We start from the raw sequence: 55,877 nt of genomic DNA on the forward strand, positions 1-55,877 counted from the left end.
GCGGCGGCGTCATGCTCGCGTTGCTTCCGATCCTCGCGGGTGACATTCCCTGGTCCGCAGGCGGATTGATGCGATGCTTCGACCTGGTGTCCGAGGAGGGCACCATCAACAACGCGAGCTTCCCTGCAGCAGTCAGCCGTGGTCCCATCGGACCCGCCTGGCTGACCGGAACCCTCATCGCGGAATGCCTGTCGCAGATGCTCGACCGATCGGTCGACCTCGGCAAGAGCGTGCAGGCTGCGTGCTGCGGTACCTGGGACACCGCGGTGATCGCAGGCCTCGACGAACGTGGGGAACAACCCGTTCCGTTCCTCAACATCATGATGGAACCGATGGCAGGCGGTTACGGCGCACGCCCGACCGCGGACGGCATGGACACCGGAGGCCTCTTCTGTATTCCGATGGGGCGCATCCCCGATACGGAAATGACCGAGTTCCTCTACCCGCTGCTCACACTGTGGCGTCGTGAAGAGCCCGACTCGGGTGGACCCGGTCGTCAACGCGGTGGCGTCAGTGCATCGCTCGCTGTGACGCCGTACGGCACCTCGCTCCCGATGGGCCTCGTCCTCGCCTCGGCGGGTAAAGCCGTGGCGCAGAACAACGGCCTCGCCGGCGGGTACCCCGGCAACACCGGACTCGAAATTCTGGCGCGAAGTACCGACGTCATCGAGCAGTTCGCAGCGGGAAAAATTCCCGGAGCCCTCGAAGATCTGGGCGGCGGAAAGGAATTCGGCGCATGCTACGCCGAAAGCTATGTCGCTCCCGGTGAGGTGCTGTACATGCATTGGCAGGGAGGCGGCGGCTACGGAGATCCGTTGCATCGCGATCCGGCGGCTGTGGTCGTGGACCTACGCGAGGGCAAGGTCACCGCAGAGGGGGCGAACGTCGTCTACGGCGTGGTCATCGACGCGGGAAAGGTGGACGAGGCAGCAACTGCGCGACGACGTCGAGACATGATCGACGAACGGCGCACGCGTTCCACCCAGCACTCCGACGCTCCCATCATGGATCTCTCGCTGGCAAGACGTCTCGACGACAACCTGTCCGAGGTGACCGTCGGGGACGTTCGGGTCATCGCCTGTGCACAGTGCGGCCGGCTCCTCGGTGACGAGAAGTCGAGTGGTGTACTGGATCTGGCTCGCTACGAGGGGCCGTCCTCGGCGGCGGGGCCGCAGGTGACATCGGATCCCTCCATCTACGTCGACACGGCCATCGTGTTCCGTCAGCTGTGCTGCCCGGGATGCTGGACGGCCGTGTACTCGGGAATTGTTCCTGCCGATCATCCCGATCATTCGTTGGAGATCTCTCGATTGCTTCCTGCGGTGGCCGAACGATGACGTTGACCACGGAGACGACCCATTCGGACTGGGACGGCAGGCTGGTGGGATACCCGGAGGATCGCGCGCAGCGTTACCGTGAGACTGGTTCGTGGAGCTCACTTCCCACGAGTCGCCGGTTCCGCGACATCGCTCTTCGGTATCCCGACAGGCTTGCGATCATCAGCGCCGAGGGTTCGATGACGTTCGCCGAACTCGATCGTCGTACCGATGCCATCGCCGCCGGATTGATTCGACTGGGACTGGTGCGCCTGGACCCTGTGCTGTTCCAGATGATGAACCGGCTCGAGACGGTGCTGGCCTGGTACGGCTGCGTCAAGGCCGGACTGGTTCCGGTCGCCACACTGGCCGCGCACCGAATGCACGAGATCGCGCACATCGGTGCCGCGGTGGGCGCGGTCGCGCATGTGGTCGAGGCCGGTCTGCCGTCGTTCGACCTGGTCTCGTTCGCCTTCGAACATGCAGAAGGGAGCGAGACCGTTCGCCACGTGGTGACGGTCGGGGCGAACGAGGGTGACGGACTGCGGTTGGAGGACCTCGGCCGCGACATCGATGCCACCGAGGCCCGAGCTCTCGTCGACACCATCGAGGCACAGACGGATCCCGAGGACGTGGTTGCATTCCAATTGTCTGGCGGGACAACGGGAGTACCCAAGGTCATTCCGCGGATCCATGCCGAATACTGGAACAACGCGCTCATGTACGCCCAACGGCTCGAATGGACCGCGGACAGCCGCGTCGCCCATCTGATCCCCATCGTGCACAACGCAGGGATAGCCTGCGGTCTGCACGCCTCGCATTCGGTCGGCGCGTGCCTGGTACTCGCGACCGCCGACTTCGGATCGGCGTTCGACCTGATGGAGCGCGCGGAGGCCACCGAGGTGTTGATCGGCCACGGTCACTACCAGGCCGTGCTGAGTCCCGAGTTCGATCGGGTGCGCGAGCGTCTGCGGCACGTGATCCTGTCCGGTGCCAAAGTGTCACCGGCGCTGATGGACCGCGTCGACGACGGCGGAGATCATTGGGCGGGTCAGCTGTTCGGGATGTCCGAGGGGCTGCTCACCGTCACCCCGGTAGGCGCCCCTCGCCACGCTCGAATCACCACCGTCGGCACTCCTGTCTGCGCCGAGGACGAGGTGCGCATCCTCGATCCCGGCACGGAGATCGAGCTACCCGACGGGGAAGTCGGCGAATTGTGTTGCCGTGGCCCGTACACGATCACCGGGTATTTCGATGCACCCGAGCACAATCGGACTGCCTTCACCTCCGACGGCTTCTACCGGACCGGCGATCTGGCGTCGATCTCCGTCGTCGACGGCGAGCGGTACATCTCCATCGAGGGTCGCATCAAGGACCTCATCAACCGCGGCGGCGAGAAGATCAACGCCGAGGAGGTGGAGCTTCTTCTGCTCGACCATCCGGCCATCGTGGGTGCGGCCGTCGTCGCGATGCCCGACCCTCGACTCGGCGAGAAGACGTGCGCGTATCTCGTCACCGACGGGGCCCCGTTGACGATGGCCGACGTGCAGGACCATCTCAAGGGGCTCGGTGTGGCCAAGTTCAAATGGCCGGAGCGCCTCGAATGGCTCGACGCGCTTCCCCGAACCAACGTCAACAAGATCGACAAGAAGCGTTTGCGGCTCGACATCGCCGCGAAGCTCGAGAGGCAACCATGAAACTCGACCGCGTCGCAGTCATCGGCGGTGGCCCCGGTGGCCTCTACGCCGCACGGCTACTGAAACTGTCCAAACCCAACGCGGAGATCACCGTCTACGAACAGAGTTCACCGAACACCACGTTCGGGTTCGGGGTCGGCCTCGCCTCACGGACGCAGCGGAATCTCCGTCAGGCCGACGCCGCATCACTCGATGCGATTGTTGCTCAGGCGTACTCACACGAGATGTCGATGCAGGTAGGGAACAGAACGGCCCGCTTGGCTCACGGTGATCTTCTCGCGATAGCGCGGACGTCTCTGCTGTCCGTACTGCAGGAGCAAGCGCGCGATGCAGGAGTGCGGCTCGAGTTCGGCGAACGCAGTGAACCCGCCGACCTCGATGTGGACCTCGTGATCGCCTCGGACGGAATCAACAGCGCGACCCGTACGGCCGACGGTCGATTCGGTGCCGACATCAGCACCGGAACAGGCCTTTACCTCTGGTGCGGAACGGATTTCGCACTACCGAGCGCCATATTCGTACCCGTCACCACCGAGCACGGTACGTTCGTTGCCCACGCGTATCCCTATGCGCCGGATCGCAGCACGTTCCTGATCGAGACGGATCTCGACACCTGGGCCCGGGCGGGCTTCGACGTCACGACTGCTGCCACAGGCGCGGCCGACAGTGACGAGGCATCGTTGCGCTATCTCGAGAGAGCGTTCTCGGTCACTCTTCAGGATCACAGCCTCATCGGAAACCGGACCCGGTGGATGCAGTTCCGAACGGTCAAGTGTCGAAAGTGGTCGGTAGACAACATAGTTCTTCTCGGAGACGCCGCGCACACAGCGCACTATTCGATCGGATCGGGAACGAAGCTGGCGATGGAGGACGCCATCGCCCTCGATGCGGCACTGGCGTCGGCTGCGACCGTCGGCGATGCCCTCACCGAGTACGAACGGGTGCGTCGCCCCGCGGTCGAACACCTTCAGCAGATTGCCGTGCGAAGTGAACAGTGGTGGGAGTCCTTTCCGCAGCGCATGGATCTGCCCGTGGACCAACTGATGGTGGCGTACATGACGCGCGCCGGAAAGGTCGGTCTGGAGCGATTCCTCGAATCTGCTCCCGAGGTGGCGTTGAAGGGAATCGCGAGCTACGCGCATGTTCCCGCGGACTCGGAGGTTCCTGCCGATGTGTCCCGCTGGATCCTCTCGCGGCCCATCGAACACGGTGGGCGGTCGTTTTCCGATCGATTCGCCCCGTCCGATCTTCGCGAGGACCCGACGACGACGGTGGTCTCCGTGGACGTCGAATCAGCGTGGAACGAGAAGGCGACGGCCATCGTCGACGAGTGCAGGGCAAGTTCCACGGTGTGGCTGACCGGGTCCGGCGAGCGTGATCACGTCCTGACCCGACTCGATGTCGCGGAGCGAATGATGCGCAGCACCGGCGCGCTCGTCGTCGTCGACGTGCCGGAGGAGTGTTTGTCCGATGCGGTGGCAGGTCTGGTCAGTGCGCGTACCCACCTCGTGTTTGTCGGTTCTTGACGACGGTGACGGTTATTCTTCGTTCATGACACGCGAGGACTCACCACGAGGATCGGCGCGCAATCCGCGTCGGGAGCTGGTCGAGAAGCAAATTCTCGACCAGGCCACGCGATTGTTCGCCGAGAAGGGCTTTGCCAGCACCACACTGCAGGACATCGCGGACGCGACCGGTCTGACCCGCCCGGCGCTGTATCACTATGTCGCGAACAAGGACGAGCTACTCTCGCGCCTGATCAGCGAGAGCACCGAGACCCCGGCCGCAGTTCTGCACGAGATCAATGCGCGATCCGATCTCGGCCCTACCGAGAAGCTACGCAAGATGGCCACCGCGATCGCCCTGAACCAGGCCGAAACCGCCGACCGCTTCAAGCTCATAATCAGGTCGGAAGCCGATCTGCCCGAGGAGACTTCGCGGACGTACCAGCAGAGTCGCAGGCACGTGCTCAAGGAGTTCGTGACGGTCGTCGAAAATGGCGTCAGGGCAGGGGAATTCAGGCCTGTCGACCCGCGCACAGCAGCACTCGGCATCATCGGCATGCTCAACTGGGTCGCCTGGTGGCATCAGAGCGGTGACCCGGACGCCGATCGCAGTGTGGCCACTCAACTCGCCGACATGGCATTGCGGACCGTCGTCCAGGACAGCGGAACGCCTCTTATACCCGAGGGGCCCGAACGTGCGATCTCGATGCTCCGCGAGGATCTCGATTACCTCGAACGCATCCTGGCTCGGGATCGATCGGAATCGTGATCGACGGACTCGCGCCGGAGCCTTGCTCACCCAGCGCCCGGTAACCCCAGGAACGTCAGCAGACGCCTGAGAAGCTCGTCTCGCCACGCACGCGATGACCAGGTGTGGTCGGCACCGGTGATCGCGGTGAATGTCGCGTGTGGCAACAACTCTGCGTAACGGCGTCCGTACTTGAGTGGCACGATCTGGTCTGCCGTGCCGTGGACGATGTCGACGGGACCGTTGTATCCGGCCGCAGCCTCGTATACATCGAGGCCATTGCGGATGTCGTCGAAAAATGCAGGTCCGAGCCACATGCCGCCGAAGTCGAAGCCGCCGTTCTGTGCGACGGAATCGATGGGCTGGCCCTGGATTTCGTGCTTGACGGTGATGTCGTCGACGACAACGCCTGCAGGTGACCACAGGGTGAGGCTGGCGACACGGTCGGACAGGAGCGTGGCCGCCATTGCCGCTTCCACTGCGCCGAGGCTGTGGGCGAGAACGTGCACCGGTGCAGATCGATCGGCAGCGAACTCCCGGATCATGGTCGACACCTGCTCGACCTCGTCGCGCAGGGTGATGTCCTCGAACTCGCCGTCGCTGATGCCTTGGCCGAGTCGGTCGTACGCGCGGACGACTGCTCCCGCCTCGACGAGGCGTCGAGCGATCTGGACGAAGAGGCGCTGTGGTCCGATGCTCGAGTCGCTGAAGCCGTGCACGATCAGAACGGACGGCGCTGTTCTGTCGGAGTTCTCGGGTCGATACTCGTTGCCGCGGATCACCTGCCCACGATGGGGGAGTGTGAGCGTGGCCATGCCGGGGTTCTGGAGGTCCATCTCAGTTGCTCCGGTCGGCAAAGCCTGCCGGTAAGTCTGCGGGCGCGGTGTCGATGACGGTGTCGTCGTCGATACCGACGTACTCGAACAAGGTGATGTGCGCGAACTCGGGCACGACGTAGATCGGATAGGTGGGGCCCTGATCGCGGAACTGACGCATCTCGTCGAGGTGGTCGTTCTGGAACAGGACGGTTTTGGACCCGTCGAGTTCCACCCAGTGCGGGAAGAAGATGGTGCCGTGCAGAACGCGGTCCTCGGGAACGACGTTGACGACGACGCTCGTGCCGGTCGGCTCGTTCCACGAGATCTTGTAGACGCCGCGGCCGAGTCCGACGAGATCGACTTCTTGCCCCTTGACCCAGCGACCGCCGACCATTCCGGTGTGGATCCGGTAGTCGATGGTGGTGGCGTTCTTGACGTACATCTCGTACTGCCACCCGTTGGCGTACGTGTAGATGAACCGATGGCCGATGATCGATTCCAGGGCTTGTTCGGGAGTGGGGTCGGCAACGCTGGTGTGAATGCTCATGACTCCATGATCACCCAGAAATGCGTTTGTTGCAAACCTAAATTCAGACTGAGTAGTCTGGCGCGGTGGACGATTCCGACAGCGCACCCGGTCTCGCCGATATCGCCCGCCATCTCAGCGAGGAGATAGGCCCCTTCCGGCGCGTGCTGCTCAACGCCTCCCGCTCGCGCGCGGGGCTCAAAGCCCTGCCCGACGCACAGATCGAGATCCTGCGGCGACTCTTTCCGGACAAGTGGGAGGGCCCCACAGTGCTCGGGCGTCAGCTGGGGTTGGCACGCCCCACGATCAGCAACCTCGTCCGAACGATGGAATCGGACGGGCTCGTCGCTCGCCGACCCGACGACTCGGATGCTCGAAGCATGCGCGTCGGCCTCACCGATCTTGCTCGAGAGCAATTGCGCATCTACGACATTGCGGCAGAGGGGCTTCTCATGAATATCCTCGACGACCTGACGCCGGCCGAGCAACGCACCCTCCGTGACGCCACTGCGCTGCTCGGCCGAATCCGCGAGGCGCTCGAGCACGGCGACGACCTGTAGCGGCGACAGAGTTCGTGAGGGCTCGGCGCGCAATTCACCTCGATACTTCACTGCGTGTGCACGTCTGAATCGGTCGTCCTGTTCTCGCGTCCACGGAACGTAAATCAACAACGATTCAAGTAATTCGGCCACATCTGCACTGGGTGTCATATAGCGTCGAATCATGTCCTCGAAACCGGACATACCGCCCGAGCGTACCCGGCCATTCGGCGAACCGTTCTGCGCTCGTACCGTTTTCATCCGACGATCAAGGAAGTTCGATCATGGGAAAGCTCGACGGAAAAGTAGCCTTCATCACCGGTGCCGCACGCGGACAGGGGCGTAGCCACGCTCTCCGGCTCGCGCAAGAAGGTGCCGACATCATCGCGGTCGACATCTGTGCACAGATCGATACGGTCGCCTATCCGATGGCCACATCGGAAGATCTCGCACAGACCGTGAAAGAAGTCGAGGCGCTCGATCGGCGCATCGTCGCCACGGAAGCCGATGTCCGCGATTACGACGCGATGAAAGCGGCAGTGGACTCGGCGGTAGCCGAACTCGGCCCCATCGACATCATTCTGGCGAATGCCGGAATAGCACCCCAGGGTGCCGAAAACCCCGACGAAGTGAAGACCTTCCGTGATGTGGTGGAGGTCAACCTCGTCGGTGTGTGGAATACCGTTCAGGCCGGGGTTCCGAGCATGATCGCCAAGGGCCAGGGCGGGTCGATCGTGTTGACCAGCTCGACTCAGGGCCTGTCCGGTGCGGGCGGTAACGGATCCGGTGCCGGAGACGGTTACGCGGCCAGTAAGCACGCGGTCGTGGGGTTGATGCGCACGTTCACCAATTGGCTTGCGCAGTACTCCATACGCGTCAACACCGTGCACCCGACCGGGGTGAACACGCCGATGGTCGTCAACGACGTCATGCAGAAGTTCCTCACCGAAAACCCCGACGCCACAGCCATGCTCGGCAATTTGCTACCGGTGCCTATGCTCGAAGCGATCGATATCAGCAACGCCATCGCGTGGCTGGTGTCCGACGATGCGCGGTACGTCACGGGCGTCACCTTGCCCGTCGACGCCGGCTTCCTGGCCAAGTAGGAGACGGACATGGGCAAGCTGGAAGGCAAAGTCGCATTCATCACCGGGGCTGCTCGCAGTCAGGGGCGAAGTCACGCAATACGTCTCGCGCAGGAGGGCGCGGACATCATCGCTGTAGACCTGTGCGGACCGGTCGACACCATCGAGATGTATCCGCCGTCGACCGAAGCGGATCTGGCGGAAACGGTGAAGCAGGTCGAAGCGCTCGACCGACGAATCGTCGCCACCAAGGCCGACGTGCGTGATTCGGCCGCGCTGAGAAAGGCCGTCGACGACGGCGTCGCAGAGCTCGGTCGCCTCGACATCGTCCTGGGCAATGCGGGAGTGTTCGAGATCGCGCCGGCACTCGATATCACCGACGACGCGTGGCAGAACATGATCGACGTCAACCTCACGGGCGTCTGGAACACCTGCAAAGTTGCTCTGCCGCATCTGATCGCCGGCGGTCGCGGTGGTTCCATCGTGCTGACGAGTTCGACAGCGGGCCTCAAGGGCACACCGAATACGGTGCACTACACCGCGACCAAGCACGGTGTCGTCGGCATCATGCGCACTCTCGCAAACGAATTCGGACAACACAGTATTCGTGTCAACACGGTTCATCCGACCGGTGTGGACACCGTCATGATTCAGAATCCCAAGACGTGGGGGTTGTTCGCTCCCGACGATCCGAACCCGTCGCGAGAGAAGTCGGCACCGATCTTCCAAACCACGAACACGCTGCCGGTGCCGTGGATCGAGGCAATCGACATCTCCAACGCGATAGCGTTCTTGGTCTCCGACGATGCTCGATACATCACGGGTGCAACGCTTCCTGTCGATGCGGGGTACACGGTCAAATGACTGCTACCGCGTCGATCGGTGAGGTGCGCCGGCGGATTGCTGCGCACCTCGTGGGTCGAGACCGTGAACTCGACCTCCTGTTGGCAGCGGTCGCGGCCGGGCGGGACCTGCTCCTCGAGGGCCCGCCCGGCACCAGCAAGAGCACGCTGCTCGGCGCGATCACCTCCGAGTGGTCCATTCCGCTGTTCTTCGTCGAGGGCAACGCCGATCTGACACCGGCCCGAATTGTCGGGCACCACAACCCGGCTCGGGTTCTTCGCGAGGACTACAGCGAGGACAACTTCGTAGCGGGACCGCTGATCGACGCAATGCGCACCGGCGGTTTCCTCTACATCGAAGAGTTCAATCGCGCACCCGAGGACACCCTGAACACGCTGCTCACCGCGATGGCAGAACGACGCATCGTCGTCCCGCGCGTCGGCACTGTGCACGCGTTACCGACGTTCCGCGTAGTGGCATCGATGAATCCCTACGACAACGTCGGTACGACGCGCCTGTCGACCAGCGTCCACGACCGTCTGTGTCGTCTTGCCATCGGCTACCAGGATGCCGAAGCGGAACGCGGCATCGTGGGTCTCCGTAGCGAATCCGACTCCGCGCGACTGATCGCCGACGCCGTGGCCGTCACTCGGTTGACGCGTGAGCACGAGGACATCACCCAGGGCAGCAGTGTGCGCGGGGCAATCGATCTGACCCTCGTCGCTCAGCAATTGGCAGATCTGCGGGAGGTGGCGATTCCGCTCGTCACCGACATCGATCCACCGAGAGGCCTGCCCGAGGACTACCAGCAGGTCATGCTCGACGCGATGTACGTTGCCCTGTCCGGGCGCATTCACATCGACGAGACATCCGACGCACCAGCAGAAATGGTCTTGCACACGATATGGCAGGACCATTTCGTGCTGCGTCCCGCTGCGGCGGCACCTGGTTGAAGAGCCGTCGAGGCCGAATCTCCGATCACACGGCCGGGGACCCGTAAGCCGGCAGGAACTCTGAAGCCGTTGCGCCGCAAACCGAAACAGCTGACGGAGTCACCGTCGCTGTTTCGTCCCGGCGGCGGAAGCGGTGCGGTACTGATCGCTCAGGGCCGCAGCAAGCCGGGTAAGGCTTCCGGCGAGAACAATCCGTCGGCACCCGGATTCACCGAGGAATCGGCCGAAGTGATTCCGCTGACCGACGCGACCGAAAGCGAGTCGACTGCCGACGCCGCGACTCGGGCCCGCGCCCGAAAGATCGCGGCTCGTCTGGCAGTTCGGCGTCCACGCATCGACACACGCGCACGGCGTGGCGTCGGGGAGTTGACGTCTCTGCGCTATCGAGGCGGCAGTGACGAGATCGACCTGGACCGCATGCTCGATGTGTTGGCGGCCAATCCGATACCGGAAGACGATGACATCGTCGTCCGAGAACGCTTGCACACCAAGCGATCCATCGTCCTGGTGGTCGACATCTCCGGGTCGATGAAGGGCGAACGGGTGCGCACTGCGGCCGCGACCGTCGGCGCTCTGGCCGGTGAGATGAACCGAGACAACCTCGCCGTCGTCGCCTTCTGGTCCGACGCGGCCGTACTCAGTCGATTCGGCGACTCGCGGACCCCATTGAATATTCTCGACACCGTTCTCCGCATTCCGGCGCGGGGATTGACCAACGTGCAGTTCGCGCTCGAGACCGCGGCCGGGCTACTGCGTAGGGCGTCCGCTCCCGACCCACGGGTTCTTCTGCTCTCGGACTGCGTCCACAACGCCGGTCCCGATCCACGCCCGACCGCAGCCAGGATCGCGCGCCTCGACGTACTACTGGACACGTCGGGTGAACATGACGTCGACCTCGGACGGGATCTCGCGCGAACAGGGCACGGTCGTATACGGACCATCAAGACCTACCGCGACGTCGCACCGGCACTGAGTTCACTGTTCGGAGACTGACGTGTGAAGGTCGTGATTCGCGTGTTCTCCCACTACATCGGCATCAGGCACCTCTCGGGTCAGGAGTCGGACGTCACGTGCGCAGGTCTTTTCGCATGATTACTCGCGGGATTCCGCCCGATACCGATGTCGTCTCGGCTGCGAATTCGAAGCCTGCCGACTCGAACAGTCCGCGGGTGCCGACGTAGGCCATCGTCAGATCGACCTTTGCACCCTTGTTGTCCACCGGATAGCCCTCGATCGCCGGAGCACCGTGATCGGCCGCGAAGCGAACGGCACCGTCCAACAACACGTGTGCGATCCCGCGCTTGCGGTGTCCGGCCTTGACGCGGAAGCACCAGGCCGTCCACACCGGTAGATCGTCGATGTGCGGGATCTTGTTCGAGCGCGCGAACGGCAGCTCCGCGCGCGGTGCCACTGCAGCCCAGCCGACCACCTCGTCCCCGTCGTAGGCCAATACGCCCGGTGCGACTTTTCGACGGGTCAGCTTCTCGACGTATGCGGCGCGTTCCGAGCCGACGAGCGCTCTGTTGGTCGCGGAATCGATTCGATGACTCAGACACCAACAGACCGAGGACGTCGGGTTCTTCGGGCCGAGAATCGTCCGCAGATCTGCGAACGACGTGGCAGGCCGTACCGAGAAGCTCACCCGCCGACCATACCGAGGATCGGTGTCGAATTACCGGTCCGGCAGGCGGGATTTTCGAGGCGGTACGGTCGAGACGTGAACACTTCGATCGTCGGTGCCGGTGCACTGTGAGCATCTCTTCGAGCGACCGTGCTTTTCTGGCCCGGGCTGTGGATTTGGCGGCAGAGGCGGCGCGAACGGGCAACGATCCGTTCGGCTCGATTCTGGTGTCGGACAGCGGCGAGCTGTTGGCCGAGGACAGAAACAGGGTCGGCGACCTGAACGATCCCACCCAGCACCCCGAGATCGCACTGTCTCGGTGGGCTGCGACCAACCTGGACGCCGATCAGCGTCGATCCTCTACGGTCTACACCTCCGGTGAGCATTGTGTGATGTGCTCTGCGAGCCACGGCATAGTCGGACTCGGCCGCATCGTCTACGCCACGTCGACGGCTCAATTGCTCACGTGGCTCGAAGAATTCGGTGCTGCACCACTCGCGATCACGCCGTCGCCCATCGAGCAGATCGTGCCCGGCATCGCGGTGGACGGACCGGTCGCCGAGTTCAGCGACGCCGTTCGCGAACTGCACAGGCAACGTCACACTTCTGCGCAGTGATGGTGCAGGCAGACACCGAAGTCGGAGCAGGGCACCGTACGAGAGCGATGACGACTGCGCTCGCGGTGACCGGCGGCGCCGGCGTCGTACTCGCGTGGCTCGAGTTCGTCCTCATCCGTCAGCAGCTTGCGGTGGGATTGTGGGTCATCGCCGTGGCAGTGGTCGCGACATGTCTCTTCTTGTCCGATGCCAGAAAGCGTGTAGGCGTGGGGGCTTCGCTCGGGTCCGTCACCGTCGTGACTCAGGTGGCATGGTTGGTGACCGATATCCACGCACTGTGGGTTACGGCCTTGGCTGCGTCGATAGCGCTCGGCTTCTATCTGCTCGCGTCGGCATGGGCAGGCCGTTCGAAGGCCTCCGCTCGTGGGGTGGCCACCGCCGTCCCGGCCGGCTTCGTTGCAGCGATTGCATTGGTGATTTCCGTCGTGGTCGTCGGCACTGCGGCCAGTCCGGCACCACTGATTCGATCGCTGCATGCGTTGGGGCAGAGCAATTCCTTCGAGCCCGACACGCAGACGGCGACGGCGGTGGTCGACGGAGCACGCCTCACCAACGACATCGAATACGGCTCGACGCTTCCGAATTCGTTCCTCGACATCTACATCGCCGACGACGATCCATCGGTCAGCCGGCCCACGTACGTCGCGATTCACGGTGGTGGTTGGATTGTCGGGGACAAAACCGATGGTGCTCCCAGCGCAGATTCCGGCGGTGCGTCGTGGGCCGGCCCCATGCTCGACGCGGGCTACAACGTGGTGTCGGTGAACTACGCGTTCGCGCCGAGCTACCGATTTCCCACGCAGACAATCCAACTGGGCCAGGCCGTGCAGTTTCTGGAAACGAACGCGGACGGGTACGGACTCGACATGAGTCGCGTCGTCCTCGCCGGAACCAGTGCGGGTGGCCACATCGTGGGCAACTACGCTGCCGTGCAGACCGATTCCGATTACGCGCGGGCGCTGGGTATCGAGCCCACCATCGATCGAAGTGCTGTGAAGGCCTTGGTATTCGAGAGTGCTGCCCTCGATGTCGGTAGAGCGGGCGCACCGCAATCACCGAGCCCGTCGAACGGTTTCTTCTTCGACATCGCCGCCCGAAGCTACCTCGACACCACCGACCGAGCGTTGCTGGCGCAGGCGAACGTCATCGACAATGTCACGGCCGACTTTCCACCGAGTTTCATCTCCGACGGCAACACCGGTACCTTCCCCGACCAGGCAGCCGAACTGAGCGCTGCGCTGGATCGAGTGGGCGTCGACAACCGCCTGAACCTGTACAGCAAGAACGAGGCGAGACTGGACCATTCGTTCATGTCGGTGGATTCGGAATGGACCGACGACTACACCCGACTCAAGATCGAGTTCCTCGGCGACATCGTCTGATCCGCTGCTGCTCAGCTCGGTCCGAAACGCTCCGTTCGGATGTTCGCTGCCGAGTGGCCCCGCTCCACCAGCATGTCGGCCACGGTGTCCACGAAACTCGTGGGGCCGCAGATGTAGCAACGCGGCTCGAACTCCGCCGGCCATCCGTGCGCGTCGAGGTCCTCAACCGTGATGCGGCCGAGGGGCCGTGCGTTGCCGGCAGGAGCACGCCGCGTGTGGATCATGGTGACGTCCACGCCGGCCGGCGGACGAGCCCATTCGTCCGCGAAGTAGACCTCCGCCGGTTCGCGCACGGAGTACAGCACCCGGAACGGCACCCGACCGCCGTTCGCGGACGCCTGCGCACGAACCATCGCGCGGAGCGGGACGATGCCGGAACCGCCGCCCACCAACAGGATCGGCGGAGACGGGGTCTCGGAGGGCCGGGACGGCCGCCAGACGAACCATCGACCCACCGGCCCGCGGATCTCGATGCGATCGCCGACCTCGACGGCCTCGACCAGGTACGGCGATACCTCGCCGTCCGCGACGTTCTGCACCGTGATCTCGATGCGCGACGTTCCGTCGGGTGCCGACGCCAGGGAGTAGCTTCGCTGTGCGCTGTAGCCGTCCTCGGCGGTGAGCTTGACGTCCACGTGCTGCCCGGCAAGATGGCCGGGCCACCCGTCGACGTCGAGAACGAGGGTGGACGCGGTGGGTGTCTCACGCCGCACGGTCGCCACCGTGGCAACGAGCCAAGGTTTCGCCCCGGCCGCCGATGTCACGTCAGTCGCCCTGGTATCGCTGCTCGCGCCACGGATCTCCGTAGTCGTGGTACCCGCCGCGCTCCCAGAAGCCCTGTTCGTTCTCCACGGTGAGCTCGATGCGTGAGATCCACTTCGCCGATTTCCAGAAATACAGATGCGGGACCAGAAGCCTTGCCGGACCGCCGTGTTCGCGAGTCAGGGGAGCGCCGTCGAACTCGGTGACCAGCCAGGCCTTCCCATCCCTGAGGTCCTCGAGGGGAAGATTGGTGGTGTAGCCGTCGAAGCCGTGCACCACGACGTAGCCGGCATCGCTATCGAGACCATCCAGCAGAACGTCCAGGCTCACGCCCTTCCAGGTGGTGTCGAGCTTCGACCACTTGGTGACGCAGTGGATGTCGACGGTCGGAGTCTCGTGCGGAAGAGTCGCGAATTCGCCCCAGGTCCAGCTGCGAGTCTCGCCGCGTTCGGTGGTGATCGAGAACGACCACGTGTCGGTCGCGACCACGGGCGCAGGCCCGATCGCGAGGACGGGAAAATCCTTGGTCAGATACTGACCGGGGGGAGTACGCCCGTCGTCGCCGCGTCGACGGCCCACGAAGCCCTTCGAGATCAATGCCATGGTGGCAAATTGTCCTCCCGCGGTCGGGAGTCTGACAAGTCGGACGGGGCGACGATGTCGGAACGGACTGCCCTCGATCGCGGCATGATTCGACTACGGAGAGACAGCACGAATTCGACCGCCTTCCAGTACAGAATTCCGACAAGAATCGACAGGGCGAACGCCAACCATGGGTGGCCGTCGCGTAGCGGCAGGTAGACCTGGAAATGGGTCAGGTAGATGTACAGAGAGGCGCTCGCCAGCACTCCTGCCACCCGGCTCAGCATCGCGGGGAATGGAATCGACGACAGCCATACCAGCATGCACAGGCCGATAGCGACGATGACTCACGGACTGCGATGCCAGGTTGCGAACACGATCAGTAGACCGCCGACCAACGCGGTGGAAACACTCTGTGCGATGAGCTCATCAGGTTCCGGCCTGGTGATGGACACTTCGAGGAATCGCACGACGAGTACCAGCAGCAGCGTTCCTGCGGTCTGCCTCTTCAACTGACCGAACGAGGTGGTTGTCAGTGAAGGCGGCAGGTCGAGGTCGTGGACGAACAATTCCCACAGACCGAATCCGACGATGAGAAGCACGGTCGCGATCAGGATGGAGTCGATACTTTCGAACAGTTTGACCAGCGCTTTGTCGGAGGAGAGGCCCTCGACGATGAGCAGACGGACGAAGTCCACACCCTTGGCGAAGGCCCACATATAGGTGACGGCCGACAGCAGCAGCGCAGTCGATGCGCCGACGATGCTCATGAAACGGACTTTTTCGACGGCAAGTCGGCGACCCGTTGGCTGCCCGTCCACAGTTGGTTGTGGATGGTGCTCAGAGTGGTCCGTCGGTGATGACATGTGTGGGTCCCTCCTGCGCTGTCGACAAGACCTTCAGCGAGTCTCCAACGCGTCGGCGAGCATATGCATTGCCGCGGTGGTCGACAGTGCACGGACACTGGCCCGGTCCCCGGGGAGATGAAGGGTGTGGGTGACGGTAGGTCGGCCTGTGACGGCGATAGCGAAGCAGACGGTGCCGACCGGTTTGGCCTCGGTGCCACCACCCGGGCCCGCGACGCCGCTGGTCGATACCGCGATGTCGACGTTCAGTCGACTCAGTGCGCCTTCGGCCATCAGCGCGGCCACTGGCTCGCTGACTGCTCCGTGCTGGTCGATGATTTCGGCAGGGACGTCGAGCAGGCCCGTTTTCGCCTCGTTGGCGTAGGACACCACCGCGCCGATGACGTACGCCGACGATCCTGCGCGGTCGGTCAGGCGTGCGGCGATCATCCCTCCGGTGCACGATTCTGCCGTGGCGATCCGATGCCCGGACAGACGGTGCGCGACGATGTCGTCGATGGTGGACCCGTCGGTCGAAAAGACTCGTGCACCATGCATTTTTCCGACGAGACGTTCGAGTTCCATGTACGCAGGTCTCGCCGATTCGGCGTAGCGGGTCACCATTTCGAGCTCGCCGAGACTCAGACAGGTGGTGATCTCGAGATCGTCGAATTTCGTGATCTCGCGCTCTGCCGTTCGCAGCGTTTCGGCGAGGTCGGCCTCGGACAGTCGGTAGCCGCGAATGGTGTCCTGGCGCATCTGTGTGCGGCGGGCGAGGACCTCGGCGACGGGTGCGCTGTCGAGGGCCTCCGGCCACATCGCCTGCAGTTCGCGAGGTGGGCCGGGCAGAATGAGGACGGCGGGCAGTGACCTGGACTCGTCGGACGGTATCGCGACCCCGGGTGCGGTTCCGGTCGGTGAAATGGACTGCGCGCCTTGGGGAACCATCGCCTGCTTCCGAATACCGGCCCGTAGCGGCTCGGAGTCGGCTGCAGAACTCATGCGGCTTCGCCACCGTTGCACGATCGCGTGGATGCGATCTTCGAGCTCGGCATCCAGCGCCAATTCGCGGCCGTACAGTGCGGCGACTGTCGGAACGGTGAGGTCGTCCGCGGTCGGACCCAAACCTCCGGTGGTGACGATCAAGTCGACGCGTTGATCGGCCAGAAACCGCACCTGTGCAGTCAGATCGTCCGGGCGATCACCGCACACGGTGATGTGGGCAACGTCGACGCCCATCTCCAGAAGTCGCTGGGCCACCCACGGGCCGTTCCGGTCGGTGACCCGACCGGCCAGAACCTCGGTTCCCGTGACCACCACACCTGCTCGCACAGTCATCCTTAGACCTTACTGACCGGGGCGTGCCGGTGACTTCTGCGGTGGCAAACTTCTGCTGTTCACTGTGGCTGCGGGGCGAACACGTCCGGAACGTCATCCCGCTGCGCCGAACATCGAGTGCGGCGTCCATCAGTGCCGCCGCAAACGCGCGCGCGTTCGCCGGATGCTCGCGAAATAGTGGACGAACTCGCGCGCGTCTGACGAATGCGCGTGCGTTTGCGCGAACTCGTTGTTCACCAATCGAACTCGGGCAAGCCGGCCGGCGAATTACCTAGGAATCAGCACCGAAACGTGGTCAGGCCACAATGAAGCCGACGTTTTCGACGGCCGGGTGCGCGATCACGCCGTCGAACCGCGGTTCAGTTCTGCACGTTTCCGTTCTCGGGTGGGTGTGGCACGTTTTCCTCGTCCACGTGCGCGCCTTCGACGGCGTCCGTCTCGGGGGTGTGCTCTCGGGGGCCGTCGTTGCTGCCCTGCGAGGGGACTGCATCGCTTGCGTCGGTCGGCATCGTCATGAAATCTCCACGGAGTCGGGGCGACAGGTCGCCGATGGATGTACATCATGGGTGTGCCCCGCTGCGCCCAGAACTACACCCCCGAGATGCCAGAATGACGACACGACCCATCCCGAGAAGGCAAGGACTGCATGAATTCGACAGGCGCACAGGGCTCGGTGTGGTCGACGGTTGCGGTGATCGTCGGGATCGTTGCTGCCGGCACAGTTGTCGCCGGTCTGCTGCACGAACCGCAGCCTGACCCAGTGGTCATTCCGGGTTGCGAGGAGGTCGTTCAGCCAGAGGACTTGGTGCGAGTGAACTACGAATTTGTCAGCGTGGGTGACGCCGACATTTCCGAGGTGCCGTGGAGGTTCGAGGCCAAAGCACAAGCGATGACCGATGCCCTGATCGCGGCACTACCCACCGTAGCGACCGTCGAACCCGAACCGTTCGCACCGACCTTCGGCTTCGACGCGGTCGCGGTACGGCAGTCGCCGAACGGAGAGGCTGACGCGCTCGGAACCGTCACCGTCGGCAACCGGACCGGCATGCTGACAGTCACCGTCGGACTGTCCGACGAGGCCGCCGGTCCGTGCTTCGCCGGCTTCGTGGAGGAGCGTTCAATGCGAGAAGACGGCACCGTTCTCGATACAGTGGACCGGACCGACACACACCGCGTTGTTGCGCATGCGCCCGATGGCACCCGAATCGATGTGAACGCCAATGACGTACTGACACTCGAGCAAGTCATCGATATCGCACTGGCACCGGGCCTTCGCGCGAGCACCCCAGCCTGACGGGTTCCGTGCTCACACGGGCCGCACCTGAACGTTCACTACCGTCGCCCAACGGCGGTATCCCGCGCATGACACCCGATCGTGAACACTCATGCCCGCGTCCACCCCCGATGGTGGCCTATCTTGAGTTCGATGCGAATTGCTGTGGTGGAAGACGACGACGGACTCGGCGACGCGTTGGTGGACGCGTTGACCGAGGTGGGGCACACGCCTGTCCGTATGCGCCGCGGCGCCGACGCCCTGCTCGGCTACCACGACATGGACGTCGTGCTGCTCGATCTCGGGCTGCCCGACATGGACGGCCTCGAGGTTCTGCGGAAGCTCAGGACGCTGAGTTCGGTTCCGGTGGTGGTACTGACGGCGCGGGACGACGAGCGCTCGGTGGTACGGGCCCTGCGCGGCGGCGCAGACGACTACGTAGTCAAGCCGGCTCGATTGGGTGAATTACACGCCCGACTCGAGGTGGCCGCACATCGTCGAAGTTCGGCGTCGGGACCCGCGGCGGACAGGCTGACGCTCGGGGACGTCGTCGTCGATCTCCCCGGTCGTGCCGTGGAAGTCGGTGGACGCGCTGTTGCACTGACTACCAAGGAGTTCGACCTGTTGGCGCATCTCGTGACGCGTCGCGGCGAAGCGGTGAGCCGGGAACAGTTGATGGACGCCATCTGGGGCGATGCGTACGTAGCGATCTCGCGGACGCTGGATGTGCACATGACTGCATTGCGTTCCAAGCTCGATCGCCCGGGTGCCATCGTCACCATCCGCGGCTTCGGCTACCGCTGGGACACCTGACGTGCGACGGCGTGTCCTGTTGGTGTTGATGATCTACTCCACCGTCGTCGTGCTTGCGCTGTCGGTTCCTCTCGCGCTCCTGGTCGGTCGCGAACGGGCCCAACGGTTCGGCGAGAACAGGGCCGCGGCAGCATCGTTCTTTGCCGAACTCAGCTCACGAGAAGACGAATCCGGCGTGGCCCGTATCCGAGAATCGGTGCAGCGCAATAACAATCTGTACGAGGAGGGCGTTGCGGTCGTCGACCGCACCGGAGAGGCACGCGCGGTGTCCGGCCTGGACCTGCAGCGCGACGACGTCCAGCAGGCGGTGGCAGGAGCGTTGCGCAATCAGCGTGGTGACCTACCGTCGAGTCTGACGCCGTGGTCGGATTCCTCGGTGTTGATTGCCGCACCGGTCGGTGGGGGCACCCAAGTGGACGGCGCAGTGGTTCTCGAGGCGTCCACCGATTCTGCGCGTAGGGACGTCGCGATCACCTGGGCGGTCATCGCCCTCGGTGCCATGCTGATTCTCGCAACGGTCGCGGTGATCGCTGTTGCGTTGTCGCGCTGGGTCGTTCGTCCGCTCACCGCACTGTCCTCGCGAGTCCACTCGTTCGGCGACAAGTTCCACGATCAGGCGTCGATCGAAGGTTCGCAACGACTCGAACCGGTGCCCTATGTCGGGCCACCGGAGGTGCGTGAGCTGTCCAGTGCCTTCGAGGCAATGGCCGACGACGTCGAGGCCGCCACCGCTGCGCAACGCCGATTGGTGGCCGATACTGCCCATGCTCTCCGGAACCCACTGGCAGCGTTGCGAATTCGGATGGATGTTCTGGGAATGCGGGTTCCGGATTCGGCAACCGATGCGCACCTGCGGACCACGCTCGAGGTCGATCGTCTGAGCTCCGTTGTGGAAGACCTGCTCGTTCTCGCAGCTGCCGAAACCCCGACGACCACTCGATCCCCAGGGTGTGACCTCGGTGCGGTCGTCGCAGATCGAGTCGGATTCTGGTCGAGCTCGATAGCCGTGGCCGACATGACCGTGCACGTCTCGGAGCCGAAAGCCGACACGGAGTGTCGCGTTGCGATGTCCGAGGACGACCTGACTCGAATTCTCGACGCTCTGCTGAGCAATGCAACCAAGTACGCCGGCTCCGGCACCGGCATCGAGGTCAGCTACCGAACCGGTGACGCGGACGTCACGATGTGGTTGTCCGACAACGGACCCGGCGTGCCTGCAGACGAGCTCACCAAGGTCGTCGATCGGTTCTATCGAGCGTCGGGTGCGCACGGCGACGGTACCGGTCTCGGTCTGTCGATCGTCCACGCCCTGACCGAGCGAGCCGGTGGATCACTTCGAGTCATGGCGCGTCGACCAGTGGGACTTCGGATCGAGCTGCGGCTGCCGAGGGCCGTTTCCTAAGGGAGTGTTAGGAAATCCGAAACGGCTTGGTTCCAGGCTGTGCTTGCCGTCACAGTAGGGAGGCTTCGGTTGCCGATCGTTGCCAGGCAGCCCAATTGCCCGCTGAATGTGGAAGGACCAACCCATGGCCAACGAGGCCACCTCGCTCACCGGTTCGACGCTCCCGAGTCCACCCGTCTCCTCGCGCGCTGCCACCCGCCGTGCCGTCTTCAACACGTTGCGGGGGTCGTCCGGAAACCTGGTCGAGTGGTACGACGTGTACGTCTACACCGTCTTCGCGACGTACTTCGAGAATCAGTTCTTCGACTCCGCCGACAAGAATTCCACCATCTACGTGTACGGGATCTTTGCGGTCACGTTCTTGATGCGACCGGTCGGGTCGTGGTTCTTCGGCCGCTACGCGGACCGCAACGGGCGCAGGGCAGCGCTGACGTTCAGCGTCTCGATGATGGCCGCGTGCTCGCTGGTCATCGCGCTCACTCCGGGACGGGAGAGCATCGGCGTATGGGCCGCCGTGATCCTGATCCTGTGCCGTCTCGTTCAGGGCTTCGCCACCGGCGGTGAGTACGGTGCGTCGGCGACGTACATGTCCGAGGCCGCCACCCGCGAGCGTCGGGGATTCTTCTCGTCGTTCCAGTACGTCACCCTCGTCGGTGGGCATGTGCTCGCACAGGTGACTCTGCTGCTGATGCAGGTGTTCCTCGAGCGCGAGCAGATCGAGGACTTCGGTTGGCGCATAGCCTTCTTCATCGGCGGAGTGGCCGCAGTGGTGGTCTTCTGGCTCCGCCGCAGCATGGACGAATCCTTGACCGAGGATCAACTCGACGCAGTGCGCAGCGGTGCGGACAAAGCCTCCGGCTCCTTGAAGGAATTGGTCGCCAACCACTGGCGGGCGTTGCTGATCTGCTTCATGGTGACGGCCGGTGGCACCATCGCGTTCTACACCTACAGCGTCAATGCACCCTCGATGGTCAAGACCGCATACGAGGACCGGGGGATGACCGGTACCTGGATCAACCTCGCCGGTCTGGTCTTCCTCATGCTGCTGCAGCCCATCGGCGGAATGATCAGCGACAAGGTGGGTCGCAAGCCGCTGCTCGTCTTCTTCGGCATCGGTGGCGTGCTGTACACCTACGTACTCATCACGTACCTTCCGACGGCGACGTCGGTGGTCCAGTCACTCGCACTGGTGTGCGTCGGCTACGTCATCCTCACCGGATACACCTCGATCAATGCGATCGTCAAAGCGGAACTGTTCCCCTCGCACGTCCGTGCACTCGGCGTCGGCTTGGGGTACGCACTCGCGAACTCGGCCTTCGGTGGCACGGCACCACTGATCTATCAAGCCGCGAAGAACGGTGGGCACGTGGGTTGGTTCATTCTGTACGTGACGGTCGTGATCGCCATCTCGCTGCTGGTGTACATCTTCGTACTGCGCAACAAGTCCGAGACCGTGCTCGACCGAGAGCAGGGCCGAGCGTTCCAGTGACCGGCTACGCCTTACAGTGACTGGCATGGCCGAGCCCGCAGCGTCGTTCTCACGTAGAACGGCGCTGCAGGCCGGTCTGTTGGCCCTGAGCGCTGCCGTCGTGGGTGGCTGTGCCTCGGATCCGCCGATGCAGCTGCGCCTCGCGGCAGGCGAGGTCGGCGGTTTCTTCTGGGAGTTCGCCGGATTGCTGTCCGACGCTGCCGCGAGAACCGATGTCGCCGAGGTCGTTCCACTCACGACGGCCGGCTCCGTCGACAACCTCGAGGCGTTGGGTTCACGGCAGGCCGAGCTGGCCCTGACGCTCATGGACGCCGCCTACAGTCATCCGAGCGGAGAGCTGGCGGCGGTCGGGTGCGTTTACGAGAACTACTTCCAAGTGGCTGTACGAGCGGACTCCGATATCGAGTCCATGGACGGTCTGCGAGGGCGAAAGGTGAGCATCGGTGCCCCGGGATCCGGTGCCACCGAAGTGTCGCAGCGAGTCCTCCGCGCAGCGGGTGTGGCCGAAGGCGGTGCTGTCGATCAGGTTCAGCTGTCGATGAGCTCGGCAGCAGATGCACTGACGAGCAACGAAATCGACGCCGTGATGTGGGCAGGCGGGTTGCCGACTCCGGCATTTGCCCAGCCCCGAGCCGCGATTCGTCTACTCGATCTGGGCACCGTCGTCACTGATCTCAGACGCGAATTCGGTACCGCGTACGAGGCGGTGCCGGTGCCGCCGAACGTGTACGGCGAGCATCCGGAGGTCACCACCGTCGGTATTCCGAATCTTCTGCTGGCACATCTGGACGTGCCGGACCGCGTGGTCGCTGCACTGGTGAGTGTGCTTCTCGATCAGTCGTCCGCGCTGGTGCCCGGTCAGGCGATCGGCAGCCAATTTCTCGACGCGCGGTCATTGGTCATGACCGGAAGCATCCCCCTCCACCCCGGAGCCGAACAGGAATACCGAAGACGTCACGGGTGAGCTGGCGGCCGGAGCAACGACCTCACAACTTCGCCGCGAGTCGGTGGTATGCCGCGTTCCATCGCAGTGTCTGTTGGAATTGACGTGTGGTGGTTGCGGAGTCGATGGTGAGCAGCTCGACGCCGATCATGTCCGAGAATGCCTCCAGCACAGGCAGGCCGATCGCGGTACTGAGAACCGTGTGGTGGGGTGCTCCTGCGGTCAGCCACGACTCGGCCGATACCGACAGCGAGGGCTGCGGCTCCCACACAGCGCAGGCCACCGGCAGATTCGGTAGCGCCTCGTCAGGCTCGACGACGTCGATCACGTTGGCCGTCAATCGGAATCGTTCACCGACGTCCGAGAGTCCGACGACGACGCCGTGGCCGGGATCGGCGGTGAAGCGCAGGCGCACCGGGTCTTCGCGGCCGCCGATGGAGAGCGGATGGATCTCGAGCGTAGGCCGCGAGGTCGTGATCGACGGGCACACTTCGAGCATGTGTGCGCCGAGGATCTTCTCGGCCCCCGGGACGAGGTTGTAGGTGTAGTCCTCCATGAACGACGTTCCACCGTCGAGTCCCTCGGCCATCACCTTCATGGCGCGCAACAACATCGAGGTCTTCCAGTCGCCCTCACCGCCGAACCCGTACCCGTCGGCCATCAGGCGCTGCACCGCGAGTCCTGGCAACTGGCGAAGCCCACCGAGATCCTCGAAGTTCGTGGTGAAGGCCGTGAATCCACCGTCGGTGAGGAACTTCCGCAGCCCGGCCTCGACCCGGGCGCCGTACCGGAGCGATTCGTGGCGGTCACCGCCCTTGTCGAGACTCGGTGCGATGTCGTACGACGACCGGTATTCGTCGATCAGGTCGGACACGGCCGATTCGCTCACGCCGTCCACGACCTCGACCAGATCGTTGACGCCGTACGTGTTGACGGAGACTCCGAATCGCAGTTGGGCTTCGACCTTGTCGCCCTCCGTCACTGCGACGTCGCGCATGTTGTCGCCGAAACGTGCCAGGCACAGTGACTTCAACTCCGCGCGGCCGAGAGCTGCTCGCACCCACTGCTCCGCACGCTCGATCACCGCGGGGTTGTCGACGTGGCCTGCCACGATCGTGCGCAGAACACCCACCCGAGATTCGACGTGTCCGAACTCGCGGTCGCCGTGGGCGGCCTGATTGAGATTCATGAACTCCATGTCGATCGTCGACCACGGCAACGACATTCCGGCCTGCGTGTGCAGGTGCAGCAGCGGGACATCCAACGCGTCGAGGCCGGCAATCCACATCTTGGCGGGGGAGAAGGTGTGCATCCAGGTCACGACGCCCACACATTCGTCGGCGGCGTTCGCCTCGCGCATACGGCGCAGAATGGACGACGCGTCGAGCAGCACCGGCTTCCAGACCACCGAGACGGGCAGTGCCGCATCGAGTTTGTCTGCGATCTCGCGAGACTGAACTGCTACCTGCTCGAGGGTCTCGGGGCCGTAGAGGCTTTGGCTGCCGGTGAGAAACCATATTTCGGACATGGGGGTACCTCCGGGGAGAGAAGATCGGGCGCGCCGGTCAGCGCTGGCCGTAGACGTTCTGATAGCGGTCGTAGAGTGCGTCGACCTTCGAGCTCGGAATGGGAAGAGGCTGTCCCAGTTGATAAGCCAGGTGTACCGACCTCGCGACGTCCTCGCACATGACCGCGGCTTTCACCGCAGATCGGGCGGATGGGCCGACCGCGAAGACACCGTGGTTCTGCATGAGGATCGCCGGAGATCGACTGTCGGCGAGGGTATCGACGATGCCGCGTCCGATCGAGTCGTCGCCTATCACGGCGAAGGGGCCGACCGGAATGTCTCCGCCGAATTCGTCCGCGCACATGGTGGTGACCACAGGGATGGGTTCTCCTCGGGCCGCCCACGCCACCGCGTAGGGCGAATGTGTGTGCACCACACCGCCGATGTGGTCGAGATGCCGGTACACATAGGCCTGCGCCTCGGTGTCCGAGGAGGGTGCATGGTCACCCTCGACCACCCTGCCGTGCAGATCGCACACCACCATGTTGCCGGGCGTGAGGTCGTCGTAGGAGACTCCGCTGGGCTTGATGACCATGAGGTCCCGGCCGGGGACCCTCGCCGAGACGTTGCCTGCCGTCCAGACCACCAGTCCGTAGCGCACCAACTCGGCGTGCAATCTGCACACGTCACGGCGCACTTCCTCGATGACCTCGCGCACATCGTCGACGACCGTCATGACGCGTCCACCTTTCGCGTCAGTGCGTCACGTCGAAGCGCCCGCAGTCGGCGCATGGTCGGCACGTCTCGGCCGAATCGATCGTGTAACTCCAGATAGATCTCGAACAGGGAATCGTAGGCCGCCGAGCGTGATTCGTCGGGCACGAATGCGCCGCGACGTACCTTGCCCATCGATTTCGCCGCGACGGGTACATCGGGGTAGCACCCGGCTGCCACCGCGGCATGGATGGCCGATCCCAGTGCCGGTCCCTGTGCAGAAGCGATGACCGACAACGGCATTCGCAGCACATCGGCGTATATCTGCATCAGGAGCGGGTTGCGTGCCAACCCTCCCGCCACCACGAACTCCTCGACCGGAACGCCGCTGTCGCGGAACGTCTCGACGATGACTCGGGTTCCGTACGCCGTTGCTTCGAGTAGCGCGCGGTAGGTGTCCTCGGGCCGCGTCGCCAGCGTGGTTCCGATGACCAACCCGGAGAGTTCGTGATCGACCAGGACCGATCGGTTTCCGCTGTGCCAGTCGAGCGCGACGAGCCCGTGCTCACCCACGTCCTGCGTCTGCGCGAGACGCGTCAGGTGCTCGTGTACCGACTCACCCGCCGCTTCCGCCGCCTCGCTGTACGACGCGGGAACCGAGGTCCGTGTGAACCATCCGAAGATGTCGCCGACGCCGCTCTGTCCTGCCTCGTAGCCGAAGGATCCGGCGACGATTCCACCGTCCACCACCCCGCACATGCCGGGAACTTCCTTCAGGACGGTCGAACTCATCACGTGGCAGGTCGAGGTTCCCATGATGGCGACCATCCGGCCCGGTTCCACCGCTCCGGCCGCGGGGGCCGTCACGTGCGCGTCGACGTTGCCGACCGCGACGGCGATGCCCTCGGGCAGCCCAGTCCAGTGCGCGGCTTCGGCGGTCAATGTACCTGCGCGAGAACCCAACTCGCCCAACGGCTGATCGAGTTTGTCGGCGACGAAGGAGCCGAAGCCCGGTGCCAACTCGCTGAGGAAGTCCGCGGACGGGTAGTGCCCGTCCTGATAGATGCCCTTGTATCCGGCAGTGCACGCATTGCGCACGTAGTGTCCGCAGAGCTGCCAGACGATCCAATCGGCCGCTTCGACCCATCGGTCCATCGCGTCGTAGATCTCGGCGTCTTCCTCGTGGATCTGCAGCGCCTTGGCGAACTCCCATTCCGAGGAGATCAGTCCGCCGTAGCGAGGGAGCCAACTCTCGCCGCGCTGTTCTGCCAGTTCGTTGATGCGGTCCGCCTGCCCCTGTGCTGCATGGTGTTTCCACAATTTCACGTACGAGTGCGGCCGATCGGCGAAGCGCGGATCCTCACACAGCGGAGTGCCGTCGGCGTAGGTGGGCACCATGGTGCACGCGGTGAAGTCGGTACCGATGCCGACGACCTGGTCGGGTTCGATGCCCGCGGCGGCCAGAGCAGCAGGCACCGCGCGGCGCAGGACGTCGCGATAGTCGTCGGGCACCTGCAGTGCCCACGCGTCGGGCAGCCGGACCGTGCCGCCGGGCAGCGTCTCCTCGAGCACCGCGTGTCGGTAATCGTGGACTGCCGAGGCAATTTCGGCACCGTCGGACACGCGAACGACGACGGCGCGTCCGGACAGGGTGCCGAAATCGACACCTACCGTGTACTGGTCAACCGGCATGCAGAACTCCTTCGCGGTGCCACTCGCTGTGACGTGTGCAACACAGTGTGAGCGCTAACATCGGTCGAGTCAAGTGTGTGGGATGCATCGGTTCATCGAGTGCGAGGCGAGAGTGTTCACTCGCGCCGATTCGAGTTTCTCGTCAACGCACCTATTCGCAACTGTGCATACTGGTGTGAGGCAGGCCACAGGTGCGATCGGGTCGATGATCTCGGCTCGATGAGCACACAACTCACTCGACGAAGAGGAGAACTCATGGCAGACAACCGCGCAGTGACGTACGCAGGACCGGGCAAAGTGGAAGTCCAGGACATTGCTTTTCCGGGCCTGGAGTTGACCGACGGCCCTGGAGTGAACCCGGCGAACATCGGCCGCAAGTGCGAGCACGGAGTGATCCTCAAGGTTGTCTCGACCAACATCTGCGGCAGTGATCAGCACATGGTTCGCGGGCGAACCACTGCACCCGAGGGGTTGGTGCTCGGTCACGAGATCACCGGTGAGATCGTCGAGGTCGGTAGAGACGTCGAGTTTCTGAAGGTCGGTGACATCTGCTCCGTACCGTTCAACATCGCCTGCGGCCGGTGTCGTAACTGCAAGGAGCGCAAGACCGGAATCTGTCTGAACGTCAACCCCGATCGACCGGGTTCGGCATTCGGCTACGTGGACATGGGCGGTTGGGTCGGCGGCCAAGCCGAATACGTCATGGCACCGTACGCAGATTTCAATCTGCTCAAGTTTCCCGATCGTGACCAGGCCCTGGAGAAGATTCTGGACCTGACCATGCTGTCGGACATCTTTCCCACCGGGTTCCACGGGGCGGTGACCGCAGGGGTGAAACCCGGTGCGACGGTGTACATCGCGGGTGCGGGTCCGGTCGGCCTCGCCGCCGCTGTCGGCGCACAACTATTGGGAGCGTCGGTGGTGATCGTCGGCGACATGAACGCCGACAGGCTCGCCCAAGCGCGAACGTTCGGTTGCGAGACCGTCGACGTGGGCAAGGGAGCTCCGCAGGATCAGATCGAGCAGATCCTCGGAGTCCCCGAGGTCGACGCGGCCGTCGATGCGGTGGGATTCGAAGCCCGCGGACACGGCGGAGATTCGTCTCGTGAAGCGCCTGCGACGGTTCTCAATTCGTTGATGGACATCACCACGGCCGGCGGCGGAATCGGCATCCCGGGGCTGTACGTCACCGGAGACCCCGGTGGCGTGGACGAGGCGGCCCAGCGCGGCGCGCTGTCGTTGAGTCTCGGCACCGGTTGGGCGAAGTCGCTGTCGTTCGCCACCGGTCAGTGCCCGGTGATGAGCTACCACCGTGAATTGATGAATGCGATTCTGAAGGAACGTGTCTCGATCGCCAAGGCCGTGAACGCCACCGTCATCTCGCTCGACGACGCACCACGCGGCTACCGTGAATTCGACAGCGGAGTCGCACAGAAGTTCGTCATCGATCCCCACGGCATGATCGCGAGCTGACTCCGTCCGGACCCCTAGGCTGGTGTCATGTTTCTTCTCTTCGGTTTCGGCAGCAAGCGCAAACACATCGGCCCGGGGGCAACCCGAAACTGTCCGCGGTGCCACAACACCACCCAGTGGGCGCGGATGAAGCAGTACCAGCAATTCACGCTGTTCTTCGTTCCGGTCGCACGCTGGAAGCGCGTCGAGTTCGAGGAATGCGGAATCTGCGGTAACGCAGCGCAGGTCTGAAGTCTGCACGTCGAGCCGGCAGCCCGCGACCACGCGGGCTGCCGGACCGACGAGTGCAGCTCACGCTGGAGCCAACACCACCACCGAGTTGTGTCCGCCCATTCCCAATGACGATTTCACAGTCAATCCTGCCTCGGCGGTGGTGAATCCGTCGAGCAGCAGGGGATGAGCATCAGAGACCTGCGGGGCCGCCGGAACGAGTCCGCGCTCGAATCCCATGACTGCCGATACGGTTTCGATTGCCGAGGCCGCCCCCTGGCAATGTCCCGTCAGTGGCTTCACCGAGTACACCTGTGCGTGGGATCGAAGCACCGTCTCCAACATCGCAGTTTCGGCCGCATCGCACTGTGCGGTGCCGGGACCATGAGCGTTGAGATACCGCACCTGCCGGGCAGTGACGTCGGCGTCGACCAACGCCTGCTCGAAGCAGGCCCGCACCTGGGTGAGCGCAGGGTCGATCGAGGTGGCATGAAACGCGTCGTGTGTCATCGAACCGCCCAGTACCCGCGCGTACGAGGCCGAGCTTCGCGTCGACAGAACGAATGCCGTTGCAGCCTCACCCATTCCGAACCCGCGGCTGCCTTCCTGGAAGGGGCGGCAGCCGTCCTGGGGCTCCACGTCCACGATGCCGACGCCCAGTTTCACGAAGTGGTCGATGTTCTCCGGAGTCAGAGACAGATCGGTGGCCACGAACACCACGTCGTCGACGAACCCGGTATCGAGCCACATCTTGGCGGTGAGCAGCCCTGCATTGCCCGACGCGCACATCGCCGAGACATTCATGGCCGGCCCGTGAAAGCCGTATTCCTGCATCAGTAGGGACACCGGAGTCGACGGCATCAGCGTGAGATAGTCGCGAACCCGGCGTTCGCCGCCGTCGTGCAGATAGAAGTTGCGCCACTCGTCCACTTCACCCAGAACGACGGCGTGGATGAGACCCACTCGTCGACCGGGTTGCCAGCCCCGCGCCATCGCGTCGTCGATGGCCTCCCGCGCTGCCCCGCGAAGTGCCCGCCCGAATCGGCTGGTGCCATCGCTCCGGTCCCCGCCGTCGGGGACTTTCGCCAGCCACACCGGGTTCTGCCCCGGTCGGGTGTGGTCGTGGTGCAGCGTGGCCGCCGCCTTGCCCGTGGACAGGCCGTCCCAGAGGGCGGCTGCGCCCCAGCCGTAGCCGGACAGTGCGCCGATACCGGTGATGTCGATGCCGAGAGAGCTCACGTCGAAATCCGTTTCTTGTCGAGTTACGCGAACCGGATTCGGCTCGCTCCTCGATTTAGCCCCGCAAACAGGCGTCAGGTCCAGCCGAGAAACCGGACATAAAGCTCAAAACAGACATGAGTCGCCAACGGCACGTTCGTAAGTGGTTCAATCGGGTGTTGACCGTCCGTCTACGATCGCGAGGACCGAGCATGGCTCCAGGGGAGCGTGATGGCGTCGGCGACCCCCGATCGAGTCCCGCGTTGCCCGGGCTCGCCGATCGCTACCGGGTTCTCGTCGAACATTCGCCGGACGCCATCGGTGTCCATCGACGAGGCATCCTCGTCTACCTCAACCCTGCCGGGATGCGGTTTCTGCGTGCCGAGGCAGCAACAGACGTCATCGGGCATCCGATCACGAAGTTCATCGCCGCCGAATCGGTGGGCCCCATGCTCGCGCGGATCGCCGCGCTCGACACACACGGCACCGCCAGCGCCGCGTCGGAAGCGACGGTGCTGGCCCTCGACGGGACGACACTGGCGATGGAAGCGGTATCGGTGCGCACGGTGTGGAACGGTGAGCCGGCGTTTCAGGTCATTCTTCGCGATCTCACCGAACACAAGGCGGCGCAGAAGGCGCTGCAGAAGCAAGCCGCTCTGGTCGAGCACGTCAGCGATGCCATCATCGGTGTGTCCGCCGACGGTCTGGTGTCGAGCTGGAATCCCGCTGCGGAGTCGGTCTACGGTCGACCGGCAGCGGACGTGCTCGGCCGTGACGTGTCGGCGGCCGTCGGGGTGCCCTGCGATCCGGCCGCGATTCTCGCTGTCGGCGGCCGACTGACGGATTCCCATCGACATGCCGACGGGACGGCGCTTGCGGTGATCGTGTCGGCTGCCCAGATGCCCGACGGTTACGTGTTGGTCTGCGCCGACCAGAGCGCAGTACGCAGAGTCGAGGATCATTTCACCGCGGTCGTGGAATCGCTGGAGGCCGGTGTCGTCGTTCTCGATCACACCGGCCGTATCGAATCGGCGAACCTGGCTGCGAAGACCATTCTCGACATCCAGGTCGGGTTGGCGACCGCAGGACAGGCATCGGTTCTTCCGTTTCGGGTGTACGGCACCGACGAAGAGCCGATTCACCCGTTCGAGCATCCGGTCGCCGTCACCAGGAAAACCGGTGAGCCCTGCCAGGCGGTGATCGGGGTCGAGCGTCGCCGAGACGGTCGGAACTTCTGGTTGTCCTTGACGGCGACGATGCTCACCCCGGTCGACCCGAATCCCTCCGTGGTGGCGACGTTCGTCGACATCACCGACACCTATCGGATGAGCATGAAGCTCGAGCATGCTGCGACGCATGACGACCTGACCGGTCTGCCGAACAGGCCCCTGATTCTGGCTCGCCTCGACGAACAGCTGGCCAAGCCCGATCGCGAGGACTCCATGGCCGTGCTGTTCATCGACCTCGACAACTTCAAGACCATCAACGATCTGCACGGTCATACTGTCGGCGACGCCGTTCTGGGGGTGGTCGCAGACCGACTGACACGCGCGCTCCCGGCCGATGCCTTCGTGGGTCGTATCGGGGGTGACGAGTTCGTGGCGGTCGTTTCGCGGTGCGTCGGTACCGAGGCCGACGACGTTCGTGCCGAACTGGCCACGCCCATCACCGCCGCGGGACGAGTGTTGACGGTGACGGCGAGCATCGGTGTCGTCACCGTCGACCGCGACGACACCCGAAGTGCACTGGACATACTCGACGATGCCGATCACGAGATGTACCAGGCCAAGCCCGCAACCCAGTACATTTCGCATTCATAACAACATCGGTAACGATCTGTTGTAGCTGTTACCAAAGTTACGCATGGTGCGTACGGGTCGGACATACTTCCTCGGTGACATTCACCGCACGCAGGTTCCTGTTCGTCGTCCCGATGGTGATCCTGACTGTCGCCGGACTGCTGTTCTCCGCCGCAGGGACAGGTGGCGCTGCACCCTCCGCGTGGCGCTACACGATGGTGGCGTTCAGCAACGACAGTGATCGAGACATGGATGTCTACCAATCCAGCGACGGTACCGATTTCGCAGCACTGCAGACATCGGCGTACCGACCTCCGTCCGGGGTGGTGCGCGACGCGAGCATCTTCCGGCAAACCGACGGGATGTACTACGTGACGTACACGACCGGCGGCGGTGCGAACATCGGCTTCGCGCGCAGCAGTGACCGCGTGAACTGGACGTTCCTGCAGAACTTCCCGATCCCGTTCTGCTGTGCTTTCCTTCCGGGCACCGGAGCCGGAACCGGATCTGCCAGCCCTCCCGGATTCAGCGGATCGGCCGGCTTCTCGGACGGACCGTCGTTGTCTCCGTTCACCACGAAGGCATGGGCACCCGAGTGGTTCGTCGAGGGTGACCGCGTCAGCGTCATCGTCTCCCTGTCGACCGGCGGAGGGTTCGTGCCGTATCTGATGACGGCCATGGATCCAGGCCTGAGGATGTGGAGCTTCCCGGTTCCGTTCGTCGGCATCGGAGCGGACCACATCGACACCACGGTGGTCAAGGTAGGGCCGACCTACCACGCGTTCACCAAGAACGAGACCCACAAGGTCATCGAGCACTGGACGGCACCGTCGTTGATCGGGCCGTACACCGTCGTTCCCACCCGCGATTTCGGACCACTGAAAGAAGGCCCGGCAGTCATCGAGTTGCCCGACGGCACCTGGCGGTTGTACTACGACGACTACACCAACCGAAAGTACTTCTACTCCGACAGCACGGACGGGCTGAACACCTGGTCCGAGCCACAGGAGCTTCCGGGTGTGTCCGGCACCGTCCGCCACGTCGGTGTGATGAGAGAACCTGCCTGACAGCGGGGTTCGCGTCAGTCGGTGGTTCCTGCGAGTGCTCGCAGCCCGGCCGCGATGAACTCCCCGGTGGCCTCGGCGGCCTTGCCTGCACCGGCCCCGGTGTCGGAGCCCGACAGCGCACGGTAGGTGATTCCCTCGCCGATCACTCCGAGTTTGAAATTGGCGAGGGCGAGGTAGAAGCCCCAATCATGAAGCTCCCGACCGGATTCCACTGCGTAGTGTTGCGCGAGGTCTGCCGCGGAGGGGTACCGATCGCTCGTCCAGGCAGCGTCCGCGCCGAGGACCGCATCGAAGACCGGTTGGCGGTAGATGCACATCAGCGCCACGTCGGTCAGCGGATCGCCGAGCGTGGACATCTCCCAGTCCACCACCGCGGCAACGGAACCGACGTCATGTGCGTCGAGAATGGTGTTGTCGACGCGATAGTCGCCGTGCACGATGGACGACGCAGATCCCGCCGGTACTGCTGCTTCCAGCGCACGATGCAATCGTTCGACGTCGGGTAGATCACGAGTCTTGACTCGTTCCCACTGCCGAGCCCACGTCGCGACCTGTCGCGAGACGAACCCGTCGGGACGGCCGAAGCTGCCGAGGCCCACAGAGTCGGGATCGACCGCATGCAGCCTGGCGAGCACTCGGACCAACTCGGCGGCGTTCTCGGTGACCTGCGCATCCGTCAGATCGCGAAGATCCTCGCGGCTACGAACGACTCGGCCGGGTACGAAGTCGACGACGGTCATGGGTGCACCGAGCACCGAGCCGTCTCGATCGAACGCAATGGTCCCGGCGACCGGAACGTCGGTGGATGCAAGCGCTTCCGTGACGGCCCACTCGCGGGCCATGTCGTGCGCCGAGGGGGTGAGCCCACTCGTGGGAGGGCGGCGAACAACCCATGTCGAGGAGTCGTCGAATGCCTTGTAGGTGAGATTGGAGCGACCCCCGCTGATCATCTCGACCGACAGTTCACCGTCGACCTCGATGCCGTTCCCTCGCAGGAACTGCTCGAGCGCATCGCGATTCATGCCCGGAAGTTCGCTCACGACTGTGCCTCCCGCGCTGCGCGCTTGGCTGCACCGATCGTCCGCTTGGCGATGGCCCAGCGGTGTACCTCGGACGGGCCGTCGTACACACGGAACGGACGCACCTCGCGTGAGAGCCTCGCCAGCGGAAGATCGTCCGATACGCCGAGCCCCCCGCACATCTGAATGCTGCGGTCGACGATGCGGAAGATCGCCTCGGCGGCGAACGTCTTGGCAATGGAGGTCTCGTTGCTCGCGTGCCCACCCCGATCCAGCTCGAAGCAAGCCTTGATCAGCAGTGCGCGGGTCGCCGCGATGTCGATCTCGTTGTCCGCGACCATCTTCTGCACCATGCCGAGATCGCCGAGCTTGCCGCCGAATCCCTCGCGCTGAGCGACCTGCGCCACGGCGATGTCGTGGGCCCGCCTGGAAGCTCCGAGCCACCGCATCACGTGAGTCATGCGGGCGGGGCCCAGACGTACCTGGGCGTAGGCGAATCCTTCGTCGACGGCTCCGAGCACGTTCTCGTCGGGCACGAACACGTTCTCGAAGAACACCTCGCAGTGACCGCCGATCATGGCCTTGTCCAGGGTGCCGATATGTCGGCCGACCGTGATGCCCACAGTGTCGGCGGGGGCGAGGAACATCGTCGCTCCGCCTCGATCGCCGGGCTTACCGGAGGTGCGAGCCATGATGATGAAGAACCCGGCACCATCGGCACCGGTGATGAACCACTTGTGTCCGTTGATCTTCCAGCCGCCCTCGACCTGTTCCGCCGCGGTGGTCAGGGCCGACGGATCGGAACCGGCACCCGGTGCGGGTTCGGTCATCGCGAAAGCCGAGCGCATGTCACCGCGCGCCAGGGGGGCGAGAAACTGCTCCTTCTGTGCCGCCGACGCGATGTGCGCGAGCATGTGGACGTTGCCCTCGTCGGGCGCACCGAGGTTCAGCGCGATGGGGCCGAACAGTGAATAACCGGCTTCCTCGAACACCGGAGCGCGGTCACTCATGGACAGACCGTGGCCGCCGTATTCGACGGGGGCATGTGGGGCGAACACGCCGGCATCCTTGGCGGCCGCCTGCATCTCGACGCGAAGTCGGTCGCCGCCGGCATCGGCGACGTTCCCCAGAAATCTGTCCTCGATGGGAAGCACGTGTTCGCGAGTGAACGTGCGTGTCCTCTCGATCAACTTCTCGATGTCGGGGTCGAATGTCAGATCGATGGCCACGATGCGCTCCCATTCCGGTGCCGACCGAACACTCGCTCGGTCACTGGAAGGTTGGCACAATCACTCGATCGGGTCAAGGATTCCGGGGCAGCTACTCCGGCCCGCCGGTCGTAGCTCCGACCGTACGACGGGCAATGTCGAGATACACCGCCACCAGCTCGCTCGGAGACAGCGGCCCGTCGGGTCGATACCACGTTGCGACACCGACGCACATCGTCGTGACGGCTCGGCTGGCATCCGCCGGGTGCGGAGTGTCGAAGACGCCGGACTCGACGCCGTCGACGACGATGGCGTCGAGCACTCGTTGTTCCTCGTCCCGCTTCGCGATGTATGCGGCGCGATTCGCGGATTCGAGGCTGCGAATCTCCGTCGAACACACGAAGGCGGCGTCGCGTCGGTGAATGTGGAACAGCAGCAGGGACTCCACGACCGCGTCGAACCGATCGCTCGGCAACGGCCCTGCTTCGTTCTCGGCCGATCGAGTCCGATCCAGCAGTTCGTCCATCGACGCGTCCATGATGCCGACCAACAGCGCCTGCTTCGATGGAAAGTGGTGGTACAGGCCGGGAACGGACAGGCCGGCACCTGCAGCGATCTGCCGCACCGATGTGCCGTGGTACCCCTGCTCGACGAACGTGTTCAACGCCGACGCCAATGCTGGGGAGAGGTTCGATCCCTCGTACGTGCGCCAGATGCGGGTCGCGGTCATGCGCTTACCGTAGAGGTCGACCGGGGTGTCGCCGGCCGCTACGCACCGGGTTGACACCGAAGTTGTGATCCGCAACACTGTGAACACCTTCACCGAGCGAGTGTTCGGTCGGTCCTCCTGGGCCGAGATTCCGGTCAACCGAAAGGGCCGTCCATGACCCTCGACAGAGCGATCGGGCCTGCAACCGTCCTCGATGGATGGCGTAGGAGAGTGTCCGATGCCCCGGACCGGCCGGCGCTGGCGTACTTCGACACCGTGCTCACCGCCCGCGAGGCGGACGAGGCATCCGACGCCCTTGCGGCCGCCATGATCGACCGCGGAGTGACGCGCGGCGACCGTGTCGGCATCTATCTGCAGAACATTCCGCAGTACCCCCTGACCTTTCTCGCGCTGTGGAAGATCGGGGCGGTCGCGTTGATCCTCAACCCGATGTACCGCAATCGCGAACTGCGAACGCTGATCGACGACGCAGAACCGATCGCGCTCGTCTGCGACGAACAAGATCTCGAAGCCCTCGGTTCGACACTGCGGGGTAGTACGGTTCGGCTACTCGTGAGCACCAGTGGACTGGACCTGCAGACTCGCAACGACCCGCGCGTCTTCTCTTCGACGTCTCGCGTGACCCCCCGGCCCGACGACGATCTGATGGGCCTGATCGATCTGTACCGTGGCCGGTCCATTCCCGAATTCGCCCCGCACCCGGACGATCTCGCGCTCCTGGCCTACACGTCCGGAACCACGGGACCGCCGAAGGGTGCGCAGATCTCGCATGCGAACGCATTTGCGACGGCTCTGGATTTCGGGGAACGGGCCGGTCTCGCCGACGGGGACGTCGTGTTCGCCGTCGCGCCGCTGTTTCACATCACCGGCGCGATGCTCGACGCGGCGGTTGCTCTGATACGCGACTGTGTGCTCGTCTTCGCTCACCGTTTCCATGCGGCAGTCACTCTCGACGCCTTCGTCGAGCACCGCGTCACGTACACCATCGGGTCGATCACGGTGTTCAACGCGATCTCCGAGACTGCAGATGCGACGCGTGCCCACTTCGAGTCGGTGAAAGCCTTGTACTCCGGCGGCGCGCCCATCCCGCCCGCATCGGTCACCGCTTTCGAGTCCGCATTCGGGTGCTACATCCACAACGCGTACGGCATGACCGAAACGACAGCGGGCGTCATCGCGGTGCCGCCCGGCGCCCGAGCGCCGGTGGACTCCGCCAGTGGGTCGCTGTCCGTCGGGCTACCGTTGCCGCGAGTGACGTTGCGTACGTTGGACTCCTCCGGGGAGCCGACGGCCGCGGGAATCGCGGGGGAACTGGAGATCTCGGGTCCGCAGGTGGTCTCGGGCTACTGGCGCAATCCCGATGCGACCGCGTCGACGATGCCCGAAGGTCGACTTCGTACGGGAGACGTGGCGATCATCGACGACGGCGGATGGGTGTATCTCGTCGACCGGCTCAAGGATCAGATCAACGTGTCGGGGTACAAGGTCTGGCCCCGAGAAGTCGAGGACACCCTCTACGAACATCCCGCGGTGTTCGAGGCCGCCGTGGTGGGCAGGCCCGACGACTACCAGGGCGAATCGGTGGTGGCCTACGTATCCCTGCGCAACGGCACCACGGTGACGCCGGATGCGCTGGTGGACTTCGCGCGCGACCGACTGGCGGCCTACAAACGCCCGAAGGTCATTCACATCATCGACGAACTTCCCAAGACCCAGACCGGGAAGATTCGGCGTGCAGCACTCAAACCTGTTCCAGTGCAAACTCATTCGACCGAAAGTGACACTCCATGACCGTCGGATCATCACGCGATACCCGCTCGGCACCCGATATCTCCTCGCGGAAGAAATCGTTGTTCGCCAGCACCGTAGGCAACGTTCTCGAATGGTACGAGTGGAGCGCCTACGCGGTGTTCGCACCGTTCATCGCGGCGGCGATGTTCAGCCAGGCAGATCCGGTCTCGGCACTGCTGTCGACGTTGGCAGTGTTCGCCGTCGGATTCCTGATGAGGCCCCTCGGCGGCATCGTGTTCGGCCGGATCGCGGACAAGAAGGGCCGCAAGTTCGTTCTCGTCACCACGATGCTCATGATGGCGACCGGCAGCCTGCTGATCGGCATCATGCCCACCTACGGTGCGATCGGTGCCTGGGCCTCGGTGCTGCTCTTGCTCGCACGCGTCATGCAGGGATTCGCGCACGGCGGTGAGTCGGCGACGGCGTACTCCTACGTCGGCGAGATCGCACCGCCGAACCGTCGGGGCATGTGGGGAAGCGTCGCGTTCGTCGCTATCTTCGGCGGGTCGGCTCTGGCGTACACGGTCGGTGGCGTCATCACCTCGACGCTGTCGGAATCGGCTGTCGGCCAGTGGGGTTGGCGTATCCCGTTCCTGCTGGGCGCACTCCTGGCGTTGTTCGCGCTCTACCTGCGCAAGAACATGGACGAGAGCGAGGTCTTCGATTCGGAGCAGAACAAGGTGGAACAGGCACCGATCGCACGCAAGACCGTCGTCAAGGCGATCGTGCTGATGATCGGAATGACGTCGGGAATCACTGCGGCGCACTACACCTGGACCTCCTACGTCTCGACGTTCGCCATCACGCAGCGGGGGATGAACCCGGACACCGCGTACTGGATGCTCGTCGTCGCTCAGTTGATTGCGCTGGTGTCCCTGCCGTTCTTCGGTCGTCTCTCGGATTCGATCGGTCGACGGCCGATGCTGGCCGCCTTCGCCGTGCTGATGTTCGTGCTGCAGATCCCGCTGACGATGATGATCTCGACGCAATGGTGGTCACTGCTGCTCCCGTCGACGGTGGCGCTGCTCGTCATCGCCGTCCCGGCATCCATCCTTTCCTCGACTCTCTCGGAGAGCTTTCCCACCCGACTCCGCACGCAGGCAATCGGATTCGCCTATTCGTTCTCGGTAGCGGTGTTCGGCGGAACTGCGCCGTATCTCAACCAGCTCTTCCTCGGCCTCGACTTGGGCTGGGTGTTCGGTGTGTACATCATGTTCCTGGCCGCTCTGACCGGTGTCGCCTGCTTCTTCATGAAGGAAACCAAGGGAATTCGACTCGAAGACGTGTGATCCGAACCGGCCGAGTTTGCTCCTGACGTGGCGTGAGGTTCTACCGTTGCCTGCATGAACAGCAGCGATTCCAGCACATGGGGCATCGGTGACGTGGCCCGCAGAACCGGCGTCACCGAGCGTACGTTGCGCTACTACGAAGAACTCGGTTTGCTCGCTCCCGTCCGAGACGGAGGGGGCAGGCGTCGCTACGACGGGCGTGACCTCGACCGGCTGTACCGGATTCGACTGCTCCGTGAACTGGGCACCCAGCTGGGCGATGTGGATCCGGACGCAGCGGATCTCCTGCACCTGAGTCGGCAGCATCTGGCCGACCTGGACCGGCAGATGGCCGAGCTCGCTCGTGTGCGAGAGCGGGTTCGGGCGGTCGAGGACCGGCTACTGCACGGTGCTCTCCTCGGCGACGACGCGCTGTTGGACCTGCTCTCGGGTCTGTCGACCGAGGAGCCGGCAGTCACCAGACGCACCACGTTGCTGGTCTATCGTGACATCGCAGCAGCGCATTCCTACCTCGTCGACGTGTTCGGACTGGCTCCCGGACCCATCGAATACGACGGCGACAGAGCAGTACACGGTGAAGTGCATGCCGGTGACGGTGTGGTCTGGCTTCACCGCGAGGCCCCCGAGTTTCGGATGGTGTCGCCGCTGACAACCGGATCGGTCACCGCGTCGCTTGCGATCCTCGTCGACGACGTCGATGCCCACCACGCTCGCGTGGCGGCAACCGGGGCATCGATCGACTACCCGCCCACCGACATGCCCTACGGCGTTCGTGAATACAGCGTGCGCGATCCCGAGGGACATCTGTGGTCGTTCCAGTCGCCGATCGAAGAACAGACGTCGTCATGAACTCGGTCGTTCCTTCGTGGATCCACCGGAGTGCAGCAGAGACGTCGATGCCGTGGCGGCGAGATCGGTGCCTCCCAACAGACGCATGAGCAGCAGGCCGTCGAGCAGTGCCACTGCAGCTGTGGCCTCCATCCGTCGATGGTCCGGACTACCGACGACAAAGCCGCTGAGCCACTCGATCCAGCCCTCCACCAAGAGTGAGGCCACCGACCGGTAGGGCTCCAATCCTGCAGTGGCTTGTCCGATCGCCTCGAAATACAGACCGAACAACGGATCGTATTCAGGTTTTGCCACGACCGGCCATGCCGCCGCGACGAGGGAGCGGTGGTCGTTCATCGGCGTCGAGAACGCCGCGGCCAGCACGTGCTGCAATCGGTCTCCCACCACCGACAGAACGGACGTCACGAGGTCGTCCTTCGTGGGGAAGTAGTAGACGACCATGCGATCGCTGATCTGCAGACGCGACGCGAGTCGGCCGAAGGTCAAGCGGCTCAGGCCGCCTTCCAGGGCGGCGTCCAATGCGCCGGACAGCATCTCTTCGCGCGAATGTTTGGTGGCCACACCTTGATTGTAGTGGCCACTACAGGTAGCGTCGGTGTAGTAACCACTACAAAACCTGAGGAGACGTTATGCGTTCACAGTCCACCCCGTTGCTCGCACTCTCGGTTCTGCGATCGGCTGCCGGATTGGTGTCGTGGGTGAGCCCTGCGCACTCGTGGCGCGCCTTCGGTCTCGGACCCATGCGCGAACCCGGAAGCGCGGGGGTGGCGACCCGCCTGTTCGGAGTGCGCGATGTGGCACTCGGAATGGCCTTGCATCACCCGTCCTCGGAGGTTCGCAAGGCAGCGGTAGCGGCCGGGGTCGGGATCGATGCCCTCGATGTCGCGGCGAGCGTGCTCGGCCGACGTGCGGGTGCGCCTGCCGCGAGTCTGTTCGGAGTTGCGGCCGGTGCCACGCTTTTCGTCGCGCTTGGTGTGACCATTCTGGCCGACACGGACTCGTGGTGATTGCGCAGGCGACACGTGTTCGATCGACGTCGTGTCGATCCGCGATGATCTAGCTTTGATCGCAAGCGTCGGCTCGGCGCGGTGAACCCTTGGCAGAAGGACGCACTCCCATGACCGATGACACTCTGGCCGACTTCGAGCGAACCGAGTTCACCGCGGACGGGCGGACAGCGCCCGTGTATCGCATCGGAACCGGACCGGCTGTGATCGTGATGTCGGAGATGCCGGGCATCACTCCCAGGGTCGCGGACTTCGCGAGAACCGTCGCCGGAATCGGTTGTACGGCCGTCGTTCCGCACCTGTTCGGAGTCGACGGCAAGGATCCCCTGGCCGCGCCGATGGGAGCGCTCGGCACCGTTGCCACCATGTCCCGCGCCATGGTGCCGGCGTGCATCAGTCGCGAATTCACCATCCTCGCCACCGGCAAGTCGTCGCGCATCGTGGTGTGGTTGCGGGCTCTGGCGGCGCAGGAGCACGAGCGCTGCGGCGGACCGGGCGTCGGTGCCATCGGAATGTGCTTCACCGGCGGATTCGCTCTCGCTATGGCGGCGGACGACCGTCTGATCGCACCGGTGCTCTCGCAGCCGTCGCTTCCGTTCGCGGCATCGAAGTCTCGCGCCCGATCCATCGATATCACCCCGGGCGATCTCGACAAGGTGAAAAGCCGTTGTGCAGCAGGAGAGCTCACGGTCCTGGGGATGCGCTTCGAGGGCGACAAGATGTGCCCGCCTGTGCGATTCCAATGGCTGCGAGAGCAGCTCGGCGACGCATTCGTCTCGGTGGAACTGCCCGACTCCTCGTTCAACCCGGAAGCCTTCGGACCGCCGCATTCCGTTGTCACGGAGGGACTGATCGACGAACCAGGGCAGCCGACACGGCAGGCTTTGGACCAGGTGCTCGACCTGTTCCGCAGTAAGTTGCTCGCAACGCCGTGAGGTCCCTCTTCGCGAACACGATGCGAAGCCGAAGGTCGAATTCACGACCACGGAATGGTGGCCTGCAGAACCGCCTCTTTCAACGCGGCGGTCCGTAACGCCGTCACCGTCTGATATTCGGGATCGGCCACCATCTCGCTGAACGCCTTACGTGACGGGTACTGGACCAGCAGCACTGCATCCCAGTCCTGTCCGTCCTCGGCGGCAAGTGCGGTCGAACCGTCGCCCGCGTACAGCACCGTCGCGCCGTAGCGCGGGAGGAAAGTCTCGTCCAGTGCTTTCGCATATTCCGCGTAGGAGTCGCGACCACCCTCGGCAAACCGAAGCAGGTTGAGCATCACCACCGGACCGCCGGGATCTTCTTCGAGGTAGCGCTTCAGGTCTCTTCCGCGGGGATCGACAGCCATCGTTCGAGTATGCGTGAACCGTCGATCCTGTGGAGTGTAAAGCGCTGTCGTCGGTCGAGTCGGTCCACTGTTGGACCCCACGAGACGATGGCTCCGCGCTCAGCGGTAGAACTTGGAGAGCGGGAAACCAGTGACTCCATAGAGGGAAGTGTGTCGTCCATGACCGAAGTCGATAACGTGACCGTATTCGGAACCGGAGTGCTCGGTTCGCAGATCATGATGCAGGCCGCCTACCACGGAAAAACCGTTGTGGGATACGACATTTCCGACGAACTGCTTGCCAAGCTGCCGGGTCGCTGGGAATGGATGCGCGGATACTACAAGCGTGACCTGAAGACTTTCGACGAGGAGCGATTCGACAAGGCCATCGAATCCATCACGACCACCACCAGCGTCGCCGAGGCCGTTTCGGACGCCGACCTGGTGATCGAAGCAGTTCCGGAGGATCTCGACCTGAAGAAGAAGGTCTGGTCGGCTATCGGCGCGTCCGCTCCGCCGAAAACTATCTTCGTGACCAACTCGTCGTCGCTACTGCCCAGCAGTTTCGCCGAGGCCACCGGGCGGCCGGAAAAGTTTCTTGCATTGCACTTCGCCAATCTCGTGTGGCGGTACAACACCGGTGAGGTGATGGCAACTGCTGCAACAGATCCTGTCTACTTCGATGTCGTATTGAGCTTTGCGGCGGAGATCGGTCTCGTCCCCGTTCCGGTCCGTAAGGAAATTCCGGGATACGTGCTGAACAGTCTTCTGATCCCGCTTCTGCAAGCAGGAGCCAACCTTTACGTCGGCGGGGTTGCCAATCCGGCGGACATCGACAACGTGTGGCGCATAGCCACCGGGGCACCCGCCGGTCCGTTCCAGATATACGACACTGTCGGCTTCAACGTCGCTGCACATATCGCGCGCGCACACGGTGGCGAGGATCAGGTCAAATTTGCCGACATACTGCAAAAGGGTATCGACGCGGGAAAGACCGGTCTCGGGGACGGTGAAGGCTTCTACACGTACGACTCCGACGGCCGGCGACTCGATGCTGTCGAGTCGTGGAACATCAACTGAATCGCTCGACCACCGTCCCATTCAGGTGACGAGACCGCGTATGGGTTCATGCATGGGTGTCCGGGTTTTCGATGTGCCCGGCATTGCCGAAGATCGGATCACCCGAGTTGCCGCAGTTGAATCGCAGTGTCCAACGCGAGGCGATGCCACGCAGATCGGGGATCTCGGCCGGTCAGTTCCTGGGCTCGGCGCAGTCGGTAGCGCAGAGTCTGCGGGTGTACCTGTAGTCGGGTGGCGGCAGCCGTTGCCGTACCGGTGGCGATGAAGGCCGAAAGGCCTTGCAGAATATGTTCGTTCGCCGCCTCGGCCAGCGGACCGAGCACGCTACGTACCACCTCGTTCGTGTCCGCGGTGGGGCGCGCGGTCAGCAGTGCCAGCAGCTGACCGTCACCCTGATCGAGCAGTGCCCGGTCGTCGAACGCGTGATCCGGTGCAGTATCCAGAGCCTCCGATGCGAGTCGCCACGAACTGCTGATACCGGCAATGGTGGATCTCTCCACTAGGCATCCGCGCAGCATCAGATCTCGACACGCGAGGTCCGCCTCGGCGCGGTGGATCGATGGTGGCAACAGCACGATCGCGCGTTGCTCGCGCCGAGTGCACAAGTGGCTCCGCTGACCCGACGGTGCGGTGCGGTCCGGCGGAACGAGTCCTACTGCGAGGGCCAGCGATTCGACGGTGTCGTCGGACATGGGTCGGCCCGGATCTGTCGATTGCACCACAAGCAGATTCGGGTGCGTGGGCAGCTTCAGGTCGAGTTCGCGAGAACGATCCGACACCGTCCCGGGTGAGTTGTGTCTGGCAGCCAGCAGGTCGTCGAGCAGCGCGGCATGCGCCTGCGCACGGTTGGATGTGAGCTGTTCGCGCGCAATGACGTACGCGCCGATGATTTCCTCGGAGATTGCGTCGATGGCGTCGAGCACGCCGAGGCCGAGTTCGGCAATGTCCGGTGGTTCGAGTACATCGAGATACTCGGTTGTCACGTGCCGAACGAACACGCTCGACGCGACTCGATACGCACGCAGCACATCGGCCAGCGGGCGCCCGTCCGCTGCGCGCGCGGCACCTATCGCGCGGAATCTACTGTGGTCACGGTCGTCGATGGTCCGATCGCCATGCGCCCACAGGGCCATCAACCGCCTCAGCGACCAATATGCGATGGCCTCGACATCGGCCAACTGCGCACCCTGCAGTGATCGGTAGACCGGGATCGCGGCGCGAATCGCGTGTACTGCGGATGCGACGACGGGACCCAGCTCCGATTCGATCTTCGCGACTACGGCGACCCGCGCTGGGTACATCGACCTACCTCCCCACTCTTTGTCAGTATCTGATAAATCCTATAGTCATTTGAGGCGGTTTCCTTGAGATCCGGCACCGACGACAGCACAGTGGGGCAATGGACGCAGACGTGATCGTGGTGGGTGCAGGCCTGGCCGGACTGGTGGCGACCGCCGAACTGGCCGATGCCGGAAAGCGGGTGCTGCTCCTCGACCAGGAGCCCGAGCAGAACCTGGGCGGCCAAGCGTTCTGGTCATTGGGCGGTCTGTTCATGGTCGACACCCCGGAGCAGCGACGCATGGGCATCAAGGATTCCGCGGAGCTTGCGTGGCAGGACTGGCTCGGAACCGCGACCTTCGACCGCGGCATCGACGATCCCGCGGGCGAGGATTACTGGGGCCATCGGTGGGCGCGCGCGTACCTCGATTTCGCGGCGGGGGAGAAGCGGTCCTGGCTGCACGCGCAGGGTGTGCGGTGGGTTCCCATCGTCGGGTGGGCCGAACGTGGTGGCTACCTCGCCGAGGGGCACGGCAATTCGGTTCCGCGGTTCCATCTGACCTGGGGTACCGGTCCAGGGGTCGTTGCGCCGTTCGAGCGACGCGTACGTGAGGCCGCTGACAAAGGGTTGGTGCGCTTCGGTTTTCGTCACCGCGTCGACGAGTTCATCGTCAGTGCCGGCACAGTCGAGGGAGTCCGCGGCGCACTTCTCGAACCCAGTGCCGCGGAGCGAGGTTCGGCCAGTAGCCGCGTCGAGGTGGGTGAGTTCGAGTTGCGTGCCGGGGCCGTGCTCGTCACTGCGGGCGGCATCGGAGCCAACCACGACCTGGTGCGGGAGAACTGGCCGGCACGGCTGGGAACGGCTCCGAAGTCCCTGATCTCGGGAGTCCCCGAACACGTCGACGGCCGCATGCTCGGCATCACCGAGAAAGTCGGTGGCCGTCTGGTCAACAAAGACCGCATGTGGCATTACACCGAAGGCATCAAGAACTGGAATCCGATCTGGAAGAACCACGGAATCAGAATCATTCCCGGCCCGTCGTCCATGTGGTTCGATGCGCGTGGGCGACGGTTCCCGGTTCCGAACTTTCCGGGGTTCGATACTCTCGGCACGTTGAAAGCCATTCAGGACAGTGGATTCGAGTACTCCTGGTTCGTTCTGACGCAGAAGATCATCGAGAAGGAGTTCGCACTCTCGGGATCGGAGCAGAACCCGGACATCACCGGAAAGAACCTCAAGCTCGTTCTCGGCCGGGTGTTGCCCGGTGCCAGCGAACCGGTGGAGGCGTTCAAGAAGAACGGAGAGGATTTCGTCGTCGCCGACACCCTCGCCCAACTCGTCCAGGGAATGAACAGGGTCTCCGGCGAGGATCTGATCGACCTCGCCGATCTGAAGCGGCAGATCGAGGCCCGCGACCGTGAGGTCGACAACCCGTTCACCAAGGACCTGCAGATCTCCGCGATCCACAATTCGCGTCGATCGCGGGGAGAGCGCATCGCGCGTACCGCCTCACCGCACAAGATTCTCGATCCGAAATCGGGTCCGCTGATTGCCGTGCGGTTGAACATCATCACGCGAAAAACATTGGGCGGCATTCAAACCGACCTGCAGGGCCGTGTCCTCGACGGCGACGGACAGGCGATAGACGGATTGTGGGCGGCAGGTGAGATCGCCGGGTTCGGTGGCGGCGGTGTGCACGGGTACCGCTCGTTGGAGGGAACGTTCCTGGGTGGGTGCATCTTCGGCGGCCGGCAGGCCGGACGCGCGCTCGCTGCGCAAGCGTGACAATGGCGCGGAGTCGAATGCGATGCACCGAGTACCGCGATTTCGCTCGGTGAGCGAACTCGCGGCTCCGGCGTCGATTGCTACGAGTCGGCCTCGGGCCGGGGTACCTCGAAGGCGAGCAGTGCGACGTCGTCCTGCAGGCCGTCCCCGAAGGATGCCAACAGTGACGTGAGATCGTCGACGATCTTCGGTGCAGTGGTCGCACCCTTTCTCGCAGCGAAGGATTCGAGGCCACCGTCGTCGTCGAAGCGCGTCCGCCCGGGCCCGACGATCGCTTCGGTCAATCCGTCGGTGTAGAACGCCATGACGTCGCCGGGGCGCAGGGTCACCGATGCCGATGCGAAGTGCGGCTCGGCCAACGCTCCGACCAACTGGCCACCTGTGGTGTCGACGAAGTCGACGACGGCGTCGTGCGTGATACGCAGTGCCGGCGGATGTCCGCCGCTGGCGAGTTCCACCTTTGCGCCGTCCGGTCCCGGGGTGATGGTGCCGAAAACCACCGTGCAGAAACGTGGATCGTCTCCGTGGAACTCGTGGTGCAGAACGGTATTGAGGTTTTCGAGCACCGAGATCGGGTTGCGGTCGAACACTGCGGCGGCGCGGAGGGTGTACCGGGTCAGAGAGGTCACGGCGGCGGCGCCCGCGCCCTTACCGCTCACGTCACCGAGGAAGAATCCCCACGTCTGCTTGTCGAGCGGAAACACGTCGTAGAAGTCGCCACCGACCTCGTCGATGGATGCGGGGTGATAGTGCGCTGCCACGTTCATGCCCGTCGGAGCCGACAGGATCGGCGGCAGCAGAGTGCGTTGCAGCGTCGACGCCAGAATCTGCACCTGGGTTCTCTCCGCCTCGGCCTGCTTGCGTGCTTCTTCCGAGGCCCCCAATGCGTCCTGCGATCTGTCCAGAGCGGCCTCGGCATCGTCCTGGGCGGCCTCCGCGTTGTCGCGGGCGTCGACCAGATCCTTTTCGCGCACATGGCGTTCGGTTTCGTTGTGCAGCGTCATCGTCACCGTCACGGCCCCTTCGGCCGTGCGCAGACTGTTGGCCAGGATCGACACGGCTATCGCGGCGCGTGGATCGGACGCGACGGTCAACTTCGCGTTCGCTCCGACCGGCGAGTCCGATTCCGATGTCGACACAACATCCATCAGGGCCGCCAGGATCGGCTCGAACTCGACCGTGAACAGGTCGGTGACGGACATTCCGACGAGCGTCTCGCGGCTGCGCGCGGTGATCCGAGCGGCGGCCGCGTTGGCGTAGAGGATTCGCGAAGTGGCGACGTCGACCGAAAACACGCCGCACGGTGCAGTGTCGAGTAGATCAGCAGCCGTGGCAGACATGGGGACTCCCTTCGGTCAGGACGAGCGGGTGGCGGGTTTCGAGTGGTCGGTTGTGATCGGATCGGTCCACACAGCAGTGACCACTGTGCCGAAACCGGGTCGATGGTCGACCAGGAGGTCGTCGGCCACCGCGGCTGCGAGTTGCAGGCCGTGACTTCGATTGGTCGTCGGCGTCGGTGGACGCCACGTCCCGGTGTCGGAGATCGTCACCGTCAGCGTCCGGTGTTCGTAGGCGGCGGTGATCGTCATCGTCCCTGGCTCGGGCACCGAGTGATAGGCGTGTTCGACCACGTTTGCCAGTGCCTCGTAGACCCCGAGGACGATGTCGTCGACAAGATCACTACTCACGCCGAGTTCGAGAGTCCAGTGATGCAACCGGCGCCGAAGTACGGTCGCCACGCCGGGCTCGGCCGGGGCGGTGTGGCTCCAACGACTGGGAGCGAGACTGCTCTCGGTCATCGTCGTCGCCCGATTCGGTATCGGTCGGTCATCGGTCGACCTCCGCGTCGAGAGCAGCCGACCGAACGTGGGCAACCGCGTCGGGCACGGTCGTGAATGTCGCCATCACTCGATCGATTCCGCTGAGCTGCACCGGACGAACCACGACTCCGTCGACCGCTACCAGCGCCATACGTGAGGCATCGGGTAGCCGATCGCACACTCGCACCAGCACAGTGATCGCGCTCGACGACAGGAAGCTGACGTCGGTCAGATCGACGACGAGACCTCCTGCTGCACTGTCGGCCGCGGGAAACGCGGTGGCGGACAGTTCTGGGATGGTGTCGAGATCCAACTCGCCTCGAACGGTGAGTACGGTGGCCGAGTCGTGCTCGGCTGCCACGATCTCGAACGGTCCTCCGGTCGGCTCCTCTGACATAACTTGGACGTTACCTGTTGTCGAGTCGGATTCACGACCGAAACGTGTCGACGAACAGGTCACCTGCGCCCAGTACTTCCAGGACCATGCGGACCGAGCGTGCAGGCGCGAATACGGCGATCTTGCCCGGATGTACAAAGGTGAAATCGATGATCGCGTTGGCGACGCCGGAGTACATGAACGAGACCTCCGACAAGTCGACCGTCACCTGCACGGACGCCGATGCCAGGCGGTCGAGGCTGTGCACGAACTCGGCCCGGGTGGACATGTCCAGTTCGCCGAACGCGCGCAGCGTGTTGCGGCGGTCCGGTCGCACGACGGTCTCGAGTCGGAACACGCCTTCGTCGTCGCGAAGGGAGCGTTCCATGGTTGCGGTGCTGGTCAACATGTCTTTACCTCTTCCCCGAAGCGCTCGGACCGGTCGGTCTTCCCGTACGGTGCACGACGCTGAGTTGTTGTGCTTTCAACAATGTCAGTGTCCGATTTCGGTAGACCTCGTCCGAGGTCTCGAACCGGTAACGAAAGATCTCGCTTCGATAACGGCGTCACCGGGTCAACATGTCGATGAGTGAACCGGTGACTTTCTTCTTCACCCAGCCGGTGACACCTCGCTGGCCGAGCGCTGCCCGGGCGGCATTGAGCCCGGCGGCTCCGTGCACTCCGCCACCGGGGTGCGCCGATGCCGAACCCAAGAACAGGCCCTCCACCGGCGTCTCCGCCCGACCCAGACCCGGTGTCGGTCGAAATATCAACTGCTGCTGCAGCTGTGCGGTTCCGCCGTTCACCGCACCACCGTGCAGATTCGCGTCGGCACCGTACAGATCGCTCGGTCGCTGTACGACCCGCCCGACGACCGAATCGAGAAACCCCGGTGCGTGGGCGTCGAGGACTTCGTCCACCCGATCCGCCACGGTGTCGGCGGCCGCGTCGTCGACGACGCCTCTCGGCAGATGCGTGTAGGCCCAAGCGCTTTCGGTGCCCTCCGGTGATCTGCTCCGATCGGCAGTGGTCATCTGACCGAACAGCATGAACGGACTCGCGGGAAGGACTCCGGTCGTGAGATCGGCTGCCCAATGCACGAGACCGTTGTCGTCCGCACCGAGATGAACGGTGCCGGCATCGGCCAGAGACGGTGAATTCCATGGGATTCTACGATCGAGCGCGTAGTTCACCTTGACCACAGGGGTGTCCCACTCGAAGGTGCGCAAGTCGTCGTGCACACGGCGCGGCACGGCGTCGTACGGAAGCAGTGAACCGTAGAGCGCCGGTGCGGACACGTCGGCCACGATCGCTCGGCGCGCCCGAAACGTGTCGCCGGCCGCGGTGTGCACTGCCCGAGCTCGACCGCCGCGCACCTCGATGTGCTCGACCGCCTGACCGCACTCCAGCACCGCACCCGATGCGGCGCCACGCCGAATCAACGCCGACGTCAGCGCAGAGGATCCGCCCACGGGGGTCGGAAACCCAATGTCCTGGGCCAGCATCGTGAGCAGCCAGCCCATCATCCCGCTCACGGGGGCATCGGTCGGGACGTCACCGTGCATGGCGTTTCCCAGCAGGAGGCAGCGAGCGGCCTCGCTGTGGAAGAGTTCGTGAGCCATCACGCGGGCGGGGAGGGCGGCGAATCGTGCGAAGCGCAGCGTCTCGGGTACGCCCAAGGCGTGGACGAGGCGAGCCGCGGGGACGACGGGTGGAAACGGTCCGAACAGCGAGTTCATGAAGGGCTCGCGAATGCGCTCCCACTGCTCGAAGAGTCGCAACCAGGTGCGGCCGTCCCGCGCGTCGTGTTCCGACAGCCGCGCGGCGGTGATCTCGACATCGTGGTGGACGACCGGAGCGTCGGTGTCCTGCGGTGATCGCGCATGGCCGTACACCGCGGGGGAGTGTGCCCACTGCAGCCCGTGGCTTTCCAGCTCGAGTGCCTTCATGGCAGGCGAGGCGAGCGCCAGCGGGTAGAACGCGCTGAAGAGGTCGCTGGTGAAACCGGGAACGAGCTCGGCGCTGCGCACAGCGCCGCCGGGATGTTCGGCGGCCTCGAGGACCACGACGTCCCAGCCGGCGTCTGCCATCGCTGCCGCCGCGACCAAGCCGTTGTGGCCACTGCCGATCACGATCGCGTCTACTTCGGTCGTGGTCATCGGGATGTACTCCTCTGCTCGGTCTTCGTCCTGCCGGTCAGCACGGTACCGACGAAGTACAGCGCTACGCCTACCGCAAGAAGCAGTCCGGCGCGGAGCCACGTTGCTCCCGACTGCTGGGTCAGCAGTACGGCACAGGTGATCAGCGCCAGGACGGGAAGTGCTGTGGGCGTTCGGAAATGGTCGGTCTCTGCCCGATCTCGGCGTAGTACGAGCACGGCGACGTTGGTGCTGACGAAGACGAACAGCAGCAGGAGCACCACGGTTTCGGCCAGTGCCGCAACAGAACCGGTGGTGGCCAGGACCATCGCGACAGCTGTGGTGGCGACGATGGCAGTCCACGGTGTCTTGCGACCCGGCAGAACCTCGGCGAGCACTCCGGGGAGCAGACCGTCGCGCGCCATCCCGAACGTCAGCCGCGATGCCATGATCATCGTCAGCAACGCGCCGTTGGCGACAGCGACGAGTGCGATCAGACCGAAAACCGACGGCGGAATGCCGGCATCCGCTGCAGCGACGACCTCGAGCAGTGGACCGGTGGACTGCGACAGTGTGTCGGCAGGTACGACCGTCGAGACAGCAAGCCCGACGAGCACGTACACCACACCGGCCACGGTGACGGCACCGAGGAGGGCTCGTGGGTAGACCCGGCGCACGTCCTCGACTTCCTCGGCGATGTTCGCGGACGTCTCGAAACCCACGAACGAATAGAAGGCCAGCAGAGCCGCGCCGAGAACCGCCAAGGTCGGTGTCGTCTCGTCGGTGAATGCGAGGACGCGAGAGGGCACACCGTCGCCGCGGCTCAACACCAGTCCGGCAAGGGCGATGACGACGACCAGCCCGGACACCTCGACCACCGTCATCACGAGATTGGCGCGGAGAGACTCGGTGATGCCGCGCGCGTTGAGCAACCCGATCAACAGCAGGAAGACCACTGCAGCGGGTACGGCAGGCACGTCGAGGAACACGCCCAGGTAGTCACCCGAAAAGGCGAGTGCCAGCCCGGCCGCACTGGTGACACCCGCTGCGAGCATCGAGAATCCGACGAGGAACGACACTATCGGTTTGCCGTACGCCTGTTGCGCGAAGACCGCCGCGCCGCCCGCCCTCGGATATTTGGTGACCAACTCCGCGTACGACGCCGCGGTCAGCAGCGCCATCAGCAGCGCGACGAGCATGGGGAGCCAGATCGCTCCGCCGACCTCACCCGCGATCTCACCGACGAGAGCATAGATTCCGGCACCGAGCACATCGCCGAGAATGAACACGAACAGCATTTTTCCCGAAACTGCTTGTCGCAGTGGGGTCTTGGTCACGGTGCAGTGGACCGCTCGGCCAGGAGTGCAAGCCTGCGCAGCGCCTCGGCGTTGCGTGGATGCGCCAGAAGATGTTGGACCCGGTCGGGGACCAGATCGAAGGGTGCCGTGATTGCGTGCTCGATGATTTCGATGCGGCAGCCCGAGGCGAGAGGATGCAGTCGCACTGTTATCGAGGCCTTCCCGAACGGCAGTGCACGGGCTTCGAGCACAAGTTCTCGACCGGCATGGAGTCCCACCGACCGCGTGACGTCACTGAGTACTGCAGGCCACGCACCCACCGAGTGATGAATGGAGCTGCCGACTGCGGGCCAGTTGCCGTCGACAGCGCGGATGCGGGACGCGCCGACGACCCAGGTCGCATAGCTCCATCCGTTCGCCAGGACGTTCCAGACGTCCTCGCAGGTGGCTGACGTATTTCTGCTGGTGGGCACGATTCGGCCTCCGAAACTCTCGTCGTTGTGCGTGATTGCACGATCTCCGATCGTGCTCCGCTACTCCTGGGCTCGAAGTCGATGTACTGCGCGGTGTCGTCGGTTGCTCGAGGAGACGCACCGACTTCGACGTATGCCCCGAAACCTCCGGACCCAATCCCGTGGCGACCACTCGCGTCGGTGCCGATCTGCGATTGTCATACTGAGGCCATGTCGACAATCGCCTATGTCATCGCTGGTTCGGAAGCCACCGGCGGAGCCGGTCTGCAAGCAGATCTCAAGACATTCGAGCGGCTCGGGGTCTACGGAGTCGGCACGATCACGTGCATCGTCTCGTTCGATCCGAAGGCGGGCTGGGGGCACCGATTCGTGCCCATCGACAGCACGGTCATCGCCGATCAGATCGAAGTGGCCACTGCCGCTCACGATCTCGATGTCGTCAAGATCGGCATGCTCGGCACCCCCGTCACCGTGGACACGGTAGCGGCGTCGCTGCGCCTGCAGCCGTGGCGGCACTTGGTCGTCGATCCGGTCCTGATCTGCAAGGGCCAGGAGCCGGGTGCCGCACTCGACACCGACAATGCCCTGCGGCGCGAGATCCTTCCGTTGGCCACCGTGATCACCCCCAATCTGTTCGAGGCGCAGACCTTGTCCGGAATGGACGCCATCGACACCGTCGACGATCTGGGTGAGGCCGCCAAGAGAATCGCCGATCTCGGGCCTCGTTTCGTGGTGGTCAAGGGTGGCACAGGTCTGCCCGGCGACGAGGCCGTCGACGTCGTCTACGACGGGTCCGAACTGACCGTGCTGCGCGCCCCCAAGGTGGGCGAAGAGCGCGTGTCGGGTGCCGGCTGCGTGTTCGCCGCAGCCATCACCGCGGAGCTCGCGAAAGGCGCAGACGTGCTCGACGCCGTCGCGACGGCCAAGGATTTCGCGCACGCCGGCATCGTCGGCCGACTCGCCAGCCACGCTCCGTTCGCGGCAGTGAGTTGGCACGACTGATCGTCCGATCCGACCTCAGGTTTACCGCCGGTGACTAGCGGGCAGCCGATACGAACCGCTTGTCTCGAATGGGACGAACGGTCCGTATCCGGAGAGGATCCACATGGCAGACGAGAACACGAGAGAATCCGACGCCGGGGCAACCGACGACGATCGGACGACGCGCGGGCACGCGGGTGAGGCAATCGTCGACACACGCAACTGGCCCGGGTACATCTGTATCGGAGTGGCATTGGTGAGTCTCGGTCTCACTCTCACCGCGGCAGGTTACGGATTCACCGGGTGGGTGTGGATCGGGGCCGTTGCCGCGCCGGTGCTACTCGTCGCCGGGATTGCTCTGGTCCTCCTGGAGCGCAAGCGTGTCAAGGCCAAGGAAGGCAAATCCCTCACCGACCCGGCGGGTCATTGACCGAGCCCGTGGCCGACGGATCCTGGGAGTCGCCGGGCCGAGGTCTCGGTACGGCGCTCGCTGATATCGCTCGCACGATCGGATCACCTGTACCCATCGAATCCGTGCGCGTGACCGGGGCGAGTGACGATTCCCGGACGGTCCGCCCCGGAGACCTGTACTTGGCGTTTCCGGGCTCTCACGCCCACGGGTCGAACCACGAACTCGAGGCGTACGAGCGCGGAGCGGTGGCCGTCCTGTCCGACAGGCCGTCGACCGTGCTGCCGACCGTCGTCGTCGACGACCCGCGCCGAAGCGCAGGCGCGGTCTGCGCACTGATCCACGATTTCCCCGCGGACGCCATGGACGTCTACGGGGTGACCGGAACCAATGGAAAGACCAGCACTGCACTGCTGCTCGCTGCGGGGCTAGAGGCCTCGGGCGAGACGGTCGGCACGATGACCGGCATCGGACTGGCCGGGCCGGCGACGTGGTCACCCACTGCGCGAACGACACCCGAGGCTGCAACGGTCCAGCGCACGCTCGGCCGCTTTCGAGACGAGGGCGCAACGGCTGTCGCGCTGGAGGTGTCCTCTCATGCAGTGTCCGAACACCGCATCGACGGTATGCGCTTCTCTGCGGTCGGGTTCACTAATCTCGGTCCCGACCACCTCGACTATCACGGCAGCATGGACAGATACTTCGCCGCCAAAGCGGAGTTGTTCGCAGCCCACCGAACAGCAGCCGCGGCGGTGGGTATCGACGACGTGTACGGAAGAAGGTTGGCCCAGCTCGTGGACGTTCCGTGCTGGAGGTGGTCGGTACTCGACATCCGTGCGGAGGTGTTCGGAGAGCACATCGAATGCACCGGCGTCGATACAACGATGACTGTCCGAACACCTACGGGTTCGATCGACGTTCGACTGCCCCTGCTCGGTCCGCACCAGGCCGGTAACGCACTTGCTGCGCTTGCCACAGCACTGGCCGCAGGCAAGGATCTCGCGGTGGTCGCCGCAGGATTGGAGAGCGTTCGATCCGTTCCCGGACGGCTCGAGAAGGTCGATGCCGGGCAGCCGTTTCTGGCATTGGTGGACTACATGCACAACACCGCGGGACAACGCCGATTGTTGCCGTTCGTACGGACTTTGGTGACCGGTCGGGTGATCGTGGTCGTCGGGGCAACGGGTGAACGCGATCCGGGCAAACGCTTCCCGCTGGGAGCTACCGCAGCCGAACTTGCCGACGTGGTGATCGTCAGCGACGAAAGTCCGTTGTCCGAGGATGCCGACACCATCCGAGCTGCGGTGGCGGAAGGTGCGCGAGCTGCACGGTCGGCGTCGGTCGTCGTCGAGCCGGACCGTCGTACTGCGCTCGCGCTCGCAGTGAAGATGGCCGAACCCGACGATGTGGTCGTGGTCGCGGGCCGCGGCTGCGACACCGAGCAGGCCTACGGTCGAGACATCGTCGAATTCGACGATCGGGTCGTGCTCCGAGAAGTGCTGAAGGACCTCCGCCGAGAAACCGGCGACCGGCTCTAGCGACCGACGCTGCGGGACTTGCGGTCCTGCTTGCCCTGGGACTTGTCGGCGCGCTTCTGCGCGAATCTGCCGGCCGATTTCAGGCCCCTGGACACGAAGTTGTCGTTCCCTGTTCGCTTTTCGAGGCTCTGACCGGCGAAGGCCAGCAGTCGGGCGAGGATGGGTAGCCCGATCGCGACGATCAGGTAGCGGTACAGGTATTTACGGGCAAGCAGGGGAAGCATCGGGCATTCCTTCTCGGGTCGAAGTCGGTCAGCGGACTGCGCGTCGAACCTTGAGCGCTGCGGTCGCGGTCAGCGTGATGACGGCACCGACGACGGCTGCGCCGAGCAGGGAGACACCCTGACCGAGGTCGAAGTTCCAACCCAGGAAGTTGATCGTGGTGTGCACGGTGTTCTGCAGCACGAAGATCACCAGCGCTGCGACCAGGACGAGCGTGATCAGGAGGGCGAACTTCGAGGCGAATCCGCCGCGACGCTTGGGGGCCTTGGTCGTGTCTGTCGATGTGGTCATGAGGGGCATCCGTTCTCTGGTGTGAGGAAAGGTGGGAGTGAAAGGCGAGTGCCGCCGATCATCGAGATCGGCGGCACTCGATGCGATGGGGGTGGTTACTTGAAGGTGTCCTTGATGTTCTCGCCGACCTTCTTCACGCCTGCCGAACCCTGGTCCTTCTTGCCCTCGGCCTCGAGGTCCTTGTTGTCGGTTGCGT

The 55,877-nt window shown here is 64.2% G+C and carries 59 protein-coding genes (2 of these 59 cut by a window edge); 30 read left to right on the forward strand and 29 right to left on the reverse strand.

Features of this window, described 5'->3' with window-relative positions; genetic code table 11:
- The 4 genes in view from R4P47_RS01700 to R4P47_RS01715 are tightly spaced (at most 25 nt apart) and all read left to right on the forward strand, a layout consistent with a single transcriptional unit that may run on beyond the window.
- Window positions 1-1,337, forward strand: the 3' portion of a protein-coding gene (locus tag R4P47_RS01700; protein ID WP_317532667.1) for a hydantoinase B/oxoprolinase family protein. The gene continues 985 nt to the left of window position 1, outside the view; only the last 1,337 of its 2,322 coding nucleotides appear in the window; its start codon lies beyond the left edge, outside the window; the stop codon is at window positions 1,335-1,337.
- Window positions 1,334-3,013 carry a (2,3-dihydroxybenzoyl)adenylate synthase gene (locus R4P47_RS01705; protein ID WP_317783967.1) on the forward strand — a complete coding sequence of 560 codons (1,680 nt, stop codon included), beginning with the start codon at window positions 1,334-1,336 and terminating at the stop codon, window positions 3,011-3,013. Before R4P47_RS01700 ends, R4P47_RS01705 begins: the two co-directional genes overlap by 4 nt.
- Window positions 3,010-4,539, forward strand: coding sequence for an FAD-dependent monooxygenase (locus R4P47_RS01710; RefSeq protein WP_317532669.1), 1,530 nt, complete (start codon window positions 3,010-3,012; stop codon window positions 4,537-4,539). The genes R4P47_RS01705 and R4P47_RS01710 overlap by 4 nt, the downstream gene beginning before the upstream one ends.
- Window positions 4,540-4,564: 25 nt before the next feature.
- Window positions 4,565-5,287 carry a TetR/AcrR family transcriptional regulator gene (locus R4P47_RS01715; protein WP_317532670.1) on the forward strand — a complete coding sequence of 241 codons (723 nt, stop codon included), beginning with the start codon at window positions 4,565-4,567 and terminating at the stop codon, window positions 5,285-5,287.
- Between the two features lie 26 nt (window positions 5,288-5,313).
- Here R4P47_RS01715 and R4P47_RS01720 read toward each other — a convergent pair whose 3' ends face one another.
- Window positions 5,314-6,102: an alpha/beta hydrolase gene (locus R4P47_RS01720; protein ID WP_317783968.1), complete on the reverse strand. Its 789-nt coding sequence runs from the start codon at window positions 6,100-6,102 to the stop codon at window positions 5,314-5,316.
- 1 nt (window position 6,103) lies between these two features.
- Complete coding sequence (locus R4P47_RS01725) at window positions 6,104-6,631, reverse strand: phenolic acid decarboxylase (protein ID WP_317532672.1); 528 nt, start codon at window positions 6,629-6,631, stop codon at window positions 6,104-6,106.
- A gap of 65 nt (window positions 6,632-6,696) precedes the next feature.
- On the opposite strand from R4P47_RS01725, the gene R4P47_RS01730 reads away from it, so the two are divergent.
- The 5 genes from R4P47_RS01730 to R4P47_RS01750 all read left to right on the forward strand — a co-directional run bounded on the left by R4P47_RS01730 (window position 6,697) and on the right by R4P47_RS01750 (window position 11,023).
- On the forward strand, window positions 6,697-7,170 hold the full coding sequence (locus R4P47_RS01730; protein ID WP_317532673.1) for a MarR family winged helix-turn-helix transcriptional regulator: 474 nt from the start codon (window positions 6,697-6,699) through the stop codon (window positions 7,168-7,170).
- A gap of 263 nt (window positions 7,171-7,433) precedes the next feature.
- Complete coding sequence (locus tag R4P47_RS01735; RefSeq protein WP_317532674.1) at window positions 7,434-8,255, forward strand: mycofactocin-coupled SDR family oxidoreductase; 822 nt, start codon at window positions 7,434-7,436, stop codon at window positions 8,253-8,255.
- Between the two features lie 9 nt (window positions 8,256-8,264).
- Window positions 8,265-9,098: a mycofactocin-coupled SDR family oxidoreductase gene (locus tag R4P47_RS01740; RefSeq protein ID WP_094639745.1), complete on the forward strand. Its 834-nt coding sequence runs from the start codon at window positions 8,265-8,267 to the stop codon at window positions 9,096-9,098.
- On the forward strand, window positions 9,095-10,030 hold the full coding sequence (locus R4P47_RS01745) for an AAA family ATPase (protein WP_149405211.1): 936 nt from the start codon (window positions 9,095-9,097) through the stop codon (window positions 10,028-10,030). The genes R4P47_RS01740 and R4P47_RS01745 overlap by 4 nt, the downstream gene beginning before the upstream one ends.
- A 69-nt stretch (window positions 10,031-10,099) precedes the next feature.
- A complete protein-coding gene (locus tag R4P47_RS01750) occupies window positions 10,100-11,023 on the forward strand; it encodes a VWA domain-containing protein (RefSeq protein WP_317783969.1) in 924 nt (307 codons plus the stop codon).
- Between the two features lie 73 nt (window positions 11,024-11,096).
- On the opposite strand, the gene R4P47_RS01755 is transcribed toward R4P47_RS01750, so the two are convergent.
- Window positions 11,097-11,672 (reverse strand): GNAT family N-acetyltransferase, encoded by a 576-nt coding sequence (locus R4P47_RS01755; protein WP_317532676.1) that lies wholly within the window; start codon window positions 11,670-11,672, stop codon window positions 11,097-11,099.
- A 107-nt stretch (window positions 11,673-11,779) separates the two neighbouring features.
- Here R4P47_RS01755 and R4P47_RS01760 point away from each other — a divergent pair, with 107 nt between their 5' ends.
- Complete coding sequence (locus R4P47_RS01760; protein WP_317547561.1) at window positions 11,780-12,268, forward strand: nucleoside deaminase; 489 nt, start codon at window positions 11,780-11,782, stop codon at window positions 12,266-12,268.
- Between the two features lie 47 nt (window positions 12,269-12,315).
- On the forward strand, window positions 12,316-13,650 hold the full coding sequence (locus tag R4P47_RS01765) for an alpha/beta hydrolase (RefSeq protein ID WP_317547560.1): 1,335 nt from the start codon (window positions 12,316-12,318) through the stop codon (window positions 13,648-13,650).
- Between the two features lie 11 nt (window positions 13,651-13,661).
- Here R4P47_RS01765 and R4P47_RS01770 read toward each other — a convergent pair whose 3' ends face one another.
- The 6 genes from R4P47_RS01770 to R4P47_RS01795 all read right to left on the reverse strand — a co-directional run bounded on the left by R4P47_RS01770 (window position 13,662) and on the right by R4P47_RS01795 (window position 17,692).
- Complete coding sequence (locus tag R4P47_RS01770; protein ID WP_317547559.1) at window positions 13,662-14,414, reverse strand: ferredoxin reductase; 753 nt, start codon at window positions 14,412-14,414, stop codon at window positions 13,662-13,664.
- Between the two features lies 1 nt (window position 14,415).
- Window positions 14,416-15,015: a sulfite oxidase-like oxidoreductase gene (locus R4P47_RS01775; RefSeq protein ID WP_317783971.1), complete on the reverse strand. Its 600-nt coding sequence runs from the start codon at window positions 15,013-15,015 to the stop codon at window positions 14,416-14,418.
- Window positions 15,006-15,317 (reverse strand): hypothetical protein, encoded by a 312-nt coding sequence (locus R4P47_RS01780; RefSeq protein WP_317783972.1) that lies wholly within the window; start codon window positions 15,315-15,317, stop codon window positions 15,006-15,008. Before R4P47_RS01780 ends, R4P47_RS01775 begins: the two co-directional genes overlap by 10 nt.
- 24 nt (window positions 15,318-15,341) lie before the next feature.
- On the reverse strand, window positions 15,342-15,764 hold the full coding sequence (locus R4P47_RS01785) for a YqhA family protein (RefSeq protein WP_188078549.1): 423 nt from the start codon (window positions 15,762-15,764) through the stop codon (window positions 15,342-15,344).
- A gap of 129 nt (window positions 15,765-15,893) precedes the next feature.
- A complete protein-coding gene (locus R4P47_RS01790) occupies window positions 15,894-17,177 on the reverse strand; it encodes a competence/damage-inducible protein A (RefSeq protein ID WP_317783973.1) in 1,284 nt (427 codons plus the stop codon).
- Window positions 17,178-17,536: 359 nt separating this feature from the next.
- Window positions 17,537-17,692 (reverse strand): hypothetical protein, encoded by a 156-nt coding sequence (locus R4P47_RS01795; protein ID WP_269596669.1) that lies wholly within the window; start codon window positions 17,690-17,692, stop codon window positions 17,537-17,539.
- Window positions 17,693-17,823: 131 nt separating this feature from the next.
- Between R4P47_RS01795 and R4P47_RS01800 the strand changes: the two genes are divergently transcribed.
- The 5 genes from R4P47_RS01800 (at window position 17,824) to R4P47_RS01820 (ending at window position 23,118) form a co-directional block, all read left to right on the forward strand.
- Window positions 17,824-18,471 (forward strand): hypothetical protein, encoded by a 648-nt coding sequence (locus R4P47_RS01800; RefSeq protein ID WP_317783974.1) that lies wholly within the window; start codon window positions 17,824-17,826, stop codon window positions 18,469-18,471.
- A gap of 132 nt (window positions 18,472-18,603) precedes the next feature.
- Window positions 18,604-19,263 (forward strand): response regulator transcription factor, encoded by a 660-nt coding sequence (locus R4P47_RS01805; RefSeq protein WP_317783975.1) that lies wholly within the window; start codon window positions 18,604-18,606, stop codon window positions 19,261-19,263.
- Window position 19,264: 1 nt separating this feature from the next.
- A complete protein-coding gene (locus tag R4P47_RS01810) occupies window positions 19,265-20,665 on the forward strand; it encodes a HAMP domain-containing sensor histidine kinase (RefSeq protein ID WP_317783976.1) in 1,401 nt (466 codons plus the stop codon).
- 124 nt (window positions 20,666-20,789) lie between these two features.
- On the forward strand, window positions 20,790-22,154 hold the full coding sequence (locus R4P47_RS01815) for an MFS transporter (RefSeq protein ID WP_149405222.1): 1,365 nt from the start codon (window positions 20,790-20,792) through the stop codon (window positions 22,152-22,154).
- A 25-nt stretch (window positions 22,155-22,179) separates the two neighbouring features.
- A complete protein-coding gene (locus R4P47_RS01820) occupies window positions 22,180-23,118 on the forward strand; it encodes a TAXI family TRAP transporter solute-binding subunit (protein ID WP_317783977.1) in 939 nt (312 codons plus the stop codon).
- Between the two features lie 22 nt (window positions 23,119-23,140).
- Here the strand turns inward: R4P47_RS01820 and araA are convergent, their stop codons facing one another.
- Genes araA through araB form a run of 3 tightly spaced genes read right to left on the reverse strand, consistent with a single transcriptional unit; the run spans window position 23,141 to window position 27,010 of the window.
- On the reverse strand, window positions 23,141-24,625 hold the full coding sequence (gene araA, locus R4P47_RS01825; protein ID WP_317532131.1) for an L-arabinose isomerase: 1,485 nt from the start codon (window positions 24,623-24,625) through the stop codon (window positions 23,141-23,143).
- Window positions 24,626-24,662: 37 nt separating this feature from the next.
- The gene (locus R4P47_RS01830; protein WP_149405225.1) at window positions 24,663-25,340 is read right to left on the reverse strand and encodes an L-ribulose-5-phosphate 4-epimerase; all 678 of its coding nucleotides are present in this window, start codon (window positions 25,338-25,340) and stop codon (window positions 24,663-24,665) included.
- Complete coding sequence (gene araB, locus R4P47_RS01835) at window positions 25,337-27,010, reverse strand: ribulokinase (RefSeq protein ID WP_317532132.1); 1,674 nt, start codon at window positions 27,008-27,010, stop codon at window positions 25,337-25,339. The genes R4P47_RS01830 and araB overlap by 4 nt, the downstream gene beginning before the upstream one ends.
- A 255-nt stretch (window positions 27,011-27,265) precedes the next feature.
- Between araB and fdhA the strand changes: the two genes are divergently transcribed.
- Together fdhA and R4P47_RS01845 are read left to right on the forward strand one after the other, a co-directional pair.
- Window positions 27,266-28,483: a formaldehyde dehydrogenase, glutathione-independent gene (gene fdhA / locus R4P47_RS01840; protein ID WP_068046827.1), complete on the forward strand. Its 1,218-nt coding sequence runs from the start codon at window positions 27,266-27,268 to the stop codon at window positions 28,481-28,483.
- Window positions 28,484-28,510: 27 nt separating this feature from the next.
- Window positions 28,511-28,714, forward strand: coding sequence for a zinc-ribbon domain-containing protein (locus R4P47_RS01845; protein WP_068046830.1), 204 nt, complete (start codon window positions 28,511-28,513; stop codon window positions 28,712-28,714).
- Window positions 28,715-28,774: 60 nt separating this feature from the next.
- Here the strand turns inward: R4P47_RS01845 and R4P47_RS01850 are convergent, their stop codons facing one another.
- Window positions 28,775-29,932, reverse strand: coding sequence for a beta-ketoacyl synthase N-terminal-like domain-containing protein (locus R4P47_RS01850; protein ID WP_317532133.1), 1,158 nt, complete (start codon window positions 29,930-29,932; stop codon window positions 28,775-28,777).
- A gap of 191 nt (window positions 29,933-30,123) precedes the next feature.
- Between R4P47_RS01850 and R4P47_RS01855 the strand changes: the two genes are divergently transcribed.
- A complete protein-coding gene (locus R4P47_RS01855) occupies window positions 30,124-31,731 on the forward strand; it encodes a bifunctional diguanylate cyclase/phosphodiesterase (RefSeq protein WP_317532134.1) in 1,608 nt (535 codons plus the stop codon).
- A gap of 113 nt (window positions 31,732-31,844) precedes the next feature.
- Complete coding sequence (locus R4P47_RS01860; protein ID WP_317532462.1) at window positions 31,845-32,777, forward strand: arabinofuranosidase; 933 nt, start codon at window positions 31,845-31,847, stop codon at window positions 32,775-32,777.
- Between the two features lie 14 nt (window positions 32,778-32,791).
- Here R4P47_RS01860 and R4P47_RS01865 read toward each other — a convergent pair whose 3' ends face one another.
- The 3 genes from R4P47_RS01865 to R4P47_RS01875 form a co-directional block, all read right to left on the reverse strand.
- A complete protein-coding gene (locus R4P47_RS01865) occupies window positions 32,792-33,817 on the reverse strand; it encodes a phosphotransferase family protein (RefSeq protein WP_317532135.1) in 1,026 nt (341 codons plus the stop codon).
- On the reverse strand, window positions 33,814-35,025 hold the full coding sequence (locus tag R4P47_RS01870; protein WP_317532136.1) for an acyl-CoA dehydrogenase family protein: 1,212 nt from the start codon (window positions 35,023-35,025) through the stop codon (window positions 33,814-33,816). The genes R4P47_RS01865 and R4P47_RS01870 overlap by 4 nt, the downstream gene beginning before the upstream one ends.
- 91 nt (window positions 35,026-35,116) lie before the next feature.
- Window positions 35,117-35,734: a TetR/AcrR family transcriptional regulator gene (locus R4P47_RS01875; protein WP_317532137.1), complete on the reverse strand. Its 618-nt coding sequence runs from the start codon at window positions 35,732-35,734 to the stop codon at window positions 35,117-35,119.
- A gap of 153 nt (window positions 35,735-35,887) precedes the next feature.
- Between R4P47_RS01875 and R4P47_RS01880 the strand changes: the two genes are divergently transcribed.
- Genes R4P47_RS01880 through R4P47_RS01890 form a run of 3 tightly spaced genes read left to right on the forward strand, consistent with a single transcriptional unit; the run spans window position 35,888 to window position 39,663 of the window.
- Window positions 35,888-37,525 carry a class I adenylate-forming enzyme family protein gene (locus tag R4P47_RS01880; RefSeq protein WP_317532138.1) on the forward strand — a complete coding sequence of 546 codons (1,638 nt, stop codon included), beginning with the start codon at window positions 35,888-35,890 and terminating at the stop codon, window positions 37,523-37,525.
- Entirely contained in the window at window positions 37,522-38,814 is a 1,293-nt protein-coding gene (locus R4P47_RS01885) for an MFS transporter (protein ID WP_068046850.1), read from the forward strand. The genes R4P47_RS01880 and R4P47_RS01885 overlap by 4 nt, the downstream gene beginning before the upstream one ends.
- 54 nt (window positions 38,815-38,868) lie before the next feature.
- Window positions 38,869-39,663 carry a MerR family transcriptional regulator gene (locus R4P47_RS01890; protein ID WP_317532139.1) on the forward strand — a complete coding sequence of 265 codons (795 nt, stop codon included), beginning with the start codon at window positions 38,869-38,871 and terminating at the stop codon, window positions 39,661-39,663.
- Here the strand turns inward: R4P47_RS01890 and R4P47_RS01895 are convergent.
- Window positions 39,658-40,224, reverse strand: coding sequence for a TetR/AcrR family transcriptional regulator (locus R4P47_RS01895; protein ID WP_317532140.1), 567 nt, complete (start codon window positions 40,222-40,224; stop codon window positions 39,658-39,660). The genes R4P47_RS01890 and R4P47_RS01895 overlap by 6 nt on opposite strands.
- Before the next feature lie 68 nt (window positions 40,225-40,292).
- Here R4P47_RS01895 and R4P47_RS01900 point away from each other — a divergent pair, with 68 nt between their 5' ends.
- Together R4P47_RS01900 and R4P47_RS01905 are read left to right on the forward strand one after the other, a co-directional pair.
- Window positions 40,293-40,670: a hypothetical protein gene (locus tag R4P47_RS01900; protein WP_149405234.1), complete on the forward strand. Its 378-nt coding sequence runs from the start codon at window positions 40,293-40,295 to the stop codon at window positions 40,668-40,670.
- A gap of 110 nt (window positions 40,671-40,780) precedes the next feature.
- The gene (locus R4P47_RS01905) at window positions 40,781-41,605 is read left to right on the forward strand and encodes a dienelactone hydrolase family protein (RefSeq protein ID WP_149405235.1); all 825 of its coding nucleotides are present in this window, start codon (window positions 40,781-40,783) and stop codon (window positions 41,603-41,605) included.
- Window positions 41,606-41,646: 41 nt separating this feature from the next.
- Here R4P47_RS01905 and R4P47_RS01910 read toward each other — a convergent pair whose 3' ends face one another.
- Window positions 41,647-42,012, reverse strand: coding sequence for a DUF1330 domain-containing protein (locus R4P47_RS01910; RefSeq protein ID WP_149405236.1), 366 nt, complete (start codon window positions 42,010-42,012; stop codon window positions 41,647-41,649).
- Between the two features lie 159 nt (window positions 42,013-42,171).
- Between R4P47_RS01910 and R4P47_RS01915 the strand changes: the two genes are divergently transcribed.
- Window positions 42,172-43,071 carry a 3-hydroxyacyl-CoA dehydrogenase gene (locus R4P47_RS01915; protein ID WP_149405237.1) on the forward strand — a complete coding sequence of 300 codons (900 nt, stop codon included), beginning with the start codon at window positions 42,172-42,174 and terminating at the stop codon, window positions 43,069-43,071.
- A 98-nt stretch (window positions 43,072-43,169) separates the two neighbouring features.
- Here R4P47_RS01915 and R4P47_RS01920 read toward each other — a convergent pair whose 3' ends face one another.
- Window positions 43,170-44,372, reverse strand: coding sequence for a helix-turn-helix domain-containing protein (locus R4P47_RS01920; RefSeq protein ID WP_317532141.1), 1,203 nt, complete (start codon window positions 44,370-44,372; stop codon window positions 43,170-43,172).
- A gap of 98 nt (window positions 44,373-44,470) precedes the next feature.
- On the opposite strand from R4P47_RS01920, the gene R4P47_RS01925 reads away from it, so the two are divergent.
- Window positions 44,471-46,135, forward strand: a complete 1,665-nt coding sequence (locus R4P47_RS01925) for an FAD-binding dehydrogenase (protein ID WP_317532142.1) — start codon at window positions 44,471-44,473, stop codon at window positions 46,133-46,135.
- Window positions 46,136-46,215: 80 nt separating this feature from the next.
- Here the strand turns inward: R4P47_RS01925 and R4P47_RS01930 are convergent, their stop codons facing one another.
- The 7 genes from R4P47_RS01930 to R4P47_RS01960 all read right to left on the reverse strand — a co-directional run bounded on the left by R4P47_RS01930 (window position 46,216) and on the right by R4P47_RS01960 (window position 52,240).
- Complete coding sequence (locus tag R4P47_RS01930; protein WP_317532143.1) at window positions 46,216-47,475, reverse strand: PP2C family protein-serine/threonine phosphatase; 1,260 nt, start codon at window positions 47,473-47,475, stop codon at window positions 46,216-46,218.
- Window positions 47,476-47,490: 15 nt separating this feature from the next.
- Complete coding sequence (locus R4P47_RS01935) at window positions 47,491-47,934, reverse strand: ATP-binding protein (protein ID WP_317532144.1); 444 nt, start codon at window positions 47,932-47,934, stop codon at window positions 47,491-47,493.
- Window positions 47,935-47,962: 28 nt separating this feature from the next.
- The gene (locus R4P47_RS01940; protein WP_269594270.1) at window positions 47,963-48,352 is read right to left on the reverse strand and encodes an anti-sigma factor antagonist; all 390 of its coding nucleotides are present in this window, start codon (window positions 48,350-48,352) and stop codon (window positions 47,963-47,965) included.
- Between the two features lie 31 nt (window positions 48,353-48,383).
- On the reverse strand, window positions 48,384-48,740 hold the full coding sequence (locus tag R4P47_RS01945; protein WP_317532145.1) for an anti-sigma factor antagonist: 357 nt from the start codon (window positions 48,738-48,740) through the stop codon (window positions 48,384-48,386).
- A gap of 157 nt (window positions 48,741-48,897) precedes the next feature.
- On the reverse strand, window positions 48,898-50,490 hold the full coding sequence (locus R4P47_RS01950) for an NAD(P)/FAD-dependent oxidoreductase (protein ID WP_317532146.1): 1,593 nt from the start codon (window positions 50,488-50,490) through the stop codon (window positions 48,898-48,900).
- Window positions 50,487-51,806, reverse strand: coding sequence for an APC family permease (locus tag R4P47_RS01955; protein WP_317532147.1), 1,320 nt, complete (start codon window positions 51,804-51,806; stop codon window positions 50,487-50,489). Before R4P47_RS01955 ends, R4P47_RS01950 begins: the two co-directional genes overlap by 4 nt.
- On the reverse strand, window positions 51,803-52,240 hold the full coding sequence (locus R4P47_RS01960; RefSeq protein WP_149405246.1) for an SRPBCC family protein: 438 nt from the start codon (window positions 52,238-52,240) through the stop codon (window positions 51,803-51,805). The genes R4P47_RS01955 and R4P47_RS01960 overlap by 4 nt, the downstream gene beginning before the upstream one ends.
- Window positions 52,241-52,450: 210 nt before the next feature.
- Between R4P47_RS01960 and thiD the strand changes: the two genes are divergently transcribed.
- The 3 genes from thiD (at window position 52,451) to R4P47_RS01975 (ending at window position 55,168) form a co-directional block, all read left to right on the forward strand.
- Window positions 52,451-53,242, forward strand: coding sequence for a bifunctional hydroxymethylpyrimidine kinase/phosphomethylpyrimidine kinase (gene thiD / locus R4P47_RS01965; protein ID WP_317532148.1), 792 nt, complete (start codon window positions 52,451-52,453; stop codon window positions 53,240-53,242).
- 103 nt (window positions 53,243-53,345) lie between these two features.
- Entirely contained in the window at window positions 53,346-53,651 is a 306-nt protein-coding gene (locus R4P47_RS01970) for a hypothetical protein (protein WP_317532149.1), read from the forward strand.
- On the forward strand, window positions 53,648-55,168 hold the full coding sequence (locus R4P47_RS01975) for a UDP-N-acetylmuramoyl-L-alanyl-D-glutamate--2,6-diaminopimelate ligase (RefSeq protein WP_317532150.1): 1,521 nt from the start codon (window positions 53,648-53,650) through the stop codon (window positions 55,166-55,168). Before R4P47_RS01970 ends, R4P47_RS01975 begins: the two co-directional genes overlap by 4 nt.
- Here the strand turns inward: R4P47_RS01975 and R4P47_RS01980 are convergent.
- The 3 genes from R4P47_RS01980 to R4P47_RS01990 form a co-directional block, all read right to left on the reverse strand.
- Window positions 55,165-55,392, reverse strand: a complete 228-nt coding sequence (locus tag R4P47_RS01980; RefSeq protein ID WP_149405249.1) for a hypothetical protein — start codon at window positions 55,390-55,392, stop codon at window positions 55,165-55,167. The genes R4P47_RS01975 and R4P47_RS01980 overlap by 4 nt on opposite strands.
- 28 nt (window positions 55,393-55,420) lie before the next feature.
- Window positions 55,421-55,681 (reverse strand): lipopolysaccharide assembly protein LapA domain-containing protein, encoded by a 261-nt coding sequence (locus R4P47_RS01985; RefSeq protein ID WP_068046905.1) that lies wholly within the window; start codon window positions 55,679-55,681, stop codon window positions 55,421-55,423.
- Between the two features lie 95 nt (window positions 55,682-55,776).
- A protein-coding gene (locus tag R4P47_RS01990; protein WP_008718579.1) for a CsbD family protein crosses the window boundary here: on the reverse strand, window positions 55,777-55,877 show its 3' portion. Its footprint extends 70 nt past the window's final position; 101 of the gene's 171 nt are visible here — the last part of the coding sequence; its start codon lies beyond the right edge, outside the window — the gene reads right to left on this strand; its stop codon occupies window positions 55,777-55,779.

Source organism: Rhodococcus sp. IEGM 1370, assembly GCF_033142325.1.
Classification (GTDB): Bacteria; Actinomycetota; Actinomycetes; order Mycobacteriales; family Mycobacteriaceae; genus Rhodococcoides.

Bases quoted from the DNA above. Each gene is read 5' to 3' on its own strand.
- R4P47_RS01935 (WP_317532144.1), bottom strand. From the start codon at position 47,934: ATGACCGAGAGCAGTCTCGCTCCCAGTCGTTGGAGCCACACCGCCCCG.
- R4P47_RS01795 (WP_269596669.1), bottom strand. From the start codon at position 17,692: ATGACGATGCCGACCGACGCAAGCGATGCAGTCCCCTCGCAGGGCAGC.
- R4P47_RS01800 (WP_317783974.1), top strand. From the start codon at position 17,824: ATGAATTCGACAGGCGCACAGGGCTCGGTGTGGTCGACGGTTGCGGTG.
- R4P47_RS01900 (WP_149405234.1), top strand. From the start codon at position 40,293: ATGCGTTCACAGTCCACCCCGTTGCTCGCACTCTCGGTTCTGCGATCG.
- R4P47_RS01725 (WP_317532672.1), bottom strand. From the start codon at position 6,631: ATGAGCATTCACACCAGCGTTGCCGACCCCACTCCCGAACAAGCCCTG.
- R4P47_RS01940 (WP_269594270.1), bottom strand. From the start codon at position 48,352: ATGTCAGAGGAGCCGACCGGAGGACCGTTCGAGATCGTGGCAGCCGAG.
- R4P47_RS01920 (WP_317532141.1), bottom strand. From the start codon at position 44,372: ATGTACCCAGCGCGGGTCGCCGTAGTCGCGAAGATCGAATCGGAGCTG.
- R4P47_RS01780 (WP_317783972.1), bottom strand. From the start codon at position 15,317: ATGCTGGTATGGCTGTCGTCGATTCCATTCCCCGCGATGCTGAGCCGG.
- R4P47_RS01970 (WP_317532149.1), top strand. From the start codon at position 53,346: ATGGCAGACGAGAACACGAGAGAATCCGACGCCGGGGCAACCGACGAC.
- R4P47_RS01855 (WP_317532134.1), top strand. From the start codon at position 30,124: ATGGCTCCAGGGGAGCGTGATGGCGTCGGCGACCCCCGATCGAGTCCC.
- R4P47_RS01845 (WP_068046830.1), top strand. From the start codon at position 28,511: ATGTTTCTTCTCTTCGGTTTCGGCAGCAAGCGCAAACACATCGGCCCG.
- R4P47_RS01715 (WP_317532670.1), top strand. From the start codon at position 4,565: ATGACACGCGAGGACTCACCACGAGGATCGGCGCGCAATCCGCGTCGG.
- R4P47_RS01885 (WP_068046850.1), top strand. From the start codon at position 37,522: ATGACCGTCGGATCATCACGCGATACCCGCTCGGCACCCGATATCTCC.
- R4P47_RS01930 (WP_317532143.1), bottom strand. From the start codon at position 47,475: ATGTCTGCCACGGCTGCTGATCTACTCGACACTGCACCGTGCGGCGTG.
- R4P47_RS01705 (WP_317783967.1), top strand. From the start codon at position 1,334: ATGACGTTGACCACGGAGACGACCCATTCGGACTGGGACGGCAGGCTG.
- R4P47_RS01765 (WP_317547560.1), top strand. From the start codon at position 12,316: ATGACGACTGCGCTCGCGGTGACCGGCGGCGCCGGCGTCGTACTCGCG.
- R4P47_RS01915 (WP_149405237.1), top strand. From the start codon at position 42,172: ATGACCGAAGTCGATAACGTGACCGTATTCGGAACCGGAGTGCTCGGT.
- R4P47_RS01880 (WP_317532138.1), top strand. From the start codon at position 35,888: ATGACCCTCGACAGAGCGATCGGGCCTGCAACCGTCCTCGATGGATGG.
- thiD (WP_317532148.1), top strand. From the start codon at position 52,451: ATGTCGACAATCGCCTATGTCATCGCTGGTTCGGAAGCCACCGGCGGA.
- araB (WP_317532132.1), bottom strand. From the start codon at position 27,010: ATGCCGGTTGACCAGTACACGGTAGGTGTCGATTTCGGCACCCTGTCC.
- R4P47_RS01710 (WP_317532669.1), top strand. From the start codon at position 3,010: ATGAAACTCGACCGCGTCGCAGTCATCGGCGGTGGCCCCGGTGGCCTC.
- R4P47_RS01980 (WP_149405249.1), bottom strand. From the start codon at position 55,392: ATGCTTCCCCTGCTTGCCCGTAAATACCTGTACCGCTACCTGATCGTC.
- R4P47_RS01985 (WP_068046905.1), bottom strand. From the start codon at position 55,681: ATGACCACATCGACAGACACGACCAAGGCCCCCAAGCGTCGCGGCGGA.
- R4P47_RS01910 (WP_149405236.1), bottom strand. From the start codon at position 42,012: ATGGCTGTCGATCCCCGCGGAAGAGACCTGAAGCGCTACCTCGAAGAA.
- R4P47_RS01805 (WP_317783975.1), top strand. From the start codon at position 18,604: ATGCGAATTGCTGTGGTGGAAGACGACGACGGACTCGGCGACGCGTTG.
- R4P47_RS01890 (WP_317532139.1), top strand. From the start codon at position 38,869: ATGAACAGCAGCGATTCCAGCACATGGGGCATCGGTGACGTGGCCCGC.
- R4P47_RS01790 (WP_317783973.1), bottom strand. From the start codon at position 17,177: ATGACTGTGCGAGCAGGTGTGGTGGTCACGGGAACCGAGGTTCTGGCC.
- R4P47_RS01785 (WP_188078549.1), bottom strand. From the start codon at position 15,764: ATGAGCATCGTCGGCGCATCGACTGCGCTGCTGCTGTCGGCCGTCACC.
- R4P47_RS01740 (WP_094639745.1), top strand. From the start codon at position 8,265: ATGGGCAAGCTGGAAGGCAAAGTCGCATTCATCACCGGGGCTGCTCGC.
- R4P47_RS01860 (WP_317532462.1), top strand. From the start codon at position 31,845: ATGGTGATCCTGACTGTCGCCGGACTGCTGTTCTCCGCCGCAGGGACA.
- araA (WP_317532131.1), bottom strand. From the start codon at position 24,625: ATGTCCGAAATATGGTTTCTCACCGGCAGCCAAAGCCTCTACGGCCCC.
- R4P47_RS01720 (WP_317783968.1), bottom strand. From the start codon at position 6,102: ATGGACCTCCAGAACCCCGGCATGGCCACGCTCACACTCCCCCATCGT.
- R4P47_RS01815 (WP_149405222.1), top strand. From the start codon at position 20,790: ATGGCCAACGAGGCCACCTCGCTCACCGGTTCGACGCTCCCGAGTCCA.
- R4P47_RS01830 (WP_149405225.1), bottom strand. From the start codon at position 25,340: ATGACGGTCGTCGACGATGTGCGCGAGGTCATCGAGGAAGTGCGCCGT.
- R4P47_RS01925 (WP_317532142.1), top strand. From the start codon at position 44,471: ATGGACGCAGACGTGATCGTGGTGGGTGCAGGCCTGGCCGGACTGGTG.
- R4P47_RS01775 (WP_317783971.1), bottom strand. From the start codon at position 15,015: ATGGCATTGATCTCGAAGGGCTTCGTGGGCCGTCGACGCGGCGACGAC.
- R4P47_RS01820 (WP_317783977.1), top strand. From the start codon at position 22,180: ATGGCCGAGCCCGCAGCGTCGTTCTCACGTAGAACGGCGCTGCAGGCC.
- fdhA (WP_068046827.1), top strand. From the start codon at position 27,266: ATGGCAGACAACCGCGCAGTGACGTACGCAGGACCGGGCAAAGTGGAA.
- R4P47_RS01735 (WP_317532674.1), top strand. From the start codon at position 7,434: ATGGGAAAGCTCGACGGAAAAGTAGCCTTCATCACCGGTGCCGCACGC.
- R4P47_RS01950 (WP_317532146.1), bottom strand. From the start codon at position 50,490: ATGACCACGACCGAAGTAGACGCGATCGTGATCGGCAGTGGCCACAAC.
- R4P47_RS01745 (WP_149405211.1), top strand. From the start codon at position 9,095: ATGACTGCTACCGCGTCGATCGGTGAGGTGCGCCGGCGGATTGCTGCG.
- R4P47_RS01945 (WP_317532145.1), bottom strand. From the start codon at position 48,740: ATGTTGACCAGCACCGCAACCATGGAACGCTCCCTTCGCGACGACGAA.
- R4P47_RS01875 (WP_317532137.1), bottom strand. From the start codon at position 35,734: ATGACCGCGACCCGCATCTGGCGCACGTACGAGGGATCGAACCTCTCC.
- R4P47_RS01905 (WP_149405235.1), top strand. From the start codon at position 40,781: ATGACCGATGACACTCTGGCCGACTTCGAGCGAACCGAGTTCACCGCG.